Raw genomic sequence first — 57,671 nt, 5'->3', positions numbered from 1 at the left:
TGGATTCCCGGCTGATGGTGCTGGCTCGGCGCGACTTCGCGGGGATGATCTCGGTCGCGATCAAGTCGGCCGACGCCAAGGAGAACGACCCGGGCACCACTGTGGATCTGGGCAGTCCGGCCGCCGAGGCGATCTGGGTGGTCGGCTAGCGAACTCGACCCCGAGCCAGCGAGGCGAGGGCGGCCAACGCGGCCAGGATGATCGACGCACCGAAGACCACCGTCAGCCCGTGATGGAACGGGCCCGAGATGAGGCTCGGGAAGAAGTCGCGGCCGGTGATGGCCGCCCGCCTGTCCGGCGGCAGTTGCGTCAGCACGCCGCTCGGCGCCAGCAGGTGCTCGAGTGGGTTGACGCCAAGCACCGCGGCGAACAGCGTCGACACCGGCGGCAACTCCGACACCTGCGCAGCGACGTCATGCGGCACACCGTGGCCCTGTAGCCCACCGCTCAGCGCGCCGGGCAGGCTGCCCGCCAGGCCGACGATCATCAGCGAGAAGAACACGCCGATCGACAGCGCCGTACCGCTGTTCTGGAACGTCGCCCGCATCCCCGACACCACGCCGCGCTCGCTCGGCAGCACGCTGCCCATGATGGCCGAGGTGTTGGGCGCGGCGAACATGCCGCTGCCGATTCCGTTGAGCGCGATCAGCATCGCGAACGCCCAGTACGGGAAGTTGATCGGCAGCAGCATCAGGCCGACGAAGCTCAGCCCGAACAACAGCATGCCTGCCGAGGCGATCCCGCGGGCACCGAGCCGGTCCGACAGCGCGCCCGCCGCCGGGCCCGCGACCAGGAATCCGGCCGTCAAAGGAAGCATGAAGATACCCGCCCACAGCGGGGTGTCGGCGTAGTCGTACCCGTGCAGCGGCAGCCAGATGCCCTGCAGCCAGATGATGAGCATGAACTGCAGCCCGCCCTGCGCCAGCGCCGCTGCGAATGTCGCGGCGTTGCCTGCGCTGAACGCCCGAATCTTGAACAGGCTCAACCGGATCATCGGCTCGGCGACCCGGGACTCGATGATGACGAACCCGATCAGCAGAACGACGCCCAGTGCCAGCGTTCCCACGACGAACGGGCTGTGCCAGCCCGTGCTGTGGCCGCCGTGCGGCTGGATGCCGGTGGTGATGGCGATGAGCACCGCGGACAGCCCGAACGCAAACGTGATGTTGCCCCACCAATCGATGCGGCCACGGTTGCGCTCGCCGTTGTCGCGCAGGCGTCGATAGGCCCATATCGTGCCGAACACCCCGACGGGCACGTTCACCCAGAACACCGCCCGCCAATCCCACGCGGCGAGCAGGCCACCCGCCACCAGCCCGATGAACTGCCCGGCCAGCGCGGCGACCTGGTTGAAGCCGAGCGCAAAGCCGCGCCGGTCGGGTGGGAACGCGTCGGTGAGAATCGCCGCGGAGTTCGCGGTCAGCATCGATCCCCCGACCGCCTGCAGCAGGCGCCAGCCGATCAGCCATTGGGCTGCGGCCGAGCCGTCAAAGGGGTCGAATGACAACAGGATCGACGCGACGGTGAAAACGGTGAAGCCCGCGTTGTAGACCCTGACCCGGCCGTACATGTCGCCGATGCGGCCGAGTGTGACGACCAGCACGGACTGGACCAGCCGGTAGCCCATGATCATCCACAGCAGGTAGGTGATGTTGGCCGGTGCCAGTGGATCCAGGTGGATGCCGCGGAAGATCGCGGGCAGCGAGATGATGACGATCGACCCGTCGAGTGCGGACATGAAGACGGCCGCGGTGGTATTGGTCAGCGCGACCCAGCGGTAGTTGTCGCGGGTCGGGGTTTCTTGTTCGTCGACGGTCATCTACAGGTGGTACGCCAGTCGTTCGATCAGAGGTGCCGTGGCTGCGAGTTGCTCGAGTTCGGCTTCGGTGAAATCGGCCAGGCCCGCGGTGAGTTGTTCGACGCGGGCGTCGCGCCTGCGGTTGAGCTCGTTGCGGCCTGCGGTGCTGATGGACAACAGGATTCGCCGCCCGTCGCCGGGATCGGGTTGGCGCTTGACCAGGCCGCGGGTTTCCAGCTCGGCCAGCGTGGCGCCCATCGACTGCGGGCTGATCTGCTCCTGTCTGGCGAGGTCGGCCGCGGCCGCCGGTCCGCCACGGTCCAGACGGCCGAGCGCTGCGGTTTCCGGGAAGGTCAGCTCACCGGTGACCGGCGTCTGACGCAGCCGGCGGCGTAGCAGCCCGACGCACAAGAGCAGGGCCCTCGCCACGGCTTCAGTCTGGCGGTCGACGGGCATATCATCAGGCTAGGCTTATCAGTTTGAGCTGACAAATGCCCTCGGGGCGGATCCCGGGCCTTGGGGCGATCAAATGCTCACAACGTCGCGGGACGCAGAACCACCACAGACTTTGCCTTCGCGGCTTCATCTCGCAGCAACGAAATGACATGTCCGTCGGAATCCCTCGCTGCATACACGCCGTCGATGCCGGCGGGGTGCAACGCCCGGCCGTGACGGGCGGACTCGGCTTCGTCGGCGGTCAGGTCGCGACGCGGGAAGGCCAGCAGGCAGGCCTCGTCGAGCGAGTAGCTCAGCGCCGGCTTCTCGGCCAACTCGTCGAGGGCGCGCGCCTCGTCGAGCCCGAAGCGGCCGACGCGGGTTCGGCGCAACGCTGTGAGATGCCCGCCGACCTTCAGCGCGGCGCCGACATCGCGCGCCAGCGCCCGGATGTAGGTGCCACTCGAGCAATCCACCTCGACGTCGACGTCGATCAGGTCAGCCGACCGCCGCACGTCGCACACCTCGAAGCGGTCGATCCGCACCGGCCTGGCGGCCAGTTCGACGGTCTGGCCTTCGCGGGCGAGTTGGTAGGCGCGCTTGCCGCCGACCTTGATCGCGCTGACGGCCGACGGGATCTGCGCGATGTCGCCACGCAGCGCGTCGATCGCGGCTTCGATGTCGGTGTCGGTCACGTTCGCGGCCGAAACCGTCTGCAGCACTTCGCCGTCGGCGTCCTCGGTGGTGGTCGTCTGACCCAGCCGAATCGTTGCGGCATAGGACTTGTCGGTCGCGGTCAACAGGCCGAGGATCTTGGTGGCGCGCTCGATGCCGACAACCAGCACACCGGTGGCCATCGGGTCCAATGTGCCCGCATGCCCGACCTTGCGGGTGGAGAAGATGCGCCTGCACCGGGAAACCACATCGTGGCTCGTCATGCCGGCGGGCTTGTCGATCACCACCAGGCCGGGACCTTGATTGCTCCTCGCGTGCGCGGGACTTTGATTGCTCCTCGCGTGCGCGGAATCTTTCACAGGACGATCGCCGTCAGCGCCAGCCCGTTGCGCACAGACCAGCGGCCCCGCAGCGTGCTCAGCGGCGGACCGGACAGAGCGGCCGGGTCGATCAGGATGCGCGATTCGAAGCCACCCGCGGTCGCGCCTTCGTCGACGTCGAACACGATGTGGGCGTCCTCGAAGCCGAGCCAGCGCCGGGTGACCGGAAACCACGCCTTGTACGTCGCCTCCTTGGCGCAGAACAGGATTCGATCCCAGTGCAGGCCCTCCGGAAGAGCGCTGATCTCGGACCGCTCGGCCGGCAGGCTGATCGCGTCGAGCACACCGTGGGGCAGCACATCGTGGGGTTCGGCATCGATGCCGACCGACCGCACCTTGTCGTGTCTGCCGACGGCCGCCCCGCGATAGCCGTCGCAGTGCGTGAGGCTGCCGACCACGCCGTCCGGCCAGCACGGTTCGCCCTTCTCCCCCTTGAGGATCGGCACCGGCGGCACGCCGAGTTCCTCCAGCGCCTGCCGAGCGCAGTAACGGACGGTGACGAATTCGTTGCGGCGCTTGGCCACCGACTTTGCGATCAGCGGCTCCTCCTCGGGCAGCGGCGCCAAATCCGGTGGATCGCTGTATAACTCGGCGGCGGCCACGCTCACTTCACCCTGTTGTGCTCCTCGCGTGCGCGGCAGCACGCCGGAAAGCAGTGGCGCGACGGTCATCTCGAGCGCGTCGCCTGCCGGTTCTTGATGCGCTCCTGGACCTTCTGCGCGTTCGTCCGCATCTCCTGCGTGATCTCGAAGTGCCCGCCGAACTCGTTGAGATACCCGGACGGATACTCCGGATCGGGCAGCACCTGACGCATCCAGCGATACGGCTTGCGGCGCCGCCATTCCCGCGGGTAGCCGACCGATACCTCTTCGAACCGCACGCCGTCGTACCACGTGGTCCGGGGAATGTGCAGGTGCCCGTACACCGAACAGATCGCGTTGTAGCGGGTGTGCCAGTCAGCGGTCGCCGTGGTGCCGCACCACAGCGAGAACTCCGGATAGAAGAGCGCGTCGCACGGCTCACGCACCAACGGGAAGTGGTTCACCAGGACTGTCGGCGTCACCCAGTCGAGGTCCTCCAGGCGCTTGCGGGTGGCCTCCACCCGGTCGCGGCACCATGCGTCCTTCGTCGCGTACGGCTCGTTGGACAGCACGAACTCGTCGGTGGCCACCACGTTGTTCTCCCTGGCGATGGCGAGGCCCTCGGCCTTCGTGGCCGCGCCTTCGGGCAGGAATGTGTAGTCGTAGAGCAGGAACATCGGCACGATCGTGGCCGGGCCGCCCTGATCGGTCCACACCGGAAATGGATGCTCGGGGGTGATCACGCCCATCTCGTCGCACATGTTGACCAGGTAGTCGTAGCGCGCCCGGCCGAACACCTGCATCGGGTCCTTGGTGGTGGTCCACAGTTCGTGGTTGCCCGGCACCCAGATGACCTTGGCGAACCGCTTGCGCAGCAGGTCGAGCGCCCAGCGGATCTCGTCGGTGCGCTCGGCGACGTCACCTGCGACGATCAGCCAGTCGTCTGGCGATGACGGGTGCAGCGACTCGGTGACCGGCTTGTTGCCGGTGTGACCCGTGTGCAGGTCGCTGATCGCCCAGAGTGTCGCCACAACCGACCAGCGTACTTAAGCGAAGCGGTGACGCCCGCCGCGCAACTAGAACATGTTCTCGTTTCCGGTCCGGCGCCGTTGTGGCGACTTGTATAGTCCCCGCAGGGCCCGACAATGCGCGAGGGGGTGTTATGGCCACCAAGATCCGTCTGCTCGCGGCGTTGGGCGCGCTGTTGACGGCGGTGATTCTGGTCATGCAGAGCGGACCGCTGACGGTGCCTGCGCCCGGACCGGTCGAGCTGCGCTCGACCGCAGTGCCGCTGCCGATGGCGACCACGACCATCAAGTGGCCGGTGATCGACACCGTCGACCCCGATCCGTTCGACCCGTGCCGCGACATTCCGTTAGACGTCGTGGCGCGTATCGGTCTCGCGTTCACCCCTCCGGAGCCGGAGAACAGCCTGCGCTGTCACTACGACGCCGGGAACTATCAAGTGGCGGTCGAGGCTTTCGTCTGGCGCACCTACGAGGAGAGCCTGCCGCCCGACGCCGTCGAACTCGACATCGACGGTCACCGCGCGGCCCAGTTCTGGGTGATGAAGCCGACCGACTGGAACAACCGGTGGTGGATCACCTGTGCGATCGCGTTCAAGACCGACTTCGGGCTGATTCAGCAGTCGCTGTTCTACGCGCCGACCTACACCGCCGACGACGTCGACTGCATGCAGACCAACCTGCAGCGCGCGCACGAACTGGTGCCGTACTACAAGTTCAAGGGCGACCCGACCACCGAGTGATCGTGTCCGTCGGGCCGGAGCGCTCGAGCTCGGCTCCCGTTCGCTCGATGGCGACCCGGCGCCTGCGTAGCGTGGTTCCAGTGACCAACGCCAGGAATCTCGTCGGTCGCACCCTTGGCCGCCTACTGGGCCTGCCGCCGCACACCACCGATTACGAGGTGGCTCACCGCGTGCGCGTGCCGATGAGAGATGGCGTGGATTTGGTCGCCGACCACTACCGCCCCCTGACGTCGAATCCGGCGGGCACCCTTCTGGTTCGCACGCCCTACGGCCGCGGGTATCCCGTTTCGACGCTGTTCGGCGGCGTCCACGCGTCCCGCGGCTACCACGTCGTCGTGCAGAGCGTTCGCGGCACGTTCGGCTCCGGCGGAGACTTCAACCCGTTCATGCACGAGGTCACCGACGGCGCCGACACCGCCGCGTGGCTGCGCGACCAGCCGTGGTTCACCGGATCGTTCGGCACCATCGGCGCGTCCTACCTCGGCTTCACACAGTGGGCACTGCTGACCGAACCGCCGCCGGAGATGGCGGCCGCGGTGATCATCGTCGGCCCGCACGACATCAGCGGACCGCGTTGGGGCACCGGTTCGTTCGGGCTCAACGATTTCCTCGGGTGGAGCGACTCAGTCTCCCACCAGGAGGATCCCGGCCGGATCCGGAACATCGTGCGCATGGTCAGGTCCCGGCGGCTGCTGGCACAGGCGACGGCGGGCCTCCCGGTCGGCGAGGCGGCCCGCGCGCTGCTCGGCGAGGGCGCGCCCTGGTTCGAGTCCTGGATCGAGCATTCGGAGCACGACCACCCGTTCTGGGAGCCGGTCCAACTGCAGGCCGCGCTGGAGCGATCCGAAGTCCCCGTTCTGTTGCTCACCGGGTGGCAGGACCTGTTCATCGAGCAGACGCTGGAGCAGTACGCCCAATTGCGCAGGCGAGGCGTACCGGTGGCGATGACCATCGGATCGTGGACCCACTCGCACATGCTGACCACGGGTGCGCCGACCGTGCTGCGCGAGTCGCTGGCGTGGCTCGACACTCATCTGGCGGGTAACCGCGGCGCCGAGCGCAGCCCCGTGCGCGTCCACGTCAACCACGACGACTGGCTCGGCCTAGAGGTCTGGCCACCCCCGATGCCCGAGCAGGTGCGCTACCTCCAGCCCGGCGGCCGCCTCGGCGACGCGATGCCACCCGACACCGCACCCGCGTCCACCTTCACCTACGACCCCGCCGACCCGACGCCGACGATCGGGGGGCGGCTGCTCTCCCCCGTCGGGGGGTACCGCAATGACGGCCGACTCGCCGAGCGCACCGACGTGCTGACCTTCACCGGGGACGCGCTGCCGCACGACGTCTACGTCGTCGGGAACCCGGTCCTCGAGCTCTCGCGCTCCTGCGACAACCCGCACAACGATTTGTTCGTTCGCGTCAGCGAGGTCGACGCCAAGGGAAGGTCCAGCAATGTCAGCGACGGATACCGCCGCGAGACAACATCTTTGGGAACTGTGACCGTCGAACTCGACCCCGTCGCGCACCGATTCCGCGCCGGCTCACGGATCCGGGTGCTGGTCGCGGGTGGCTCGCACCCGCGCTTCGCGCGCAACCTCGGCACCGACGACCCACCGGCCACCGGGAGGCGGCTGCGGCCTGCCACGCACACCGTTCACCTCGGAGACGGCGCGTCGCGGCTGCGACTGCCCGCGGGCGCCCTGCCGTCAAGCCACTGATTCGCGTACGCGCGCCGCGACGTCGCGCAGAGTTGCGTCGTCGTGCACCGGCGTGGCCCACATCGGGTTGACCGGCAGCCGCACCCAGCTGGTGCAGCCCGCATATTCCGGCGCGCGCCGCAGGCGTTCCGGCTCTACCAGCGGGCTGACCTGAACCACCAGCACGGTCAACCGGTGTTTCGGCCGGAAGTCCAGCCGATCCGCCCGCACCGACTCGGCGGTCCAAATATGCAGTGATGCAATGTCTTCCAGCCCCTCGGGCCGGGTGACCTCGACGGCGGCGACCACTTTAGCGCCTGCCCGCAGCACGAGCTCCGCCTCGCTGCTGTCGGCGGCCGCAGGTGCCAGCAGTTGCCGATACTCGGGCCGTACCCGCTGCGCGTGGCTGTGGGCGACCGTCGGAAAGAACAGGAAGTGCGGCGAGTCGACGGTGAACCGCTTCTCGTGGATTCCGCCCTTGCGCAACAGCACGGTCTGGCGGCCCTCGAGCATCGCGTGCACGGCCGCGCTCCATTCCTTGAGCGCGGGTTGGGTCAGCGTTTTCGCGGTCACCCGGTGCCGGCGGCCTTGGCCGCTATGCGGGCCCGTACCTCCGGGCGCCGCAACGGCGGGACGGTCTTGGGTGGCTGCCTGCGCGTCGGTAGCGCCGCGAGCAGTCGAGTGGTGACCGCGGTAACCTCGCCGACCGCTGTCTCGAATGCCTCGGCGTTGGCTGCCGTCGGCCGCGTCACGCCGCTCACCTTGCGGATGTACTGCCGCGCGGCGGCCTCGATCTCCTCGGCGGTCGCGGCCGGTTCCAGGCCGCGGAGCTCGGTGATGTTTCGGCACATTCGTCCAGGATAGGTTCAGGCCATGACTTCCGACGATGTGCTGCTGATCGACACCACGGACCGGGTCCGCACCCTGACGCTGAACCGCCCGCGATCGCGCAACGCGCTGTCATCTGCGCTGCGTAGACAGTTCTACGCCGCGCTGCGCGATGCCGAGGCCGACGAGGCCGTCGACGTGGTCGTCCTGACCGGCGCCGACCCGGTGTTCTGCGCCGGCCTCGACCTCAAGGAGCTCGGAGACACCACCGAGCTGCCCGACATCTCGCCGAAGTGGCCGCCGATGGCGACGCCGGTGATCGGAGCCATCAACGGCGCAGCCGTCACCGGCGGGCTCGAGCTCGCGTTGTACTGCGACGTCCTGATCGCCTCAGAACAGGCCCGGTTCGCCGACACCCACGCCAGGGTCGGACTGCTGCCGACGTGGGGGCTGTCGGTGCGACTTCCCCAGAAGGTCGGCGTGGGCATGGCCCGCCGGATGAGCCTGACCGGTGACTACCTCTCGGCCGAGGAAGCGTTACGGGCCGGTTTGGTCACCGAGGTGGTGCCGCACGACCAGCTGATGCCGACGGCGCGGCGGACGGCCGCAGCGATCGTCGGCAACAACCAGAAGGCGGTCCGCGCGCTGCTGGCGTCCTACCACCGCATCGACGACGCACATACCAACGAAGGCCTGTGGATCGAGGCGGCGTCGGCGCGGCAATGGATGAGCACCGCCACCGGCGACGACATCGCCGCCAACCGCGCAGCCGTAATCCAGAGGGGCCGCACACACGTGCGCTGAACGCGCCTAGGCTGCCGATCATGAACAAAGCGCACGAGATGTGCGGCAGCGACGAGTGGCGAAAGGCGATGCGCCAGGTCATCCTGCCGTGGGCGCTGAAGGGCACCGACCTCGGCGACGAGGTGCTCGAGGTGGGGCCCGGCTACGGCGCCACCACCGACGTGCTCAGCAACGCGGTGCCGCGACTCACCTCGGTCGAGATCGACCGCGAGCTGGCTGCGATGCTGACCGATCGCTTCGCCGACGTCCCTTCCGTCGAGATCGTCAACGCGGACGCGACCTCGCTGTCCTACGACGACAACCGGTTCTCCGGCGCCGCGTGTTTCACCATGCTGCACCACGTTCCGACGAGCGAACTGCAGGATCGGCTGTTCGCCGAGATCGCTCGCGTGCTGCGGCCCGGCGCCGCGCTCGTCGCCGGCGACAGCCTCGGCAGCGAGGAACTCAAGGCCCACCACGAAGACGACACCTACAACCCCGTCGACCCGGCGACGCTGTGCGACCGGTTGTCGGCAGCCGGCTTCACCGACGTGGACGTGCGCACCAACGACTACGGCTGGGCCGTCATCGCGCGCATCGCCGGCTGACTCAAGGCTGGGGTTCGAACCCCATATCGACATGAACCACCTGTTCGATGCCCGGCTGGTCGGTGACGGGTTCGGCTGCGTTCGGTCCGAAGGTCGGGCTCAAATCGCCCTCGGGACTGGCGAACTGGACGTTGAAGCTCGGCATGACGGGCGCGCTGGTGATGTACAACACCTGGCACACACCGTCCTTCAGTCTCGACCGGAAGAACTGTCCGACGGCTACTTTGCGGGTGTCCGACAACGACGATCCCTCGGAAAGAATCACTGCGGACCCTCGGCGGACCGTCGCAAGCGTCGAGGCCCCGATGCATTGATCGGGATCCGACGTCTCGGTGAACGACCTGTGGACCAGCACTTCAACGGCAGTCCCAACGGTCGTAGTCTCCGCCTCCGCCTGTGGCGTCGGTAGCAGGGTCACCAATGCTGCAGCGGCGATGAGGGACACAAGCCTGTTCACCGGGCTGATCCTTCCCCGCGCCGCCGGCGACCACAACCTCATGCCTGCGGTGACGACATTCAAGCGGTGCCCGGCACCAGCCAACGCCCGGAGAACGCGCGCCAGCCGACGAAGAGCAGCCGCAGCACCATGAAGGTGCTCAGGCCGGACCAGATGCCGAGCAGACCCCAGCCGAAGATCAGCGACAGCCAGATCAACGGCAGGAAGCCCACGAGCGCGCTGACCAAGGTGGCATTGCGCATGAACTTCGCATCGCCGGCACCGAGCAGCACACCGTCGAGAGCGAAAACAATTCCGGCGACAGGCAATTGGGCCACCATGAACCACCACGGCACCCCGATGGCGCTCAGCACCGCGCTATCGTCGGTGAATACGCCCGGAAACACCGACGCACCGACGGCGAAGACACCGGCCAGCACCGCGGACGCGACGGCGGAGAAGATGGTCACCCGCCACGCCACCGACTTGGCATGTGCCAGGTCACCGGCACCGAGCGCCGCACCCACCAGCGACTGCGCCGCGATCGCCAGCGAATCCAGAACCAGCGCAAGGAAACTCCACAGTTGCAGCACAACCTGGTGGGCAGCGACGGCGGCGGCACCGAACCTGGCCGCGACGGCTCCGGCCGAGACGAAGCACGCTTGAAACGCCAGCGTCCGCAGCAACAGGTCACGGCCCATCACCACCTGGGCGCGCAGCACCCTCGGCTGGATCCGTAGCGGCACCCGTTCCACCAGGAGCGCGCGACAGAACAGCAGCGCCGCCAGCCACTGGCCGATCACGTTGGCCACCGCCGAACCGACCAGCTCGAGCCGCGGCAATCCCAACCAGCCGTACACCAGCAGCGGACACAGCACCCCCGACACTGCGAACCCGAAGACCACGTAGCGCAGCGGCCGGGCGGTGTCCTGCACGCCGCGCATCCACCCATTGCCTGCCGCCGAGATCAGGATGGCCGGTACACCGATGATCGCGATCCGCACCCACGGCAGCGCCGCCTCGGCGATGTCACCACCCGCGGCCAGCGCGGAGACCAGCGGCACCGCGGCGGCTTGAACCACCGCCACGATCAGCGTGCCCAGCCCGACCGCGAGCCAGGTCGCCTGTACTCCTTCGCCGACCGCCGTATCGCGGTCGCCCGCACCATAGAAGCGCGCCGAGCGGGCGGTGGTGCCGTAGGACAAGAACGTCATCTGCGAACTCAACGTGCTCAGGATCAGCCCGCCGATGGCGAGGCCGGCCAGGCTGAGCGCACCCAGTCGGCCGACGATCGCGAGGTCGAACAGCAGGTAGATGGGCTCTGCCGCCAGCACCCCGAGCGCGGGCAGCGCGAGCCCGGCGATGCGGCGGCCGGTGGCGGGCGCAACCGGAAAGTCGGCCTCCGGGTCAGCCAAGGCGCCGCTGACGTCCGTCAGCCAAGAGCAAGGTGGAGCGCCCGGACGACGTCGTCGACGGGTCCTGACGTCGAGTAGCCGGCGGCGTGCGGGTGCCCTCCGCCGCCGAACGCGCTGGCGATGGCGGCCAGATCGATCGACTTGGCGCGCATCGACACCGACCAGTGCCCCGGTTCGATCTCCTTGAAGACCGCGGCGACCTCCGCCTGCTCAGTGGTGCGCACGATGTCGACGATGCTTTCGACTTCCTCGGGCCGCGCATCGACCCACTCCTGGTGTCCGACAATGGCGTACACGAGGCCACCGCCTGCGGCGGCGTCGGGCAGCAGTTTTGCGGACGACAGCACGCGCGACAGCATCGGCAGCCACGCGAACGGATGGGTGTCCAGAAGTGTGCGGCTGATGCCTGCGTTGTCGACGCCCAACTCCACCAGCCGGGCGGCCAGCCGGTGTGCTCGTGCAGTGGCCCAGCGGAACGACCCGGTATCGGTGGTCAGCCCGGCGTACAGACAGTGCGCAACCCCGGCGTCGATCGGCTTGTTCCAGGCGTCGAGCAGGTCGGCAACCAGCATCGTGGTGGAGTCCGCGGACGGCTCGACGAAATTGGCGCTGCCGAACAGCTGATTGGACGCGTGGTGGTCGATCACCAGCACCTCGCGGCCGGGCTCCGCGAGCTGGCGTAGCGCGCCGAGCCGGTTCACGCTCGGAATGTCGACGGTGACCACCAGGTCGGCGTCGCGGCGCATGTCGTTCGGAGGGATGAGCAGATGACCGCCGGGCAGCGACTGAAGGGATTCGGGCAGCCTGTCTGGTGCCGCGAAGCTGACTTCGACGTCCTTGCCCGCATGATCAAGCACCAGCGCCAACGCCAATCCTGCGCCGACCGTGTCGGCGTCGGGAAAGACGTGGCAGACAACGCTGACCGAGGCCGCCGCATCGAGGAGTTCGGCCGCGCCATTGGCGTCGACGCGCTGACCCACCAAGTCTGCGTCGGTCTTCGGATCAATCGCGGTCAACGGTGTCCTCAGCGTCTAGCTCGTTCTCCGGCTCCCCGTCGATACCCTCCACCCGATCCTGACGATACGGGTCCTCGTCGCCCGCATGCTTGGCGCCCTGCCGAACTCTCGCCAAATCCTCATCTGCGGCGCGGGCGCGGGCCAGCAGCTCCTCCATGTGCGCGGAGGTCTCGGGCACCTTGTCGAGCACGAACGCCAGCGTCGGGGTGAACCGGACACCGGTGGCCGCGCCCACCCTGGTGCGCAACGTGCCTTTGGCGCGCTCCAGCGCCGCCGCGGCCCCCGCGTAGTCCGGTTCGTCCTGCAACGTCGCGCCGCGGACTGTGTAGTACACGGTGGCGTCGTGCAGGTCTCCCGTCACCTTCGTGTCCGTGACGGTCACGAAGGCCAACGGGGGATCCTTGATCTCGAACTCGATCGCGGTGGCGACGACGGTGGCGATGCGCTTGGAGAGCCGACGGGCCCGACCCACATCGACCATCTATGTGCGCTCCTTTTCGACGAGCTCGTACGTTTCGATGACGTCGCCTTCCTTGATGTCGGAATAGGTCAGCGTCAAACCGCACTCGTAGCCGTCGCGCACCTCGGTGACGTCGTCCTTCTCCCGGCGCAGTGACGACACGGTGAGTTGCTGATTGACCACGACGTTGTCGCGCAGCAGCCGTGCCTTCGAATTGCGGCGGATGACCCCGGAAGTGACCAGGCAGCCGGCGATGTTGCCGACCTTGGACGACCGGAAGATCGCGCGGATCTCCGCCCGGCCCAGCTCCTTCTCCTCGTAGATCGGCTTGAGCATGCCCTTGAGCGCGCTCTCGATCTCGTCGATGGCCTGGTAGATCACCGAGTAGTAGCGGATCTCGACGCCGTCACGGTTGGCCAGCTCGGTGGCCTTACCCTCGGCTCGAACGTTGAAGCCGATGATCACGGCGTCCGAGGCCGACGCCAGGTTGACGTTGGTCTCGGTGACGCCGCCGACGCCACGGTCGATGACGCGCAGTTCGACCTCGTCGTCGATCTGGATGCCCAGCAGGGCCTCCTCCAGCGCCTCCACGGTGCCTGCGTTGTCGCCCTTGAGGATCAGGTTCAGCTGGCTGGTTTCCTTCAACGCCGAATCCAGGTCCTCCAGGCTGATCCGCTTGCGGGTGCGGGCCGCCATCGCGTTGCGCTTGCGCGCGCTGCGGCGGTCGGCGATCTGACGCGCGATGCGGTCCTCGTCGACGACCAGGAGGTTGTCACCAGCGCCCGGCACCGACGTGAAACCGATGACCTGCACCGGCCGCGACGGGAACGCCGCCTCGACGTCCTCGCCGTGCTCGTCGACCATGCGACGGACCCGGCCGTAGGCGTCGCCCGCCACCACCGAGTCGCCGACCCGCAGCGTGCCGCGCGAAATGAGCACGGTCGCCACCGGTCCGCGACCGCGGTCCAGGTGCGCCTCGATGGCCACACCCTGGGCCTCCATGTCCGGGTTGGCCCGCAGGTCGAGGGCGGCGTCAGCGGTCAGCAGCACCGCCTCTTCCAGCGCCGCGATGTTGGTGCCCTGCTTCGCCGAGATGTCGACGAACATGGTGTCACCACCGAATTCCTCTGGCACCAAACCGTATTCGGTCAGCTGTCCGCGGATCTTCGACGGATCGGCACCCTCCTTGTCGATCTTGTTGACCGCAACCACGATCGGCACATCGGCCGCCTGCGCGTGGTTGATGGCCTCCACCGTCTGCGGCATGACGCCGTCGTCGGCGGCGACCACCAGGATCGCGATATCGGTGGCCTTGGCGCCGCGGGCACGCATGGCGGTGAACGCCTCGTGGCCCGGGGTGTCGATGAAGGTGATGAGCCGCTCGCCGCCATCGAAAGCGACGGCCACCTGGTAGGCGCCGATGTGCTGGGTGATGCCGCCCGCCTCTTCCTCGCGGACGTTGGCCTGGCGGATGGTGTCCAGCAGTCTGGTCTTGCCGTGGTCGACGTGACCCATGACGGTGACCACGGGCGGACGGAACTCGAGGTCATCCTCGCCGCCCTCATCCTCGCCATATGTGAGATCGAAGGACTGCAGCAGTTCGCGGTCCTCGTCCTCCGGGGACACGACCTGCACGACGTAGTTCATTTCGCCGCCGAGCAGTTCCAGCGTCTCGTCGCCGACCGACTGGGTGGCCGTGACCATTTCACCGAGGTTGAACAGCGCCTGCACCAGAGCAGCCGGGTTGGCGTCGATCTTCTCGGCGAAGTCGGACAGCGATGCGCCGCGGGCCAGCCGGACGGTCTCGCCGTTGCCGTGCGGCAACCGAACGCCGCCGACGACGGGCGCCTGCATGTTCTCGTATTCGGCGCGTTTCGCCCGCTTCGACTTGCGGCCGCGCTTGGGCGCACCACCGGGACGACCGAACGCACCCGCGGCACCGCCACGCTGGCCGGGACGGCCGCCGCCACCACCACCGGGGCGGCCGCGATAGCCGCCTCCAGCGGGTGCACCGCCGCCACCGCCAGCGCCACCGGGGCCGCCGGTGCGATAGTTACCGCCGCCGCCGGGGGGGCCACCGGGACGTCCGCCGCCACCACCGGGGCCGCGGCCGCCGGGAGCGGGCCGCGCGCCGCCGCCCGGGCGTGCCGGACGGCCTGTTGCGCCACCGGGACGGGGCGGCATGTTGCCTGGCGACGCGCCGGGACGTGGACCGCCGCCGGGCCTCGGAGCCCCGGGTCGCGGTGCTTGCGGCCGCGGAATCGCCCGCTCGACCGGCTGCGCCGAGGAGAACGGGTTGTTTCCGACGCGCGGCGTGCGCGGCGCGGGCTTGGGTCCCGGCGTTGCGGGCCGGGGACCGGGTGTCGGGCCCGGGCGTGCCGGTGCAGGAGCCGATGCGGCCGACGCCGCCGCAGCAGGCATAGCCGCTGCGGCAGGTGCCGCGGGCTCTGCGGGTGCGGGTGCCGGTGCCGGTTGCGCCGGGGCTGCGGGCGCTGCTGGAGCCGCCGGCTTGGCGACCGGCGCCTTGGCGGGCGCGGGTGCCGACGCGGCCGCCACCTTGGCCGGCGCACCGTTGCCGTCGGCCTTGACCTTATCCGCTGCGGACTTTGCTCCGCCGAGGGATTCGCGCAGCCGGCGCGCGACGGGGGCCTCCACGGTGGAGGATGCTGATTTGACGAATTCGCCCTGTTCACTCAGTCGGGCGAGTACTTCCTTGCTGGTTACACCGAGTTCCTTAGCCAACTCGTGTACGCGGGCCTTGCCTGCCACTTCTCTCCTGTCTTAGAGGCGACAGCGGTGGTAGGGCCGCGCCTCGGGTTTAGCTATGACGCATGGTCATCGTCTGGACTTCACGGTGTGCTCATGTTCTTCGCTGCCTGTTCTGTAGCCGGGAGCCGAGGCGCTTCGAGTGATTCGAAGTGCTCCAGCACCGCGGATGTTTCCGGTGAGCCGGTGATGCGCAACGCTCGAGCGAATGCTCGCCGCCGGATTGCTGCGTGCAAACACTGCTGGTCAGGGTGCAACCAAGCGCCCCGCCCAGGCAGGTTACCTCCTCGGTCAACGGTTACGGCGTAAACGCCATTCCCACTGTTGCGAGCAACCACCCGAAGCAGTCCGGCGGCCAGCTCTCGCTTTCGGCAGCCGACGCACGTCCGTACGGGTCCTTCCGTACTTCGATGCGGCGAAGCCGAAGTCTCGCGCTGGATCACGCCTGAGTCTACCGTCCCTCCCCCCGCGAAACGAAACGGCCGAATCCGCTATCTGTCGTGCACAGCGCCGTGCGTCGCGTCCGGTTTCGACGGGGTGTCCGCAGCGGCGGCGGCATCGCTTCGGATATCGATGCGCCAGCCGGTCAACCGGGCCGCGAGCCGGGCGTTCTGGCCCTCCTTGCCGATCGCCAGCGACAGCTGGAAGTCCGGTACCACCACCCGGGCCGCGCGGGCGGCCTCGTCGATCACCTGCACGGACACCACCTTGGCGGGCGAAAGAGCGTTGGCGACGAACTTGGCCGGGTCCTCGTCGTAGTCGATGATGTCGATCTTCTCCCCGGAGAGCTCGCTCATCACGTTGCGCACCCGCTGACCCATCGGCCCTATGCAGGCGCCCTTGGCGTTGAGCCCCGGCGCCCGTGAGGTCACCGCGATCTTGGACCGGTGGCCTGCCTCGCGGGCCACCGCGACGATCTCGACGGAGCCGTCGGCGATCTCGGGCACCTCCAGCGAGAACAGCTTGCGGACCAGGTTCGGGTGCGTGCGCGACAGCGTGATCAACGGTTCGCGGGCACCGCGGGAGACGCCGACGACGTAGCAACGCAGCCGGTCGCCGTGTTCGTAGCTCTCGCCGGGGACCTGCTCGGCGGATGGAATGACGCCCTCGGAACCCTTCGTCTCGCTTCCCATCCGGACGACGACGAGGCCGCGGGCGTTGGCGCGGCTGTCGCGCTGGATGACGCCGCCGACGATCTCGCCCTCGCGAGTGGAGAACTCGCCGTAGTTCTTCTCGTTCTCGGCGTCGCGCAGCCGCTGCAGGATGACCTGGCGCGCGGTGGTGGCCGCAATGCGGCCGAATCCCTCTGGGGTGTCGTCCCATTCGTTGAGGACGTTGCCGTCTTCGTCGGTTTCGCGCGCCAGCACCTGCACGACGCCGGTCTTGCGGTCGATCTCGATCCGAGCGTCGGCTTCGTGGCCCTCGGTATGGCGATATGCGGTGAGCAACGCGGACTTGATGGTCTCGACGACGACGTCGACCGAGATGCCCTTGTCGGACTCGATCGCGTGCAACGCGGCCATGTCGATATTCATGTTCCGCCCCCCTTCCCCGTTTGACCGGCCAGCTCGAGCTCCCGCCGGTCTGGAGGTGAAAACTCCACTTGGACAACGCCTTTGGTGATGCCACTGAGTGGCAGTTCGCGCACGGAGTAGCTCCCCCTTGCTCCTTCGCGCACCACCAGATCGACTGCGCCGTCCCGCGTTTCGCCGAGCCTGCCCGTCAGTTGCGACCCGTCGGACAGTGTCAGCTCGACCTTGCGGCCGCGCGCCCGCCGATAATGCTTCTCCTCGGTGAGCGGGCGGTCCACGCCCGGCGACGTCACCTCGAGGACATAGGGCGAATCGGATTTCGACGCGTCGGCGGAATCGAGTAGTTCGGATGCGGACCGGGACAGCCGGGCGATCGAGTCGAGGTCGAGGCCTTCGTCGCCGTCGGCTATCACCGTGATTCGTGGCGGACGAGCGCCGGTGTTGATGACGACGTCCTCGATTTCGTAACCTGCGCGCGCGAACTCGCCGTCGAGTAGCTCGATCACCTGCTGCTGCGAGGGCAATCTCGCAGACCGCAGCTGCGGATCCGATGCCACGGCGAGCTCCTCATGTTGAATTGTCCCGACGTGGCCAACGATACGCCAGTGCTCAGCAGGCGAACCGGATTCCCGCAGCCCTGCCCAGCGAATACACAGAGCCGTTTTCGGCAATGGCAGGATGGCATCCGTGCCGAGTGCCTCACCCGTCGTCAGCAGGCGGCGCATGCTGCTTGGGACGACCGCGCTGGCGGCGCTGGGCGTCACCGCCACGGCATGCGGCAAGCCACCGCCGCCGCCGGAGCTCGGGGACCTGACGACGCAACTGGATATGGCCCGCGCCGACAGCCAGCTGGCCAGCGACGCCGCCGCGACCGCCGAGCCGCCGCTGCGGCCCGCGCTGGCCGCTGTCTCGGCCGATCGGTCGAAGCACGCCGAGGCGCTGGCCGATGAGATCGCGCGTCTGACCGGCGAGGCCGCCACGTCGCCGTCGACCACGACGACCACCGCCGCGCAGGCGAAGGCGCCCACGACAAAGGACGTCGTGGACGCGCTGCGCACGTCCGCCGACAGCGCGGGCCGGCTGGCGGCCCAGATGTCCGGTTACCGGGCCGGGCTGCTCGGCTCGATCGCCGCATCGTGTACCGCGGCCTACACGGTGGCGCTCGCGTGACCTCTGCCGAACCGACCGGCCCTGCCAGGCCGCCTGACCCCGATGCGGCCGCGCTCTTCGACGCCGTGACCACCGAGCACGCCGTCATCTACGGCTACGGCCTGGTGTCGGCGCACTCGAGTCCCGACGAGAACGACTTGGTGGCGGCCGCGATGGCCGAGCACCGCGAGCGACGCGAGGCCGCGATCGAGGAGTTGAAGGGCCGTGGCGTTGACCCGCCGCTGCCCGCCGCCGGCTATCAGCTGCCGATGCAGCTGGACAACCCGACCGATGCGGCAAACCTCGCAGTGCGGATGGAAGAGGACACCGCGGTGGCGTGGCGGGCGGCGCTCGAACAGGCGACCAGCACCGAGGAGCGCACCTTCGCGGTCACGGCGCTGACGCGGGCCGCCGTGGCCGCCGCCCGTTGGAGCCGCGTGCTCGGCGTGCCGAGGCCGGTGGCCTTCCCCGGCGGCAGCGAGTAGTCACCTTCCCTGCGCGAGCAGACGCTAATGCCTGCGAAATGCCCGGTCGCGGCGTACTTAAGCGTCTGCTCGCGGTTAAGAGGCGAGTGCCTTCGCGATCTCGGCGGCCGCGCCGTCGGCAGGGACCTCGCGCGTCTCGCCGCTGAACCGGTTGCGCAGCTCGACCACCCCATCGGCCCAGCCGCGGCCGACGACCACGATCCACGGCACGCCGAGCAACTCGGCATCCTTGAACTTCACGCCGGGTGAGGACTTCCGGTCGTCGAGCAACACTTCGACACCGAGCCCGTCCAGTTCGGCGGCCAGCTCATCGGCGCCTGCCCTGGCGGCCTCGTCCTTGTTGGCGATGACGACATGGGCGTCGAACGGCGAGACGGACGACGGCCAGCGCAACCCGAGGTCGTCGTGATGCTGTTCGGCGATCACCGCCACCAGCCGCGACACCCCGATGCCGTAGGACCCCATGGTGGGCCGCACCGGCTTGCCGTCCTCGCCGAGCACGTCGACGGAGAATGCGTCGGTGTACTTGCGGCCGAGCTGGAAGATGTGGCCGATCTCGATGCCGCGGGCGGACACCAGCTCGCCCGCCCCGTCCGGCGACGGGTCGCCATCACGTACCTCGGCAGCCTCGATCGTGCCATCGGCGGTGAAGTCACGACCCATGACCAGACCCACGACGTGCTTGTTGGGTGCGTCCGCACCGGTGATCCACGAGGTGCCTGCCACGATCCGCGGATCGACGAGATAACGAACACCGTTGTCCCGCAATGCCTTCGGGCCGACATAGCCCTTCACAAGAAACGGGTTCTTGGCGAAGTCCGCGTCGTCGAGCAGGGCGTACTCGGCGGGATCGAGCGCGGCGCCGAGCCGCTTCTCGTCGACCTCACGATCACCGGGCACACCGATCGCCAGCAGTTCCCATTCGCCGCCGGGCTGGCGCACTTTCAACAGAACGTTCTTCAGGGTGTCCGCGGCGGTGATCTCGCGCCCCAGATCGACGGTGTTGGCCCAATCGACCAGCGTGGCGATGGTCGGGGCGTCGGGCGTGTCATGCACTTTGGCGTCGGGCAGACCGTCGAACGGCACAGCGCCCGGCACGGCGGTCACGACGGCCTCGACATTGGCGGCGTACCCGGACTCCAGGCAGCGCACGAAGGTGTCCTCGCCGATCTCGCTTTCGGCGAGGAACTCCTCCGACGCGCTGCCGCCCATAGCCCCGGACACTGCCGACACGATGACGTAGCGGACGCCCAACTCGTCGAAGATGCGCTGGTAGGCGCCGCGATGGCGGTGATACACCGCATCAAGCCCGGCGTCGTCGACGTCGAAGGAGTAGGAGTCCTTCATGACGAACTCGCGTCCGCGCAGGATGCCCGCGCGCGGCCGAGCCTCGTCGCGGTATTTCGTCTGAATCTGATACAGCAGTACCGGGAAGTCCTTGTAGCTGCTGTACTCCCCCTTCACGGTCAGCGTGAAGAGCTCTTCGTGGGTCGGCCCAAGGAGATAGTCGTTGTCGCGGCGGTCCTTCAGCCGGAAAACGCCGTCACCGTACTCCGTCCACCGGTTCGTCGTCTCGTACGGAGCGCGTGGCAGCAGCGCGGGAAACAGAATCTCTTGCCCGCCAATGGCGTTCATCTCGCGGCGCACAACCTGCTCGATCTTGCGCAGCACCCGCAGGCCCAGCGGCAGCCAGCTGTACAGCCCGGGTCCGACCGGGCGGACGTAGCCGGCGCGGATCAACAACCTGTGGCTGGGCACTTCGGCGTCGGCCGGGTCGTCGCGCAGCGTGCGCAGGAACAGCTCGGACATGCGGGTGATCACAGTCGGCAAGCTTATCGGCGCATCGATTCGCCGCCGAGTCAGGCCTTGACGCGGAAAACCTCGGTGTCCTCGGGCAATCCCTTGAGCCGGTGGGCGCCCAAGCCTTCGAAGACCAGGCCCGAGCCTGCGGATAGGTCTCGCACCGTCCGGCTGGTCAACACCTCACCCGCTCCGGCCATCGCACCGATCCGTGCTCCGACGTGAACCGCCATGCCGCTCCACTCGTCGCCGCGTTTCTCGCACTCGCCGATGTGCACGCCCGCTCGGATCGGGATGCCGTGGGTGGCCAGTGCGGGCACGAGGTCCAGCCCGCAGCGAGCCGCCTTCGTCGGGCCGTCGAAGAGTGCGAAGATCCCGTCGCCGGTGTGTTTCGCCCGCCTGCCGCCGTATCTTGCCAACACCGTGTCGACCAGCCGGTCGTGGTCGTCGAGATGTCGACGCCAGTGCTCGTCGCCCTGCGCAGCGAGCAATTCCGTCGAGCCGACGATATCGGTGAACAGAACGGTGCTCAGCACCCGCTCGGCGGGCGTCGCATCGGCTTGCTGGCCAACGAATTTCAGCACCGTCGCGGGGAACAGGTCGAGCAGATCACTTGCGTAGTGTTCGCCCGGCGGCATCCCCAGGAACTCGGCGTTCGGTATACCTTCGGCGAGCGCCTTGGCGCCTTCGAAGCACGCAATGCGATCCCCTCTGCGAGCCATCACCAGGGTCGGCGTACGGACGCTGCCGAGCACAGCACGGACGTCGATCTCAAAGACGGCCTGCCACATCATGCGTGCCATCATCGGGCTCGCGCACGCCCGCTGCTCCTTGCCGAACATCTCGCGCACACCGGGTACGTCGGCGATCGGCCCGAAGAACAACTCCGCCAAAGCGCCCTCGCCCCAATGTTTGTCGATGTCCTCGAGGCCCGCGGCGATCTGTTCCTGCGTGTATCCCCATGGAAAATCGGGCAATTCCTGGGCGAACCGGACCGTCGTGCCCGCCAGCACCAGGGAGCGGACGCGATCCGGATATGTCGCGGCGAACATAATGCTCATCGGACCGCCCTCGGAGATACCGAACAGTGCAGGGTATTCGACGTCGGCCGCGTCGAGTACGGCCCGCAAATCGTCCATGCGCTCGTCGATCGGCGGCACGTGGGTCACCGGATCCGACAGCCCGGTCCCGCGTTTGTCCCATACGATCAGCCGCGCATGCCGACTCAGCCGCTCGGCGATACCGGCGTAGACGGTGGTGGGGTCGTCATACAGATCGACATTGCTGACCCAGCCCGGGATCAGCACGATCGGGATCTCGCCCTCGCCCATCACCCGGTAAGCGAGCCGGACGTCTCCGTGTCGCGCATATTGCACACGTCCGACGCTCACGTCGCCAAGTGTGACACCGACCGAGGCGGGGCGATGAAGATTTCTACGGCTTGCCTTCTTCCAGCTCGCCTGCCTCGAACGCCTCACGGGTGTGCTGGGCTGCGGCGATCTGCCGTGCGCTGAAACCGATCCCGAGCGCCGCTGCGCCCACCACCACCGCGATGCCCGCGACCCACAACAGCGAGTAGGTGTACCCGTGGTCCAACGCGTCGAGCTGGCTCGACGTCATGCCGGAGACGGGTCCGGTGGTGCCACCCAGATAGAGGGTGCGCGACGTCTGCACCGCCTGGATCACCACGAGCACCAGCGGTCCGCCGAGGTTGTAGACCATCAGCTGAATGGCCGAGACCGGCCCTATCTCGCGCGGGCCTACGTCGGCCACCGCGCAGAGCGGCAGGATCACCGAGATCACGCCGATTCCGAAGCCGCCCACCACGATCAGCACCACGAAGTCGGGGAAGTACGAGATCGACCGGTCCAGCGTCGAGCCGTACAACATCGCGGCGAGCACGAGCGTGCCGCAGCCGATGATCAGCCATCGCGGCGAGATGACCGGCGCCGTACGCGTCGCCAGCAGGGTGCCCAACCCGAAGGCGCCCGCGAACGGCAGGAACGCGATGCCGGCCCGCAGCGCGGAGTACCCCATCACGTCCTGGACGTAGAGCCCGATGATCACGGTCGCGGTCAGCATCACGCCGCCTGCCATGAACAGCGAGACGAACGTCATGACGCGGCTGCGGTTGTCGAACACCGAGAACGGGATGATCGGGTGCTCGGCGGTGCGCTCGACGAGCAAAAAGGCGGCGAGGAACACCACCGCGGCGACGGCCGCCCCGATGACCCACGGGTCGATCCAGCCGCGCGGGGGGCCCTGCGTGAACACCAGCACCGCCGACGTGCACGCCAGCGTGGCCAGCGACGCGCCGGTGACGTCGAGTTTGAGTCGCTCGTGGGTGGTCTCGGCCAGCCGGGTCGCAGCCACCCAGATGATGACGATGCCGATCGGGACATTGATCAGGAACGCCAGCCGCCACGACACGACCGTCAGCGCGCCGCCGAGCACCAGACCCAGCACCGAACCGGAGGCCTGCATGGCGGCCGACACCGCGAACGCGCGGTTGCGGGCATTGCCGACGGCATAGGTCGTCGCGATCAGCGCCAGCCCGGTCGGCGCCGCGATGGCCGCCCCTGTGCCCTGCACCGCGCGGGCGACGATCAGCGTGACGCCGTCAGTGGCCATGCCGCATACCAGCGACGCGATCGTGAACACGCCGACACCGGACAGAAACGCCCGCTTGTGACCGATGGCGTCGCCGACACGGCCGCCGATCAACAGCAGGCCGCCGAAGGTCAGCACATAGGCGGTGATGACCCAGCTCTTGCCTGCGTCGGAGAGGCCGAGCTCGGCCTGCAGACGCGGCAGCGCGACGATGACGATGGTGCCGTCGAGCGTGGACATCAACTGCATGCCGGTGATCGCGAAGATCGCGATGCCCAGAATGTGCGTTGTCAGATTCCCCGCGGAGCGCTCCGTCGACTCGCTGGAACCACCCACCGCAGACATGGCTTGCCAGCCTACCCATGAGCGAATTCGGCGTGATTACCGGCGCTCAGCGCACGAAATCACGCCCGAATCGCAAGCGCTACAGGTCTCCGTGGTCGATCGCGTCCTTGACTTCCTGCGCGTGCGCGACCTGCTCGGCGGTGTAGCCGATGAACAGCGCCACGGCACCGACTGCCACGGCCACGGCGGCGACCCACAGCAGGCCGTACGCGTAGCCCTGGTCCAGCGCGTGCAGTTGCACGGAGTCCATGTTCTTGACCGGCCCCGTGGTGCCACCGAGATACAGCGTCCGCGACGTGATCACGGCCTGGATGATGGCGAGCACCAGCGGTCCGCCCAGGTTCTGGAGCATCAGCGCGATGGCCGACACCGGGCCGATCTGGTCGAAGCCGACGCCGGCGATCGCCGAGATGGTCAACGGGACCACGATCATGCCGATGCCGAATCCGCCCACGACGATCGGCGCAACGAGGTTCGGGAAGTACGGGATTCCTGCGTTGAGTGTGGAGCCGTACAGCATGGCGCCGAGCACCAGCACGCCGCCCGAGATCGTCAGCACCCGCGGCGGGAACATCGACACCAGCTGCGCCGACAGCCCGAGGCCGACGCCCATCGCGAGCACGAACGGGATGAAGCCGATGCCCGCGCGTAACGCGCTGTAGCCGAGGATGTCCTGCACGTACAGCCCAATGGTCACGGTCAGCGTGAACAGCACACCGCCGGCAAGGAAGATCGCGGCGAAGGTGGCCAGCCGGTTGCGGTCCCTGAACAACTCGAACGGCACGACGGGATTCTGCGCGGAGCGCTCGACGATGATGAAGGCGATCAGGAATACGCCCGCGGCGGCGAGCGAGCCCAGGGTCACCGGCGTGAGCCAGCCCTGCTCGGGGCCCATCGAGAAGCCGAACACCGCGGCGGTGCAGCCGAGCGTCGCCAGGATGGCGCCGGACGCGTCGAGCTTCATCCGCTCCTTGTGCGTCTCGCGCAGGCTGGTGCGCGCCAGATAGATCATCACCAGGCCGACCGGCACGTTGACGAGGAACGCCCACCGCCAAGAAACCTCGGTGAGTGCGCCGCCGACGACGAGGCCCATCACCGAGCCGATGGCGGTCATCGCGCCGAACACCGCCGTTGCAGCATTGCGCGCGGGTCCCTTCGGGAAGGTCGTGGCGACGAGCGCGAGACCCGTCGGCGAGGCGATCGCCGACCCGACGCCCTGCAGAAGCCGCGCGATCACCAACGTCGTCTCGTCCCATGCGATACCGCAGAGGACCGAGGCGATGGTGAACAGCGCAACACCGACGATGAAGGTGCGTTTGCGGCCGATGGTGTCGCCGAGCCGTCCGCCCAGCAGCATCAAGCCACCGAACGTGAGCACATAGGCCGTGATGACCCAGCTGCGACCTGCGTCGGAAAGGCTGAGCTCGTCTTGGATCTTAGGAAGCGCAACGATCGCGACCGTGCTGTCCATGGTGGCAAGCAGCTGCATACCGCCGATCGCCACGACCGCGGCGATGAAGCGTCGAGAGGGCAGCCATTCCGGGTACCTGCTGGTTTTCGCTACCGCGGAGTGCTTTACCTTCTCCGGAAGCGCCCGATCCGTTCCGCCTTCAGCGTCACGTCGGATGGCGGCGCGCTCTGCGTCATTGAGAGCCGTCATAGCTGGTTACCTTACAGTAATCTTAAGATCCCTTTAACCGCCGAAGGCCGCCACCGGCCCGATCACGATGATCGCGGGTGGTCGTACCCCCTCGGACCGGATCTGCTCTGGCGCGTCGGTCAGCGTCGTCCGCAAAGTTCGCTGCGCGGACGTCGTGCCCTGCTGGACCACCAGCACCGGGGTATCCGCAGGTCGGCCGCCATCCAGCAGCACCTTGGCGAACTGCTCGATCCGCTCGACGGCCATCAGCAAAACGATCGTGCCCGACATCGCGGCCAGCGCATCCCAATTTACTAACGATTCGGGGTGTCCCGGCGCAACGTGGCCGCTGACCACCACAAACTCGTGCGTCACGGAACGATGTGTGACCGGAACGCCCGCCATCGCAGGAACCGCTATGGCACTTGTCACACCCGGCACCACAGTGACCGGAATCCCGGCGTCGGTGCACGCGATCACTTCCTCGTAGCCGCGCGCGAACACGAACGGGTCGCCGCCCTTGAGACGCACGACGAACCGGCCTTCCCTGGCCCGTTCGATGAGCACGGCGTTGATCGCGTCCTGCGCCATCGCCCGGCCGTAGGGGATCTTCGCGGCGTCGATCACCTCGACGTGCGGGGCGAGTTCGGCCAGAAGTTCCGGCGGTGCGAGCCGGTCGGCGACCACCACGTCGGCGTGGGCCAGAAGTCGCCGCCCACGCACGGTGATCAACTCGGGATCGCCGGGGCCGCCGCCGACCAGCGCGACACCGCCATGCACGACGCCGGGCGCGTCACCCGCGATCAGGCCCTGCTGGAACGCCTCATGGATCGCCGACCGGATCGCCGCGGAGCGTCGGTGTTCGCCGCCGGCCAGCACGCCCACCGCAAGGCCCTCGTACTCGAACGTCGCAGGCGTGACCGCGGTGCCTTCTCGGCCTGCGTCGGCCCGCACGCAGAAGATCCGCTGCCGCTCGGCCTCGTCCACGACGGCCGCGTTGACGTCGGGATCGTCGGTGGCGGCGATGACGTACCACGCGCCCTCGAGATCACCGTCTCGAAAAGGCCTCAGCGTCAGCGTGATTCCGCTCATGGCTTCGACCGCAGGGGTTGCGGACCTGGAGATGACGTGGACGTCCGCACCGGTGGCGACCAGCAGCGGGAGTCGGCGCTGGGCGACGGTGCCGCCGCCGACCACCACGACCTTCTTGCCGGCGAGTTGCAGGCCGACGAGGTAGGCGTTCTCGGTCACTGGGCGAGCCTAGAGGTTGCGGCGGCCTCGACGAAGCGTGATATCGCCTGAGGCCGGGCCGCCGGATGGGTGTGCAGATAACTCGCGTGCACACCGCCGTGCACGGCGCCGTCGCGGACAACGGCGCCCGCGGGCCCGCGATACACCCAGGCCGGCTGATAGTCGTCGGTGAATGTAACTGAGGTGCGGTGGAATTCGTGTCCGACGGCGCGCTCCCCCGCGGCGTACAGCGACGAGTCGGCGGTTGCGGCCGCGTCACGGTAGGCAAGCGTCAGGCTGTCGGTGAACCGGGCCGTGCCCGCGAGCGCGCCGCACATGGGATGCCCCTCGAGTTCGTCCACGAGGTAGGTCAGACCCGCGCACTCCGCATGCACGGGTGCGCCGTCTGCTGCGAGCGCCGCGATCTGCTGCCGAACACGGTCGTTGGCCGACAGCTCGGTGCTGAATTCCTCGGGGAAGCCGCCGGGCAGCACCAGCGCCGCGGTGTCGGGCGGCAACTCGTCGGTCAGCGGGTCGAACTCGACGACGTCGGCACCCGCCGCCCTGAGCAGTTCGGGGTGTTCGGCGTAGCCGAAGCTGAACGCCTTGCCCGCCGCGAGAGCCACCGTGACGCGTCCGGACTTTCGGTCGCCGACGGCGTTCTGGGGACTCCACCGTTCCGCGGCGACGTGTCCGCCCGCGGCGGCGGCGACGCCTGGCACGTCGACGTGCGCAGCGACCAGAGAAGTCATCGCACCGACCGCGGCGCGGGCGTGATGACCGTGCTCGACGGCCGTGACCAGACCCAGATGCCGTGAGGGGACGGTCAATTCAGCGACTCGTGGTACGGCGCCGAGCACTGGGACACCGGCGTGCTCGCAGGCTTGCCGAAGCACGTCGGCATGGCGCGGTGAACCCACGCGGTTGAGGATCACCCCCGCGATGCGGGTGCATTCGTCGAACGTCGAGAAGCCGTGCAGCAGCGCGGCCATGCTGTGGCTCTGCCCTCTGGCGTCGACGACGAGGATCACCGGCGCGCCGAGCAGGCCTGCGACGTGGGCGCTCGACCCGGCGGCCGGGCCGGTCATGACGCCGTCGATGCGTCCGTCGAACAGGCCCATCACACCCTCGACCACGGCGATGTCGCAGCCGTCGCTGCCGTGCCGGTAAAGCGGTCCGATCAGGTCGTCGCCGACGAGTACCGGGTCGAGGTTGCGCCCCGGCCTGTCCGCGGCCAGCGTGTGATAGCCCGGGTCGATGTAATCGGGACCCACCTTGAACGGCGCGACCCGATGCCCTGCCAGCCGCAGTGCACCGATCAAACCCGTTGCCACCGTTGTCTTTCCGCTACCCGAAGCCGGTGCGGCGATCAGCACGGCCGGAACGCTGCGTCCGCTCATCCCATCCCCCGCGACGGTGCGTGTCTGCGCGCAACACGCCGCAGAAAAACGTCATTCTGCGCACGCTCGCGGCACACCGGCGGCAGACACGCACTGCCGCCTGGGTTGAGAGTCACCACTCGATGCCCTTCTGGCCCTTGCGCCCGACATCCATCGGGTGCTTCACCTTGGTCATCTCGGTCACCAGATCAGCGGCGTCCAACAGCTGCGGCGGGGCGTCGCGACCGGTGATCACGACGTGCTGGGTGCCGGGCCGTGCCGTGAGGGTGGCGATCACCTCGTCGACGTCGATCCAGCCCCACTTCAGTGGATAGGTGAACTCGTCGAGCACGTAGAATTGGTGGCGCTGCTCGGCGAGCCGCCTGGCGATCTCGGCCCAGCCTTCGGCCGCGGCGGCGGCGTGGTCGACATCGGTGCCCGCCTTGCGTGACCATGACCAACCGGACCCCATCTTGTGCCACTCGACAGGGCCGCCGACGCCGTGCTGCTCGTGGATCCGGCCGAGCTCACGAAAAGCGGCCTCCTCGCCGACTTTCCACTTGGCGCTCTTGACGAACTGGAACACCGCGACGTCGAAGCCCTGATTCCACGCCCTCAGTGCCATCCCGAAGGCGGCGGTCGACTTGCCCTTGCCTGCGCCGGTGTGCACCGCGAGCAGTGGTGCATTGCGGCGGGCGCGCGTGGTCAGGCCGTCCTCGGGGACGGCCAGTGGACGGCCCTGTGGCATCTCCAAACCTCCCTTATGCGGCGGTGCGGACCACGGCGCTGAGACTGTCGGCCCGCAACTGCGCGAGCCGCACCGACGGCGCGGCGAGTTGCACCGCGAGCTGCTCAGCCAAACCCAACCGGACGAAGGATGTTTCGCAGTCGACGACGACGGCGGCCGCGCCCTCGGCGACCAGACGTGCCGCCGCCATCCGCGTCCGTCCCAACGGATCGGGGCCGCCGGTGGCCCGGCCGTCCGTGAGGACCACCACAAGACTGCGGCGCGCACGATCGCGCGCCTTCTCCCGCACGACCATGTCGCGTGCGGCCATCAGCCCCTGGGCCAGTGGGGTTTTCCCGCCGGTGTCGAAGCGCGCCAGCCTGCGCCCGGCGATGTGCACCGACGACGTGGGCGGCAGCAGCACGGTGGCGTCCTGGGCACGGAAGGTGATCACCGCGACCTTGTCCCGGCGCTGATAGGCGTCGCGGAGCAGCGACAGCGTCGCACCGCTGACCGCCGACATCCGGTCGCGGGCTGCCATCGAACCCGAGGCGTCGACGACGAAGATCACCAGGTTTGCCTCGCGGCCTTCCCGAATCGCGCGACGCACGTCGTCGGGTTCCAGGCGCGGACGACCGGGTCCCCGTTGTCGATGCGCTGCGGCCAGCAGAGTAGCGAAGACATGCACGCCATGGCCTTCGTCGGGATCCGTCGTCGACGAGACGACCGTTCCCGTGCGGTTGCGCGCCCGCGAGCGACGCCCGGGTGCACCCTCCCCCACACCCGGCACGACCAGCGTCCGGGTTCGAAAGACACCCGACGGGGCGGCGCTTGGGTGGGTCTTCGATGACGAATTACGCTGGGGTGCCGGATGATTCGAATCAGTCGACGACGTGCCCCCGCCGTCCGGCTGGTCCGGATCCGGGTCGGGGTCAAGGTCGCGGTCGGGGTCGCCGGCCTGCTCCTGCGTTTGCGCCATCGCGTCGTCGAGCTGCTGGGGGTCGAGCCCGGGGTCGTCGAAGGGGTCACGCCTGCGCCGATGCGGCAGCGCCAGCTCGGCGGCCAGCCGGATGTCGTTCTCGTCCACCGTGCGCGACCCGCGCCATGCGGCGTGCGCGACAGCGGTGCGCGCGACCACCAGGTCGGCGCGCATCCCGTCCACGTCGAAAGCCGCACACAGCGCGGCGATACGCCGTAACTCGTTGTCCGGCAACACCACATCGCCGACGAAGCGGCGGGCCGCGGTGATGCGCGTGGCCAGCTCGGCGTCCTGTTCGGCGTATGCGGCGGCGAAGGCGGCGGGGTCCGCCTCGAACGCCATTCGGGCGCGGATGACGTCGGCCCGCACGTCGACGTCACGCGATGCCTGCACGTCGACGGTCAGACCGAACCGGTCGAGCAGCTGCGGGCGCAGCTCGCCCTCCTCGGGGTTCATGGTGCCGATCAACACGAACCGGGCCTCGTGACTGTGCGAGACGCCGTCCCGTTCGATGTGGACCCGGCCCATCGCAGCCGCATCGAGCAGGACATCGACAAGGTGGTCGTGCAGCAGGTTGACCTCATCGACGTACAGCACGCCGCCGTGAGCACGGGCCAACAGCCCCGGCTTGAAGGCGTGCTCGCCCTCGCCGAGGACACGCTGCAGATCCAGCGAGCCGACCACCCTGTCCTCGGTGGCGCCGATGGGCAACTCGACGAGCGCCGACCCTTCGTCGACGGACGACAGCACCTGCGCAAGGCCGCGCACCGCCGTCGACTTAGCCGTGCCCTTCTCGCCGCGGATCAGCACACCGCCGATCTCCGATCGCACTGCGCACAGCACAAGCGCCAGCCGCAGCCGGTCGTGTCCGACGATGGCGCTGAACGGGTAGATCGGTGTCACGGTTGCCCGGTTTCGTTGCGGTCGCGCAGCATCGGCACGTGCGGGATCCCGTCGTCGAGGAACTCATCGCCGTCGCGGACGAAGCCGAGTTGTTTGTACATGTCTTCCAGGTAGGTCTGGGCGTTGATGCGGCAGGCGTAGTCTCCCACCTCTGCCAGCGCAGCCTGCAGCAGCCGATTCGCGTGACCGTGCCCGCGCGCCGTGCGCTTGGTGCACACCCGCCCGATGCGGAAACCCTTCTCACCACCGGAGTGTTCTTCCATCAGCCGCAGGGTGCAGATGACATCGCCATCGGGGCCCTCCAGCCAGAAGTGACGGGTTTCGGCCAGCAGGTCGCGGCCGTCGAGCTCCGGGTACGGCGTTGCCTGTTCGACGACGAACACCTCGACCCGCAGCTTGAGCAGCTCGTAGAGGGTGGCGGTGTCGAGATCCTTGGCCCAGGCGCGGCGCAGCGCAACACTCATGCCTCGGGTCCTCGCTTCGCTGCGATCCTCACACGCGGTCGCCTTCGGGCCCTCATGGATGAGACACCGGCGTGGACACGATTCCCAGGTTATCCCGCGGGCGTCGACGCCAACCGGGCCGCCTGGCCGCGGTTAAGGTAGCTGACGTGACTGCCTGGGAGCCCGACGTACTGCCCGGCTACTGGCAGCAGACGCTCCCGCTCGGCCCCGATCCGGACGGGGAGGGCGACCTGGTGGCCACCCTGGTTCGCGCAGGCGATCACGAGCAGGACGTCGACCACGCCGTGTTGCTGGTGCACGGGTTCACCGACTATTTCTTCCACACCGAGGTCGCCGACCGCTTCATCGACCGCGGCTTCGCCTTCTACGCCCTCGACCTGCACAAATGCGGCCGCTCCTGGCGGGAGGGCCAGACGCCGCACTTCACCACCGATCTGGCCCGATACGACACCGAGCTGGAGCGCGCACTCGACATCGTCGCCGCGGCCACCGGTGAGGCGATGGTGCTGGTGTACGGACACTCGGCGGGCGGGCTGATTGTGTCGCTGTGGCTAGACCGGTTGCGGCGCCGCGGGGCGACCGCGGCCAACCACGTCAACGGGCTCGTACTGAACAGCCCGTGGCTGGACCTGCAGGGCCCCGCCATCCTGCGCACCGCCGGCACCGCCGCGATCGGCGCGGTATCCCGGTTCCGCAAGAAGCTGGTTGCCCGATCGCCGACGGAAGGCGGTTACGGCAGCTCACTGCATCGCGACTACCACGGCGAGTTCGACTACGACCTGGGCTGGAAGCCGGTCGGCGGATTCCCGGTGACGTTCGGCTGGATCAACGCGATCAGACGGGGACACGCGCGTTTGCACCGCGGGCTCGACGTCGGCGTGCCGAACCTGATCCTGCGCTCGGATCACAGCGTTCGCGAGGTGCCAAACCCGGAGACCATCCAGTGCGGTGACGCCGTGCTCGACGTCAAGCAGATCGCGCGGTGGGCCGGCTGCATCGGCAACAGGACCACGGTCGTTCCCATCGTCGACGCCAAACACGACGTCTTCCTGTCGATGGCCGCGCCGCGCGCCGCCGCGTTCCGCGAACTGGGCAACTGGCTGGACTGGTATGTCCAGTGGACTGAATCGGCCGGCGCCACAGCACAATCCGAACAAGGATGACCTGGATGGAACATTTCGACATCGCAATCATCGGCACCGGCTCGGGCAATTCCCTTCTCGACGAGCGCTACACCGACAAGCGGGTGGCGATCTGCGAACAGGGCACGTTCGGCGGAACGTGTCTCAACGTGGGCTGCATCCCGACGAAGATGTTCGTCTATGCCGCCGAGGTGTCGCAGAACGTCAGGGACACAGCGCGCTTCGGTGTCGACGCGACGCTCGACGGCGTCCGCTGGAACGACATCGTCTCGCGCGTGTTCGGTCGCATCGACCCGATCGCGATGGGGGGCGAGAACTACCGCCGCTCGTCGCCGAACGTCTCGGTGTTCGACACCCACACCCGCTTCGCCGAGCGCACCGCCGACGGCCGCTACATGTTGCGCACCGAAGGCGGCCAGGAGTTCACCGCCGACCAGGTGGTGATCGCCGCGGGCTCGCGTGTGTCTGTGCCCGACGCGGTCAGCGACTGCGGTGTCGACTACTACACCAGCGACACCATCATGCGAATCGGTGAACTGCCATCCCATCTCGTCATCATCGGCGGCGGCTTCGTCGCCGCAGAATTCGCGCACACCTTCGCGGCGCTGGGTACCCGGGTCTCGCTCGTCATCCGCGGCGGCACGCTGCTCAAGCACTGCGACGACACCATATGCGAACGGTTCACCGACATCGCGTCCAAGAAGTGGGAGATCCACAACCACTGCAATGTCCTCGGCGCGACGCAGGACGACAACGGCATCACCCTCACCATGGACAACGGCGCGACGCTAGGGGCCGACGCGGTGCTGGTGGCGACCGGCCGGATCCCCAACGGCGACCAGCTCGACGCCGAATCGGCCGGAATCGAGGTTCGCGACGGAAGCATCGTCGTCGACGAGTACCAACGCACCGCGGCCCGTGGTGTTTTCGCGCTCGGTGACGTCAGCTCTGACTACCAGCTCAAGCATGTGGCCAACCATGAGGCCCGCGTGGTGCGGGAGAACCTGCTGCTGGACTGGGACGACACCGCGTCCCTCAAACGGTCCGACCACCGCTACGTGCCCTCGGCCGTCTTCACCGACCCGCAGATCGCGATGGTGGGCCTGACCGAAAACCAGGCCCGCGCACTGGGATACGACGTCAGATCGAAAGTGCAGGACTACGGTGACGTGGCCTACGGCTGGGCGATGGAGGACACCACCGGCATCGCCAAGATCATCGTCGAAGCCGAAACCGGCAAGATCCTCGGCGCACACATCATGGGCTATCAGGCCTCATCGCTGATTCAGCCGATCATCCAGGCGATGAGTTTCGGACTCGCCGGCCAGGACATGGCCCGCGGCCAGTACTGGATTCACCCGGCGCTGCCGGAGGTCATCGAGAATGCGCTGCTTTCGTTGTGCGGCGAGCCGCCATGGCCGCCCGCCCGCAGGCACTGACCTAGTCGTGCGCAGGAGCCCAGCGCTTCTCGACCTCTCCGAAGCGCCAGACCGCCAGGGCGATCAACCAGGCCGCGACGAACAGTCCGACGATCATGAACCCGACGAACTCCAGGTTCGCCGATCCGATCACGGCCAGCGGACCGGTTTCCACGCCCAGGCGCTCGGCCAGAAGGCCGGCGAGCACGATGACGCCGATGACCAGAGCCACGATCACCGACAACACCGTCACGGTCAGGTTGTAATAGACCTTGCGGACGGGCTGAAGGAAGGCCCACCCGTAGGCCCGCGACATCAGGATGCCGTCAATCGCATCGAAGAGGCTCATCCCGGCGGCGAACAACACGGGCAGCACCAGGATGGCGTACCAAGGCAGGGTGAAGGCGGCCGTTCCCGCGGCGAGCACCAGCAATGCCACCTGAGTGGCCGTGTCGAAGCCGAGGCCCATCAGCAGACCGACCGGGTAGAGATGGCTTGGCTTACTGACCCGGCGCATGACCTTGGCGAACAGCCGCGCCAGAAGCCCACGCTGCTGCAGCTGCCGCTCGAGTTCGGCCTCATCGAGCTCGCCGCTGCGCATCCGGCGGAAGACCTTGGCGATGCCCACCGCGGCGAACAGGTTGGAGAGCCCGATCAAGATGAGGAAGGTGCCCGCGACCAGCGAGCCGACCAACGCGAGGGTCTGAAGCAGCGGGGAACCCTCGTCCTGCACGGGTCCCACCACGGCGCGCACGCCGATCGCCAACAGGAACGCCAGGCCGAACACGACGCTCGAATGGCCGAGTGAGAACCAGAAGCCGGCGGACAGCGATCGCGTTCCCTCCCCGACCAGCTTGCGGGTGGTGTTGTCGATGACAGCGATGTGGTCTGCGTCGAACGCGTGCCGCACTCCAAGCAGATAGGCCGTCACGCCGAGCCCGACACCGAATACCCCCGCGGACCCGAGCGTGATGTGCTGCGGCGCGACACCGAAGATCAGAACGCCCCAACCGAAGACGTGAAGGGCCAGCACGACACCACCGATCGAGGCGATCGTGATCCAATCGGTTCGATCGAATCGCTTGGAATCGGAGACCTTCGACTGCGTCGCGATGCTCACCAGCCGAGCCTAGGACCCAAGCTGCACACCTGTCTAGCTGAACAGATCTTCAGGTATGTCTCAGTCCGGCGCCGGCAACCGGGTCTCAGCCGTGCTGGGCACCGATGCGGTGCAACAGCTCGTGGACGATTTCGTCCTCGAGCCGGTAGCTGACCTCTCGGCCGACCCGGGTGGAACTCACCCAGCCCTGCTGCCGCAGCACCCGAAGCGCTTGGGACACCGCGTTTTCAGACCGCCCGAGCGCGGCGGCCAGATCCCCTACGCAGATCCCCGGCGCCCTGTGCAGGCACAGCAGGATCTCCAACCGGTTGGGATCGGACAGCAGATCGAAGCGCAAGGTCCAGCCCGCGGTGTCGACGTCGGCCAGCGCCGACGACGCGCGCTCGACCAGAAGCTGCTTCACGGGCTTGTCCACTGCAATCAATGTAATCCAGCCGCCGATGTCAGCGGCCCAATCACCCGCAGTCGTTTCCCGCTACCGATCGCTTTTCGTCGCGGTGACGAGCAGGTATTCGGCGTAGTAGGCGGTCTCGCCGGGCTCGGTCGACCTGTTCCAATCGGTGAGGAACGCCAGGAAGTCCCGGTCCAGAGCGGCAACCCATTCGGGCTGATCCGGTTGCGCGACTGGGTGGTCAGTCGAGGAAGCCGTGCAGAAGTGCCGCCGACCCGGCGACGTGTGCCAGCATCGCAGCGGCGGCCCCGTCGCAATCGCCTGCGAGAATCGCCATGACGATCGCCTCGTGCTGCTCGTCGGAGTGGGCGATGTTGCGTGCCAGCAGCGGGATCTGGTCGAGCAGGCCGTTGACCCGCATCCGGTTCTCGGCCACCAGAGTCACCAGCGACGGCGACCCGGCCGCCTCGGCGATGGCCAGATGGAATCGCGAGTCCAACCGCCGGTAGTCGGCTGCGGGCGCCCCGCGGACATCGTTCATCCGCGCCCAGAGCACTTCCCGGTCGGCGGCGGTCAGCGTCTGGCTCGCCGCCATCCGCGCGGCGCCCACCTCGAGGACCTCTCGCAGTCGAAGCGCGTCGTCGATCCCCGAGCGTGTCACTTCCGACGTGTCGCCGGTGTGCGCGGGAAGCGACTCGGCCAGGAATGTGCCGCCGTACCGGCCACGCCGTGACACCAGATAGCCGGCGTCCGACAGCGATTTGATCGCCTCCCGCACGGTGTCGCGGCTGACGCCGAGCCGTGCCGCCAATTCCCGCTCGGGCGGCAATGACTCGCCTGGTTGCAGTACACCGAGCCGGATCGTCTGCAGGAGCCGACTCACGGTGTCCTCGAAGGCGTTTCCCGGTCGAACCGGGCGAAGTAGTGCTTCGCCTGCGAGCGGAACGTCCGGGTCGGCCGACATGGCTAGAGCGGAGTCACGTAGGCCGAGCTGATACCGCCGTCGACGAGGAACGTGGAGGCGGTGATGAACGAAGCGTCGTCGCTGGCTAGGAACGCCACTGCTGCAGCCAGTTCTTCCGGTTCCGCGAACCTGCCGAGCGGCACATGCACGAGCCTGCGCGCCGCCCGTTCGGGATCCTTGGCGAACAGTTCTTGTAGCAGAGGAGTGTTCACCGGCCCGGGGCACAGCGCGTTGACCCGGATGCCCTGCCGTGCGAATTGCACACCGAGCTCACGCGACATCGCCAGCACGCCGCCCTTGGATGCGGTGTAGGAGATCTGCGACGTCGCCGAACCCATCACCGCCACGAACGACGCGGTGTTGATGATCGAGCCCTTCTGCTGCGGAACCATGTGCCGCAGGGCGGCCTTGCAGCACAGATACACCGACTTGAGGTTGATGTCCTGAACGCGCTGCCACGCATCGAGTTCGGTGCTCTCGATCAGGTCGTCCTCGGGCGGCGAGATGCCCGCGTTGTTGAACGCGATGTCGACCGACCCGTAGGTCTTCGCGGCGGTGTCGAACAGCGTGTCCACCGCAACCTGGTCGGAAACGTCGACGGGCACGAACAAGCCCTCCAGGTCGTCGGCGACGGCCTTTCCGCTTGCCGGGTCGATGTCGCCTACGACGATCGTGGCGCCCTCGGACCGCATCCGTTTGGCGGTCGCCAGCCCGATGCCGCTGGCGCCGCCGGTGATGACGGCGACCTTGCCTGCCAGTCGCTGGGTCAGATCGGTTGTGTTAGTCACCTGGGCTCATTCCGTGATTGCGAAGAAGACGTTCTTGGTTTCCGTGAAGTGCAGCGGCGCGTCGGGGCCCAGCTCACGGCCTAGACCGGACTGCTTGAAGCCGCCGAACGGCGTGTTGTAGCGGACCGATGAGTGCGAGTTGACCGACAGGTTGCCCGATTCCACGGCGCGGGACACCCGAATCGCCCGCGACAGGTTGTCGGTCCAGATCGAGCCGGACAGACCGTATTCGGTGTCGTTGGCCAGCGCGATGGCGTCGGCCTCGTCCTCGAACGGCAGCACCGTGACGACGGGTCCGAAGATCTCCTCGGTCACGGTGCGGTCCGTGCGCGGGGGCGTCAACACCGTTGGCGGGAACCAGTATCCAGGGCCGCTCGGTGCACTGCCGCGGAACGCCACGGGTGCGTCGTCCGGCACGTAGGAGGCGACCGAATCGCGATGCGACGCCGAGACCAACGGGCCCATCTCGGTGTCCTTCGAGGACGGGTCGCCGACGACGACACCCTTCACCGCGGGCTCGAGCAGTTCCATGAACTTGTCGTAGACGCTGCGCTGCACCAGGATGCGGCTGCGCGCGCAGCAGTCCTGCCCTGCGTTGTCGAACACTCCGTACGGCGCGGTGGCGGCCGCATGTTCGAGGTCGCAATCGTCGAACACGACGTTGGCGCTCTTGCCTCCAAGTTCCAGCGTCACCCGCTTGATCTGCTTGGCGGCCCCGGCCATCACGCCGATGCCCACCTCGGTCGAGCCGGTGAACACGACTTTGCGGACATCCGGGTGGGTGACGAAACGTTCGCCGATCACCGAACCCTTGCCGGGCAGCACCTGGAACAGGTGCTCGGGCAGCCCGGCCTCCAGCGCGAGCTCGCCGAGCCGGATCGTCGTGAGCGGCGTCCACTCGGCCGGCTTCACCAGCACCGCGTTGCCCGCTGCCAGTGCGGGGGCGAAACCCCACGATGCGATCGGCATCGGAAAATTCCACGGGGTGATGACGCCGATGACCCCGAGCGGCTCGTTGAAGGTGACGTTGAGTCCACCCGCCACCGGAATCTGCTTGCCGGACAGGCGTTCCGGGCTGGCGGAGTAGAACTGAAGCACGTCGCGAACGTGTCCCGCCTCCCACTCGGCATTGCCGATCGGATGTCCGGAGTTGGCGACCTCGAGCGCGGCGAGCTCGTCGACGTGCGCGTCGACGACGGACGCGAACGCCCGAAGCGCGGCGGCGCGATCGGCGGGGGGCAACGCGGCCCACGAACGTTGCGCGACGACGGCGCGCGCCACCGCCTCGTCGACGCCGGCCTCGTCAACCCGCTCGACGGTGCGCAACTCCTGCTCCGTGGCGGGGTTGATCAGAACAGACGAAGTCACGCACTCACCTTTCCTGTCGCGTATTCCGCAGCGGCGTGGACCACCGCCACAAACAAGCGGATGTCATCGAGGCGTTCCTCGGGATGCCATTGCACGGCGAGAACGAAGTTGTCCGACCCTTGTCCCGCCGCTTCGACCGTCCCGGAAGGGATTTCGACCGCCTCGATCACCCCGTCGTCATCCTGCGCGCTGACGACGAGGCCCTGCCCCAGCCGGTCGATGGCCTGATGGTGGTAGCACTGAACGTCCGACGTGTCGCCGATCAGCGAGGCCAGCATGCTGCCCGGCACCGTGCGCACGGCCGACGTGGAGAACACTGCGTTGCCCTGCTGATGGCGGATATGGCCCACGACGTCGGGCAGGTGCTGGTGCAGCGTGCCACCGAGCGCCACGTTGACCACCTGCGCCCCGCGGCAGATGCCGAGCAGCGGGATGCCTCGCCGGATCGCGCCGCGTACCAACGCGATCTCCCAGGCGTCTCGCTGACGATTGGCCTGCACCGGCTCGTCGGTGGCCGGATGACGCTGCTGGCCGTAGGCGGCCGGATCCACGTCCCGCCCACCGGTGATGATCACACCGTCCAGCCCGCTCAGCACCCGTTCGGCAGCCTCGACGGGTTGCGGAGGCAGGAGCACCGCGGTGCCGCCCGCGAGGTTGACCCCCTCCATGTAGATGGCGGGCAGAAAACTGGCGTGCACATCCCAGATGCCCGTCTGCGCCTGTTGCAGATAGGTAGTCAGGCCGAGGACGGGCGCGGGGTCATATCTGCGCGATGCGCCTTCGCTTCTTGCGTCAAAGCCGCTCAAAGCCGCGCACCCTCTCCCAGTCGGTGACCGCGGAATTGAATGCCTTCAGCTCGACGCGGGCGTAGTTGAGGTAGTGCTCGACGACATCGTCACCGAAGGCCTCGCGCGCGACCTTGGACTCTCCGAACAGCTCGGCGGCCTCGGTCAACGTGGTCGGCAGGGTCTCCGCGCCGCTCGTGTAAGCGTTGCCCACCAACGCATCCGGCAACTCGAGCTCCTGCTCGATGCCGTGCAGCCCGCCCGCGATCAAGGCCGAAACCGCCAGGTACTGGTTGACGTCGCCACCGGGCGCCCGACACTCCATCCGCATACCGTGACCGTGGCCGACGACCCGCAGTGCGCATGTCCGGTTGTCCATTCCCCACGCGATCGCCGTCGGCGCGAAACTGCCCTCGACGAATCGCTTGTAGGAGTTGATGTTCGGCGCATAGAACAGCGTCAGCTCACGAAGCGTCGCAAGCTGACCCGCGATGAAGCTCCGGAACATCTCCGACATGCCGTCGCTCGCGCCGGAGTCGGCGAACACCGCGCTGCCGTCGTCGCCGCGCAGCGAGATATGGATGTGACAGCTGTTGCCTTCGCGCTCATCGAATTTCGCCATGAACGTCAGGCTCTTGCCGTGCTGGTCGGCGATCTCCTTGGCGCCGTTCTTGTAGATCGTGTGGTTGTCGCATGTGACGCGGGCGTGGTCGTAGCGGAACGCGATCTCCTGCTGGCCGAAGTTGCATTCGCCCTTGACGCCCTCGCAGTACATGCCCGCGCCGTCCATGCCCAGCCGGATGTCGCGCAACAGCGGCTCCATCCGGGTGGACGCCAGCATCGCGTAGTCGACGTTGTAGTCGGTGGCCGGTTTCAGGCCGCGATACCCGGCGGCCCACGCCTCACGATAGGAGTCGTCGAAGACCATGAACTCCAGTTCGGTGCCGATGAACGGGACCAGTCCCTTGTCGGCCAATCGGGCGATCTGCTTGTTGAGGATGCTGCGCGGCGCCTGCGTCACCGGCTTGCCGTCGGTCCACGACAGGTCGGCCATCACAAGCGCGGATCCCGGCAGCCACGGCAGCAGGCGCAGCGTGGAGAAGTCCGGCGTCATCACCATGTCGCCGTAGCCGGTGTCCCAGCTGGAGATCGCGTAGCCGTCGACGGTGTTCATGTCGACGTCGACGGCGAGCAGGTAGTTGCAGCATTCCGCGCCGTGGGCCGCGACGTCTTCGACGAACAGCCGTGCGGCAACGCGTTTGCCGGTCAGCCGGCCCTGCATATCGCAGAACGCGACGATCACGGTGTCGATGTCTCCGGCGGCGACCAACGACTCCAATTCGGTTTGCGACAGCATTCCAGGCACTCCCTAAAGGTAGGTCATCCGACCATTAGACCGCTAGCGCTGCGCAGATATCGGCGCCGTTCGCGCCTGCCGGTTGATCCGGACGTCGAACGCCTCGGACACGTGCCATTCCTGCGACAGCATCACCGGCGTGCCGTCGCGGTCGTAATCGATCTCCTCGATGTAGAGCAGGGGCTTGCCGCGTCGGATCCCGAGCACCTTGGCAGTGAAGCCGGTGCTGGCGACGGCGCGCAGGGTCGCCGTCGCGTGGTCAGCGGCATGGCCCGAGGAGCTCAGCAGCGCGAACAACGAGGGGTCGAGGTTCTCGAGGTCGAGGTCGTCTCTCAGCAGCCGGGCGGGGATGCGATCGCGCGAGTAGATCACCGGCTGCTCGTCGGCGGTCCGGACGCGTTCCACCGCCAGCACCTTCTCGCCCCTGCCCACCTGCAGGGGGCCGTCGATCTTCGAGGACTGCTCGAACACGGCATCGAGCACCCGCATCCCGGCGTGCGCGCCTGCGCTCTCGATCATCGCGAGATAGCTCAATGTCGAGTCCAGCCCGTGCGGCATCCGCCGACGTTCGGCGACATAGCTTCCCGACCCGCGGCGCCGGATGACGTAGCCGGCTTCGACGAGGCCACGTACCGCTTCGCGCACCGTCGCCCGCGACACCCCGAACCGCTTGGACAGTTCGCCCTCGGTGGGCAGTTTGGTTCCGGGCTCCAGTTGCGCGCTGGTGATCTCCTCCAGCAGCTCGTCGCGCAACCGGTCGGCGAGCAACGTCTGCCCAGGCATTTCACGAGCCTACGTGGTGCCCTGCGCGGCACCGGCTGCCGACGCGGTCTCCTCGAGCACCCGGCGGACCTGGTCTGCGACGGACGGCGCACCCGGCAGCAGACCGTCGAAGATCGCGCTGCCGATCGTGTAGCCCCACGCACCCGCCTCGCTGACCGCAACGGCGCGTTCCACAGTGGCGATGGAGCCCGCGACGATCACCGGGCCGCGCGAACTCGCGCTGACCCTGCGGATCAACTCGAGCGGGTCGGCGCTCGGGTGGCGATATGCCAGCAGGTCCAGCCCGCTGACGTGGTCGAGTGCCGTCAACTCTTCGGCGTCCGCGGCGATGTCGTCGACCGTGCCGAGCAGCACGCTCGGGTGGTCGACCACCCGGCCGGGGAACGGGCAGTACTTGACGCCGTCGGGAAGCATGCCCGCCGTCTCCGCGCCGTGGGTTCCGCCGAGCACCCAATCGAAGCCTGCCTCAGCGGCCGACCGGAGCGACGCCATCTCGGCCTCCTTGCTGGTGGACACCACCTCGAGCATCACCTCGAACCCGGCGTCGTGGGAAAGCGCGGTCAGTTCACGTTGCCGCGCGAGGTCCGCTCCGACGTCCTTGAAGCCGATGTAGCGCAGCCCGCTGCCGGCGAGTGTGGGGATGATCTCGGCGGCGTTGTCGACGGTTCGGTCGCCGTGGGTCAACATGAAAACAAAATGGGCCATTGGTTCTCCTTCATTCTCTTTCGGCGTCGGCCACGATCGACCGCGCCATGTCGTCTGACCAGACTCCGAGCAGGTCGGCGAGATCGACGACCGAAATCCGTTCGCGTAGCAGACAAGAGTTGCGCAGCGCCCAGAACAGCAGCCGGTCGTCGTAGCCGGCGCCCAGATCTCGGGCCCGGGTGGGAAGGCCGCTCGCGTGGCTCACTTCGTCGAACTGCTCCGGCGTGGGCAAAGTCAGCGTCCGCTTGAACCCGTTCCAGTCGGCGACCATCGCCTCGACATCCGACAGATGCTCCTGCAGCCAGTTCCGCTTCGCGGAGTAGGCCGTCCAGCACTCGTCGACGGTCTTCGCGCCGAGTTCGGCGAAGGCGAGGGCCACCGCGTCCCGGCTCGCCGTCTCGTCGGGCACCTGCAGCCGGGCCGATCCCGACGAGATCGTCCGGTCGACGAGTTGCCAGACCCGCAGCGCGAGCCGGGTCGCCACGGTCACCTGCATGCCGTGTGGCGCGGCGGGCCCCTGGCGTTGGGACAGCGCCATCTCCAGCAGGTGCGACACCGCGTGTTCGCTGCCCGATGCCGGAGCGGTCGAGCCGACGATCCCCATCGACAGCCCGCTGCCGGCGAGCAGCCGGGCCAGGTCGGCGAGTCCGCCTGGCTCGGCATCGCGGGTGGCCTGCGCGAGCCTCGGCAGTGCGGGCATCGCGGCGAGTACCTGCTCGACGACCGCGGCGTCATACGCCGGTCCGTGACCGAGGCCCGCCGCGAGTTGCCACTCGGCGACCGCGTTGGGAACCGTGGACAGGTCGCCCACCCCGGCGAGGTTCAGCCCCGCAGGGGCAGCGGTGAGGATGTCGGAGTCGGCGACGAGCATGTCCGGCCATCGCGAGACGACCGTGCGTTTCGCACCCGCGATGACCAAAACGCTGCGGTCGGCGATGAAACCGTTGATGCTGCATGCTGTTTGGACGGCGACGTGGCGGCTGCCGGTGCGCTGCGCGGTGACCTTCGCGATGTCGGTGAGCGTGCCGGCGCCGACCGAGATCAGCAGCCGCACGGAGCCCACCTCGGCGACCGCGCGCCCGACCGTTTCCTCGTCGGCGCGTACGGTGCCCGTGCCCAGCTGAATCACCGGGCAGCCGAGCTTCTTGGCGAGCCGGTCGACGACCGGTCCTGCCGGCGTGCGGTAGGGGCCGCCGTCACTGATGATCACCGGCGCAGGCGTACCCGGCCTGGCGCAGGCATCGGCGATGGCGCCGTCCAGAACCGACGTGCCGACGCGGATATCGACGTCGGGCAGGTCGTCGTGGCCCCTGCCGCGCAGGTCGGCGAGGATGGCGTTGGGCTCAGGCACTGTGGTGTTCACGTCGGTCGAGCCGATGATTCGGGGTTCGGCGCCAACGACGATTCGACGGCATCGAACGCCGCGAGGTAGCGCCCGTAGGCGTCGGCATACTGCCTCTGCGCGGTGGGGTCCGGGTCGATGGTGTCGGGATCCAGCTGCACGGCTACCGATGCCGCCGAGAAGTCGGCGAACACTCCGGCTCCGACTCCCGCCACCATCGCCGCGCCGACGGCGGTGGCCTCTTCGGTCAGCACACGGCGCACCGGCCTGCCGAGCACATCGGCCTTGATCGACGCCCACAGGTCGTCGCGCGCACCGCCGCCGACGATCCGGACTTCCCCGTGGCCGAGGCCGAGCGCGTTGAGCCGGTCCACGATGTCGCGAAGTGCGTACGCGCACCCTTCGAGCACCGAACGTGCCGCGTGTGCCGAGGTGTGATTCATCGCCAGCCCGAGCAATGCGCCGCGCATCGCGTCGTTCCAGCGCGGGGCGGTCGAGCCGGACAGCGCGGGCAAAAACAGCACACCGTCGCTGGTCGGTGGCGCCTTCCGCGCGAGCGTGAAGATCTCGCCCTGCGGTATGCCAAGCACTCCGGCCAGCCAGAGAGTGCTGCCGCCGCTGACGAATCCGGGGTTTTCGATCAGCCACGAACCGGGCACCGCGTGCCCGTGCGTCTCCACCAGACCTAGTGGGTCGCGGACGGGTTCGGCGCCGACCGTCGTCACCGGTTCCGCGGTGCCTGTGACGTCCACGACGACCCCCGACTCGATGGCGCCCGCCCCGACCGACGCGGCATGCTCGTCTCCGGTGCCGACGACCACCGCACAGGTGGCAGGCAGCCCGAGTTCGGCGGCGACGTCGGCGCGCAGGGTGCCGACCACGTCCGTCGACGGCCGCACGCCGGGCAGCTTGGCCGGGTCGAGGCCTGCCGCCTCACACAGCTCGCTGTCGAAACCGCCCTTGGTCACGTCGTACACCATCGTCGACGACGCATTGGCGGCATCTTGGGCATGCTCACCCGAAAGGTAATGCAGGACATAAGATCCGACGGGGGCGAGCATGGCGGCGGTCTCCCACACCTGCGGTTCGTTGTCCCGCAGCCACATCATCTTCGGTGCGCTGTGCGACGCGTCGGCCACCAAGCCGGTGCGCTCGGCCAGCAGGTCGGCCCCCACCGTCGAGACCAGCTGGTCGCATTGTTTGGTGGCACGCTTGTCGAGCCAGATGATCGCCGCGCGCAGCGGTGCCCCGACCGCGTCGCATGCGACGACTCCGTCGACCTGGCTGCCCAGCCCCATCGCCACGACCCGGTCGGCCTGCACGCCGTCGGTTGCCGCGCGCACGGCGCCGCGAAGTGCGCAGCAGTAGGCGTACGGGTCCTGGTCGGCCCAGCCGTCATGCTCGTGCACCATGGTCAACGGCGCCGACCCGGAGGAGACGACGTCGCCTGCCTCGTCGACGATAACGGCCTTGATGCTCTGCGAGCCGACATCGACTCCCAGGACCAGAGACACGACTCCCCCTCAGATTAGGCGGTAGAGCTTGAGCACTGAAAGTTACGGTATGCGGGGAGGATTGGGCGGGAATCCTCCCCGCCGGTCATGACTATGGTGACCGAGTCGGCGAATCGTCAGCCGGCGTCGGAGACGCCGAATCGACATCCGCCGAGATCTCGGTGACGGAGACCGTACCGTAACCCTCCTCCTGCAGGTTCGCTCCGCGCTTGCCGTGGGACATCGCGAACTCTTCCTCAGGTGAGAGCACCAGCTTGTGGCGGCCACGGACCGCGAAGTAGACGACGCCGATCACGAAGTACACCAGCGTGCCGTAGACACCGGGCCGGTAGTCCTCGTTGAGGAACAGCGATACCAGCGCGATCAGAGCGATCGCACCCGCAATCGCCGCGCCCCACACGCCGACGGGGCTGCGGTACGGACGCTCGATGTCGGGCAGCTTGCGGCGCAGCACGATGAAGGCCAGGCACTGCATGAAGTACGAGATCACCGCACCGAACACGGCCATGTACAGCAGCGCGCCGACGATCTTGCCGGCAAGGGCGTTCTCGCTCTGGCCGGCGAAGTAGATCACCAGCGAGAGGATGTAGCCGATCACGGCGCCTGCGACGAGGGCGACGTACGGCGTGTTCCTGGTCGGATGCGTGATCGACAGGCTCTGCGGGAAGTAGCCCGCGCGAGACAGCGAGTACGTGTTGCGGCCGTAGGCGTAGATGATCGTGAAGAAGCTGGCGATCAGCCCGATCAGCGCGAGGATGCCGAGCAGGGAGGTGCCCGTCCCCTCCCCGAAGACCGCCTTGAACCCGTCGAAGAACGGTGTCGCGGACGTGCCGATCTCCGCGGCGCCGCCACCGACGCCGGTGTTGAGGAACAGGGTCAGCACCGCGAACACCATCAGCGTGGTCAGGCCCCAGATCGTCGCGCGGGGGATGTCGCGCTTCGGATCGTGCGACTCCTCGGCGGCCAGCGGCAGTTCCTCGATCGCGAGATAGAACCAGATCGCGAACGGCAGCGCGGGGAAGATTCCCGCGATGCCCTTCGGCAGGAAGCTGCTGTTGCCGTCGTCCGGCGGGATGTTGGTCAGCAGGTCGCTGTGGAAGGACCGGCTGACCAGAACCGCCACGAAGAAGAACGCGAGGACCGCGAGCGCCAGCACGGTGATGATGACGGTGAACCGCATGGTGATCTCGATGCCCATGATGTTGATCCCGACGAAGACGATGTAGTAGATCGCCCACCACAGCACGGGGCTGTTCCACCAGCCGTCGGCGCCGGTCAGGTCGAAGACGATGTCGTGCGACAGGAAGCCCATCGCGCCGACCACCACCGCGGGGGTGATGACGTACTCCATGTTCTCGGCCAGACCGGTGATGAAGCCGCCCCACGGGCCCATCGCCGACCGGGAGAACGAGTAGGCCCCACCGGTGTGAGGCAGGGCAGGCGACATCTCGGCGATGGAAAAGCACAGGCCGTAGTACATGATCGTGATGACGATCCCGGCGATCAGCAGGCCGCCGAAGCCACCCGCGTCCAAGCCGAGGTTCCAGCCGTAGAAGTCACCGGAGATGACGGCGCCGACGCCGAGCGCCCACAGCGACCAGAACGCGGCGTGACGACGCAACCGCCGTTTCTCGAAATAGCCATGGCCGGCCTCCCGGTAGGTGACCGAACCTACTGCCCGCGTGCTCTCCGTCATCGCTCCTCCTCGGCTTCCGACTGGCTGCAGAACCAAAGTTGTCAGACAACTTGGACAATAAACCTGGGCGGATACGAGGTCAACGACCTACCGTCAAGATTTACGCAATCGACACCGCCAAAGGTAGGACACCAGACCTTTGGAGCTTTATTGTGCCTATGCGAGTTCTGTCCACCCCCGCGAAGGAGAGTCGCCGTGCCAGAGGGCCACGAACATCTCGACGATGACGAGAAGCATCTCGCCAAGCTCGGCTATGTGCAGGAGTTGCAGCGGTCCTGGTCCGGATTCAGCAACTTCGCGATCTCGTTCTCGATCATCTCGATTCTGGCGGGCTGCTTCACCTCGTTCGGCCTCGGCTGGAACAACGGTGGCCCCGCGGCGATCGCCTGGGGGTGGCCGCTCGTCTCGGTCTTCATCCTGATCATCGGCCTGTGCATGTCGGAGCTTGTCTCGGCGTTTCCGACCTCAGGCGGGATCTACTGGTGGGCAAGCAAACTCGGCGGCGCCAAGGCCGGGTTTTACACAGGCTGGCTGAACCTGATCGGCCTCATCGCGATCCTGGCGTCGGTGTCCTACGGGTGCGCGACGTTCCTGGACCTGACGCTGAGCACCTTCAGTGAGAGCTGGGCCGCCGGCTACAGCCTGACCCGGGTCTTCGTCATGTTCGTGATCATCCTTGCGGCATCGGCGATCATCAACATCTTCTCGTCGCACCTGCTCGCGGTGATCAACAACGTCTCGGTGTGGTGGCACGTGGCGGGCGCGGCGGCCGTCGTCCTCATCCTGATACTGCTGCCGAAGCGGCACGCGAGCTTCAGTGACGTGTTCGCCACGACCGTCAACAACACCGGAATGTTCAACGGAGACAAGGGTGTCGGCTGGCTCTTCTTCGTCCTTCCGATCGCGGCGATCCTGACGCAGTACACGATCACCGGCTATGACGCGTCCGCCCACCTGTCGGAGGAAACGAAGAGCGCCGCGGACGGAGCGGCCAAGGGAATCTGGCGGTCGATCTTCTATTCGGCCATCGGCGGCTGGATCCTGCTGCTGTCGTTCCTGTTCGCGGTGCAGAACGTGGACGAGGTGACCGCGGGCGGCGGCCTCGTGCAGGTCATCTTCGCGCAGGCACTCGACAGCCAGTGGGTGGCCATCATCCTGCTGATCTCGACGGCGGGCCAGTTCTTCTGCACAACGGCCTGCCAGACGAGTGCGTCGCGGATGTTGTACGCGTTCAGCCGGGACCGCGCGGTGCCGGGCCATCAGCTGTGGTCGAAGGTCAGCGCCAAAAGGATCCCCGCCAACGGCGTCATCGTCACCGCCGTGCTCGCCGCGATCATCACGCTGCCCGCGTTGGTCCAGGTCGACATCAACGGCGCGCCGGCGCCGATCGCCTTCTACGCGGTGGTCTCCATCGGCGTCGTCGGGCTGTACCTGTGCTTCGCGGTGCCGATCTACTACCGCTGGAAGATGGGCGATGCCTTCGAAGTCGGCCGGTGGAATCTGCGGGGGCACCACAAGTGGATGGCGCCCGTCGCGCTGATCGAGATCGCGATCACGTCGCTCATCGCGCTGTTCCCCACGTCGATCGGCGGTGTGCCGTTCGGCGGCAGCTTCGAGTGGAAATTCGTCAACTACACCCCACTGTTGGTGGGCGGCGTGCTGATCGCGCTCTACATCTACTGGCACGCATCTGTGAAGAACTGGTTTACCGGGCCCATCAGGCAGGTAGATGAGCCAGGTGAAGAGTTGGAGGGCGTTTCCTAACCCGCTTTCGCCACCCCACCAGGCGCTCAATCCCCCGACGCGCCGGGCGCGGCGCCGCGCGGTAGGGTCGAACTGATGTGTGGAGCCACCGGCGAGGTGCGACTCGACGGCCGAACGCCCGACCTCGGGGCCGTCACGGCCATGGCAGAGGCGATGGCGCCTCGCGGTCCCGATGCGGCGGGTGCCTGGTCGCAGGGACGCGTCGCCCTCGGTCATCGCCGCCTGAAGATCATCGACCTCTCGGAGGCCGGTGCGCAGCCGATGATCGACAGCGACCTGGGGCTCGCGATCGCGTGGAACGGCTGCATCTACAACTACAAGAACCTGCGCCGTGAACTCTCCGAGCACGGCTACCGGTTCTTTTCGCACAGCGACACCGAGGTGCTGCTGAAGGCATACCACCACTGGGGCGACCACTTCGTCGACCGCCTGTACGGAATGTTCGCCTTCGCGATCGTCGAGCGGGACAGCGGCCGGGTGCTTCTCGGCCGCGACCGGCTCGGCATCAAGCCGCTGTACATCACCGAGGACGCCAACCGATTACGGTTCGCCTCGTCGCTGCCCGCGCTGCTGGCAGGCGGCGGTGTCGACACCCGCATCGACCCCGTTGCGCTGCACCACTACCTGAGCTTTCATTCCGTCGTCCCGCCGCCGCACACGATCCTGCGCGGCGTCTCCAAGGTTCCGCCCGCCACGCTCGTCGCGATCGAGCCGGACGGCCGCCGCACGACAAAGACCTACTGGGCGCCAGACTTCACTCGCCGCGACGAGCACAAGGACTGGTCCGAAAAAGACTGGGAGGACGCGGTTCTCGACTCGCTGCGCGTCGCGGTCGACCGCCGCATGGTGGCCGACGTCCCAGTGGGCTGCCTGCTGTCGGGTGGGGTCGACTCGAGCCTCATCGTCGGCCTGTTGGCGGAGGCCGGTCAGAAGAACCTGTCGACGTTCTCCATCGGTTTCGAGTCCGTCGGCGACGTCGAGGGCGACGAGTTCAAGTGGTCGGACATCGTGGCCCGCCGGTTCGGCACCGACCACCATCAGATCCGGATCGGCACCGACCGGATGTTGCCCGCGCTCGACGGCGCCATCGGCGCGATGAGCGAACCGATGGTCAGCCATGACTGCGTCGCCTTCTATCTCCTGAGCCAGGAAGTCGCCAAACACGTCAAGGTGGTGCAGTCGGGTCAGGGCGCCGACGAGGTGTTCGCGGGATATCACTGGTATCCCCCGATGGGCGAACCCGCCGCCGCCTCGCTAGATGGATCCGTTGCGGCCTACCGGGCGGCGTTCTTCGACCGCGACGCCGAGGGCGTGCACAGGTTGGCGACACCCGGTCACGTCGCCGACGACGACCCGAGTCGCCGGTTCGTCACCGAGCACTTCGCCCGCGAGGGTGCCCAGAGCGGTGTCGACCGTGCGCTGCGGTTGGACACCACCGTGATGCTGGTTGACGACCCCGTCAAGCGGGTAGACAACATGACGATGGCCTGGGGCTTAGAGGGACGAGTGCCGTTCCTCGATCACGAACTCGTCGAGTTGGCCGCTACCTGCCCGCCGGATCTCAAGACTGCGCAGGGCGGCAAGGGTGTCCTCAAGGAGGCCGCCCGCAGGGTGATCCCCTCGGAGGTCATCGACCGCCCCAAGGGCTACTTCCCGGTGCCCGCGCTGACCCATCTCGAGGGCTCGTACCTGGACATGGTGCGCGACGCACTGTACGCACCGGTCGCCAAGGAGCGCGGCCTGTTTGAACCCGACGCCGTGGATGCGTTGCTTGCCGATCCCAACGGCCGGTTGACTCCGTTGCGGGGCAACGAGTTGTGGCAGATCGCGCTGCTCGAGCTGTGGCTGCAGAAGCACGGAATCTCGGGGCCCGCGGCGTGAGCGGTACCGAGGATCATTCGGAGGCGATCACCCTCGGGCTGCACGACGCGTCTCCCCCAGACCTCGTCGACGCGATGGCCGACGACATCGAGCTTGAACTCGGCTGGGGCCGACTGATTTTCGGGCAGACATTCGCCGATGGGGACAAGCTGGCCGAGGTGCTTCGGGGAGAGACACACGGCAGACGCGACATCTGCATGTACGCCCGCGAGCCACATGTCCTCGTTTCCAGGGCGCCCGCCGAGTTGTTCATCGACCCGAGTCACACTTACCGGCTGCGGTTCTCCGACGACGATGCGCCCTCTCCGGCGCCGTCGGGCTTCACCGTGCGCGCGCTGCAGGACGAGGCCGAGGCCGACGCGATCAACAAGGTCTACGTCCGCTGCGGGATGGTGCCCGCGCCCACGGCCGCCATCTGGGAGAACCACCGCCACCACGAAGCGGTCGATTACCTCATCGCGGTCCGTGACGACGACGGCTCGGTGGTGGGCACGGTGACGGGCGTCGACCACAAGCTGCTGTTCTCCGACCCTGAGGACGGCTCGAGTCTGTGGACGCTGGCCGTGGACCCGACGACGAGCCTGCCGGGCATCGGCGCTGCATTGACGCGCACGCTCGCCGACATCTACCGCGACCGGGGCCGGGCCTACATGGACCTCTCGGTCACGCACGACAACGCGGCCGCCATCGCGCTCTACGAAAAACTGGGGTTCCAGCGCATTCCGGTGATGGCCGTCAAGCGCAAGAACGCGATCAACGAACCGCTCTTCACCCATCCGCCGGAGACGGTCGACGACCTGAACCCCTACGCGCGCATCATCGCCGACGAAGCGATGCGCCGCGGCATCTGGGTCGAGGTGTTGGACGCGGGCGCAGGCGAGATGCGGCTGTCGCATGGTGGCCGCACCGTGGTGACCCGAGAATCGTTGTCCGAGTACACATCCGCAGTGGCCATGAGCCGTTGTGATGACAAACGGCAGACGCGCCGCATCGTCGGCGAAGCCGGGATCATGGTCCCGAAGGGCCGTCTGGCCACGTTCGACGAGGGCGACCACGAATTCCTCGCCGAGGTCGGCGACGTGGTGGTCAAACCGACAAGGGGCGAGCAGGGCAAGGGCATCACCGTCGGCGTCGACGGACCGGATGAACTCGACACCGCCCTGGCCCGGGCCCGCGAGCAGCATCCCGAGGTGCTCATCGAGCAGCGCGCGAAGGGCGAGGATCTTCGGCTTGTGGTGATCGACGGCAGGGTCGTCGCGGCCGCGATCCGCAAGCCCGCCGAGATCGTCGGCACCGGCCACCACACCGTGCGCGACCTGATCGAGACGCAGAGCAGGCGCCGGGCGGCGGCCACCGGCGGCGAGTCACGCATCCCCGTCGACGCCGTCACCGAGGCGACGGTGGCCGAGGCCGGATGGTCCTTCGACGACGTTCTGCCCGAAGGAGAGCGGCTGCGCGTGCGACGCACCGCGAACCTGCATCAGGGCGGCACGATTCATGACGTGACGGCCGAGGTGCACCCGGAGCTGTGCCGGGTGGCCGTCAAGGCCGCCGAGGCGATCGGCATCCCCGTCACCGGGATCGACCTGCTGGTGCCGGACGTCGCGGCTGACGGGTACGTGTTCATCGAAGCCAACGAGCGGCCGGGACTGGCCAATCACGAGCCCCAGCCGACGGCCGCGGCCTTCGTCGATTACCTCTTCCCCACGACGCCGGGTTTGCCGCAGGCGTGGACGCCTACCGAGGCACCTGACTGAGCGGGCTCACCACGTACTGGTGCGCAACACGATTTCGGCGGCCAGTTGCGCGGTGGACTCCTGGGCGTTGCGCCGCCCGAGCAGCTCGACCAGCCTGAAGTCGCCGTAGACGTAGCGCTGGCTGGCCCGGGCCACCGCCCGCGCCGCAGGTGAGCTGACCAGCGCGGTGGTGTTCATTTCCACCGGCGGGCAGTGCTCGTCGCGGATCGCGCCCGCCTGGTCGGCGACGCGTGGATGACCGCGGTCGATCACGACCAGACCGATGAAGCGGTCCAGGCGGGTAGCCGCCAGCTCCCATGCCAGCTCACCGCCGACCCTGTCGCCGACGAGCAGACCCCACTGCACGTCGAGCATGTCCATGATGCCGACGACGGATTTGGCGGTCAGCCGTGGATCCGGACCAACCACGATGGTCCGAAGCGACGCGGTATGGAGCCGCTGGCACACGGCGTCATACGCCGACGCCGCCTGCTGTGCGGCGCCGAGCAGCACCACGACGGACCCCTTGTCCGGGCCGGCGACATCGACGGGAACAGGGAAACCGTCGACGGTAACCATCGTCGAAGGCATTGGGTCAAACTACAGGGCGCAGGGGGACGGCGGGTGGTTTTTGCGTGGGTCCCACCCAGCCATCAGCCGTTACGCAGGCGCTCGGATTGTTTGCTGCTGACATCCAGAAACGTTTGCGGCAGCGAGCCTTTGACGACGATCGTGGGATTCGGAGTGGGAAACGCCATGCCGAACGCTGCCATCGTGTCGACGTTTTCGAACGAGAAGAACACGCTGCTCGTCGCCCCGCTGAGGTTCATCGTCTGCTCGTAGACCAGCGCGTCGGGCCGCGCAGTCTGCAGCCGCGTGGTGGTGATCGGAATGCCTTCCGACGCCGGGTCGAAGAAGGTCTGGTATTGCGCACAGCGCTCGGCCGTGGCCGCAAGCCTGTCCAGATCCAGGTTCCACGTCAGCACCGTCATCACGATGCGCGCGCCGTCGTAAGCGACGCTGTACTTCGAGGAGCTGCCCGCACCCCGTTGCGCCGTCGCGGCGATGACCCGCGTCAGTGCGTCGGAGCAGCCTTCGGGTTTCGACAGCATCGAGGGCGGACCGCCTTCGCCGTCGGCGTGGCCGGGTTTCTCGACGATCCGGTCGTACTGCACGCCCGCCGGAAAGTCCGCGCCGGTCAGCACGGTCCGATCCAGCTTGGCGCCGGGCCAGGTCGCGGTGCCCGAAATCGTGGTTCCGCAGCCGGTGGGCGCGAAGACCACCAGTATTGCCAGCGCAGCCGCCCCGACGCGCGCCCCGATCATGAGGCCAAGGCTACCGACGCAGAGTGCTGACGATGGCGGGCCGCCCGGGAGGTCCGGTATCCAGAAGGCCGAGCAGCGCGTCGACGTCGGCGTGGGCCGCCAGCAGGTCGGCCATCAGGTCGAGCTGGGCGTCGCGCCGTGCCGAGACGTCGACGTCGTCGGCGACGGTGAAGCCGTGTCGTGCGGCGGCCGCGGCCACCCCGGCGAGCCAGCGTCGCCGCAGCTGGTCGTTGTCGAACAGGCCGTGCCAGTGGGTGCCGTAGACCTCGGCGCGCCGGACTCCGACGCCGAGCCAGTCGTCGTCGGCGGCTCGCGAGACCTGGCCGTGGTGGATCTCGTAGCCGTGCAGCGGCGTCTCGTGGCGGCGCAGCGTCTTATCGGCCGCGAACTGGATGTCGGCGTCGAGCAGGCCGAGGCCGTCGACACTGCCCGCCCCGGATTCCACGGGGTCGTCGATGCTGCGGCACAGCATCTGGAAGCCACCGCAGATGCCGAGCACAGCCCGGCCCGACCGGGCGTGCGCGGTGACGCCGTCGGCCAGGCCGCGGTCGCGCAGCCAGTTCAGGTCGGCGACGGTCGCCTTGCTGCCGGGGATGACCACGACGTCGGCGTCGGGCAGGTCGGCGGGATCGGTCACCCAACGCACCAGCACGCCAGGCTCGCACGCCAGAGCCTCCACGTCGGTGGAATTGGAGATGCGGGGCAGCCGGATGGCGGCGACCCGCAGCCACTGGTCACCGACAGGCGGCTGCGGCCGGCCGACGACGCGGTGGGCCTGCACCGACACCGAGTCCTCGGTGTCGAGCCAGAATCCGTCATCGAACGGTATGACACCGTATGTGGGTCTGCCGGTGAGGTGTTCCAACTGTGTGAGTCCGGGCGCCAGCAGGGCCGGATCGCCGCGGAACTTGTTGACGACGAACCCGGCGATGAGCGCCTGATCGTCCGGCGCGAGCACCGCCACGGTGCCGAACAGGTGGGCCAGCAGGCCGCCGCGGTCAATGTCGCCGACGACGACGACGGGCAGATCCGCCGCCCGCGCCAGACCCATGTTCGCCAGATCCGTTGCGCGGAGATTGATTTCGGCGGGCGACCCGGCACCTTCACAGATGACAGCGTCGAATTCCGCTCTCAGCGATGCCAGTTCGTCGGCGACCACCTCGGCGAGGCGGTCCCGGTGTTCGATGTAGTCGGCTGCGGCCACGGTGCCCGCGACACGACCCTTGACAACCAACTGTGAGGTGCGGTCGCTGCCCGGCTTGAGCAGTATCGGGTTGAACCGGACGCTCGGAGCCAGTCCCGCGGCGCGCGCCTGCATCGCCTGCGCCCGCCCGATCTCGCCGCCCTCGAAGGTGACCGCCGAGTTGTTCGACATGTTCTGCGCCTTGAACGGCGCCACCGTGATGCCCTTACGGGCCAGCAGCCGGCACAAGCCGGCGACCACCACGGATTTTCCGGCGTCCGACGTCGTGCCAGCGACCAGTAACGCGCCGCTCACGAGCTCACAGCTGGGTCAGGATTTCGGCGCCGTCGTCGGTGACCACCAAGGTGTGTTCGAACTGAGCGGTCCACTTGCGGTCCGTGGTGACGACGGTCCAGTCGTCGTCCCAAATTTCGTAGTCCAGCGCGCCGAGGTTGATCATCGGCTCGATGGTGAACGTCATCCCCGGTTCCAGGATGGTGTCGACGGCAGGCTGGTCGTAGTGCAACACCACCAGGCCGTTGTGGAAGGTGGTGCCGATGCCGTGTCCCGTGAAATCGCGAACCACGTTGTAACCGAAGCGGTTCGCATACGACTCGATGACGCGGCCGACAACCGATAACGCGCGGCCGGGCCGCACCGCCTTGATCGCTCGCATCGTCGCTTCGTGCGTGCGCTCCACCAGCAGCCGGTGCTCCTCGGACACGTCGCCCGCGAGGAAGGTGGCGTTGGTGTCGCCGTGGACTCCGTCGATGTAGGCGGTGACGTCGATGTTGACGATGTCGCCGTCCTCGACGACGGTCGAGTCCGGGATGCCGTGGCAGATGACCTCGTTGAGCGACGTGCAACAGGACTTCGGGTAGCCCTTGTAGCCCAGCGTCGACGGATAGGCGCCGTGGTCGACCATGTAATCGTGTGCGATGCGGTCGAGCTCATCGGTGGTGATCCCCGGCGCGACCGCCTTACCCGCCTCCGCGAGTGCGCCCGCCGCGATGCCGCCGGCCACCCGCATCTTGTCGATCACCTCGGGGGTCTGCACCCACGGTTCGGTGCCTTCCCTGGCCGTCGCCTTCCATACGTACTCGGGGCGGCCGATCGAGCTGGGCACCGGCAGGGTCGGCGACACCACGCCGGGGCGAAGTAGGGTGCGAACAGGCATGACGTCAGAATAGTCGTCAGTGTCGGTCGCGGCCGAACCACGACCTGCGCGGGCCGCGAATGTCGACCGAACCGCAGACCACCTTGCCGGTCAGGATGACGTGCGGGGTGCCTTCCGCGGGCGCGTCCCTGCGGTGGTCATCGGCGCTGCCGACAACGACCTCGACATCGTCGATCGATGCGCTCGCCCCGTCGGGCAGCCGCAGATCCAGCCCACCGAACTTCATGTCGAGCTCGATGATCACCATCGGCCCGGCGAACCGCGCACGGGTCAGGTCGAGCTGGACCGAGCCCATTCGCCGGTGCAGCGCCAGCCGGGTCGGCACCGTCCACTCCCCCTGACGCTTCAACGACCCCATCACGCCGCGCAGCTCGACCCGGTCGGTGGCGGAGGTCACGATCGCGCCGGGTCCCGGCAGGTCACCGACGAGTGTGTCGAGGTCGGATTGCAGCCGGGCCTGCGACACCAGCACCGAGCGCTCCTCGAACTCGTCGATGTCGATCAGGCCGAGGGCGACGGCGTTGTGCAGGCGGCGCAGGGTGCCGTTGCGGTCGGCGTCCGATATACGCATCACGGCTGATTGCTCATTGATCCCGGTCATGGCCACTCCAAAATACCGCCGCTGCCCTCCCCGTGAATCAGCATGCCGGTAGCGGAACTTTGCGCGTTTCCGCTGATGTTTCGCGGATGCGAGCCGGAGATGCTGGCTAACATGAGCGAAACCGAGTGGAGCGACCTGGTAATAGGCGAGGTCATGGGCGAGCTACCGACCGGAACGGTGACGTTGCTGCTGGCCGACGTCGAGGGCTCCACCCGGCTGTGGCAGACCCAGCCCGACGAAATGACGGCCGCCGTCGCACGCCTTGATACCGATCTGACCGATCTGCTCGCGGGACACGGCGGAGTGCGTCCCGTCGAACAGGGCGAGGGCGACAGCTTCGTCGCGGCATTCGCGCGTGCCAGCGACGCCGTGGCGTGCGCCCTGAATCTGCAGCGGGCGCCGCTGGCGCCGATCCGGCTACGCATCGGTGTGCACACCGGGCAGGTGCAGCTGCGCGATGAAGGCAACTACATCGGACCGACCATCAACCGGACCGCACGGCTGCGCGATCTGGCGCATGGTGGCCAGACCGTGTTGTCCGGTGCGACCGAGCAACTGGTGGCCGACTGGCTGCCCGACGATGCCTGGCTGACCGACCTTGGCACCCATGAGCTGCGCGATCTGCCTCGGCCCGAACGGGTGACCCAACTGTGCCATCCAGACCTGCGCAACGAGTTCCCGCCGTTGCGCGTAACGAAAAACGCTGACAAACATAGCCTTCCGGCGCAACTGACAAGCTTTGTCGGCCGCCTACCGCAGATCGCCGAGATACGCGCGCTGTTGACCGACAACCGAATGGTGACGTTGACGGGGGCAGGCGGCGCAGGCAAGACACGGCTGGCGATCCAGATCGCCGCCGGCGTCGGGTCCGAGTATCGCGACGGCGTCTCCTACGTCGACCTGGCACCCGTCACGCACGAGGCGGTGGTGCCGGTGGCCGTCGCCCGTGCACTTGGCCTGCCCGACCAGCCGGGCCGTTCGACGATGGAATCGCTCGCGAAGTTCGTGGGTGAGCGGCAGACGCTGATCGTGTTGGACAACTGCGAGCATCTGCTCGACGCGGCCGCATCGCTTGCGGCGGAGCTGCTGGCCGCCTGCCCGGCGTTGCAGGTGCTGGCGACCAGTCGTGAGTCGACGGGAGTGCCGGGTGAGGTGACGTTTCAGGTGCCGTCGTTGTCGCTGGCCGACGAGGCCCTGGAATTGTTCGTCGACCGGGGCCGCCGGGTCCGACCCGGGTTCACCATCTCGGCGGGCAACGCCCCCACCGTGACCGAGATCTGCAAGAGGCTCGACGGCATGCCGCTGGCGATCGAGCTGGCCGCCGCACGCGTCCGCGCACTCTCGCTGGAGGAGATTGTCGGCGGCCTGCACGACCGCTTCCGACTGCTGACCGGTGGTGCGCGCACCGCGGTGCGTCGGCAGCAGACCCTGCGCGCGTCGGTGGACTGGTCACATGCGCTGCTGACGGAGCCCGAACAAATCCTGTTTCGTCGGCTCGCGGTATTCCTCGGTGGATTCGGCCTCGACGCGGCCCAGACCGTTGCCGGTGACGCCGAGGTGGAGCGATACCAGATCCTCGATCAGCTCGCCCTGCTGGTCGACAAGTCGTTGGTGACAGCCGAAAACGCCAGTGGCCGTACGCGATACCGGTTGCTCGAGACGGTACGGCAATACGCACAGGAGAAGCTCGGCGAGTCCGGCGAGGCGGAGGCCGTGCGGGCACGCCACCGCGACCATTACACC

54 protein-coding genes (1 of these 54 running past the window's edge) are annotated in these 57,671 nt (G+C 67.8%); 13 read left to right on the top strand and 41 right to left on the bottom strand.

Annotated elements, in window-relative coordinates:
• Positions 1 to 149, top strand: the 3' end of a protein-coding gene (mntR, locus tag QOC76_RS12760) for a manganese-binding transcriptional regulator MntR (protein WP_526357197.1). 556 nt of this gene lie to the left of the window's left edge; 149 of the gene's 705 nt are visible here — the last part of the coding sequence; the start codon falls outside the window, past its left edge; it ends in the stop codon at positions 147 to 149.
• Here mntR and QOC76_RS12755 read toward each other — a convergent pair.
• From QOC76_RS12755 to pptH, 5 genes are all read right to left on the bottom strand, one after another.
• The gene (locus QOC76_RS12755) at positions 146 to 1,819 is read right to left on the bottom strand and encodes an MFS transporter (RefSeq protein ID WP_526357196.1); all 1,674 of its coding nucleotides are present in this window, start codon (positions 1,817 to 1,819) and stop codon (positions 146 to 148) included. The genes mntR and QOC76_RS12755 overlap by 4 nt on opposite strands.
• Positions 1,820 to 2,254: a MarR family winged helix-turn-helix transcriptional regulator gene (locus tag QOC76_RS12750; RefSeq protein WP_526357195.1), complete on the bottom strand. Its 435-nt coding sequence runs from the start codon at positions 2,252 to 2,254 to the stop codon at positions 1,820 to 1,822.
• A 77-nt stretch (positions 2,255 to 2,331) separates the two neighbouring features.
• Complete coding sequence (gene truB, locus QOC76_RS12745; protein WP_526357203.1) at positions 2,332 to 3,198, bottom strand: tRNA pseudouridine(55) synthase TruB; 867 nt, start codon at positions 3,196 to 3,198, stop codon at positions 2,332 to 2,334.
• Between the two features lie 65 nt (positions 3,199 to 3,263).
• The gene (gene pptT, locus QOC76_RS12740; protein WP_526357194.1) at positions 3,264 to 3,959 is read right to left on the bottom strand and encodes a 4'-phosphopantetheinyl transferase PptT; all 696 of its coding nucleotides are present in this window, start codon (positions 3,957 to 3,959) and stop codon (positions 3,264 to 3,266) included.
• Positions 3,956 to 4,900 carry an ACP phosphodiesterase PptH gene (gene pptH, locus QOC76_RS12735; RefSeq protein ID WP_526357193.1) on the bottom strand — a complete coding sequence of 315 codons (945 nt, stop codon included), beginning with the start codon at positions 4,898 to 4,900 and terminating at the stop codon, positions 3,956 to 3,958. The genes pptT and pptH overlap by 4 nt, the downstream gene beginning before the upstream one ends.
• Positions 4,901 to 5,031: 131 nt before the next feature.
• Here pptH and QOC76_RS12730 point away from each other — a divergent pair, with 131 nt between their 5' ends.
• Positions 5,032 to 5,637 carry a DUF3558 domain-containing protein gene (locus tag QOC76_RS12730; protein ID WP_526357192.1) on the top strand — a complete coding sequence of 202 codons (606 nt, stop codon included), beginning with the start codon at positions 5,032 to 5,034 and terminating at the stop codon, positions 5,635 to 5,637.
• Positions 5,638 to 5,684: 47 nt separating this feature from the next.
• Positions 5,685 to 7,355: a CocE/NonD family hydrolase gene (locus QOC76_RS12725; RefSeq protein ID WP_526357191.1), complete on the top strand. Its 1,671-nt coding sequence runs from the start codon at positions 5,685 to 5,687 to the stop codon at positions 7,353 to 7,355.
• On the opposite strand, the gene QOC76_RS12720 is transcribed toward QOC76_RS12725, so the two are convergent.
• Both QOC76_RS12720 and QOC76_RS12715 read right to left on the bottom strand, forming a co-directional pair.
• Positions 7,344 to 7,892, bottom strand: coding sequence for a DUF1802 family protein (locus tag QOC76_RS12720; RefSeq protein ID WP_526357202.1), 549 nt, complete (start codon positions 7,890 to 7,892; stop codon positions 7,344 to 7,346). The genes QOC76_RS12725 and QOC76_RS12720 overlap by 12 nt on opposite strands.
• Positions 7,893 to 7,903: 11 nt before the next feature.
• Entirely contained in the window at positions 7,904 to 8,185 is a 282-nt protein-coding gene (locus QOC76_RS12715) for a DUF2277 domain-containing protein (RefSeq protein WP_526357190.1), read from the bottom strand.
• A 22-nt stretch (positions 8,186 to 8,207) separates the two neighbouring features.
• Here QOC76_RS12715 and QOC76_RS12710 point away from each other — a divergent pair, with 22 nt between their 5' ends.
• Both QOC76_RS12710 and QOC76_RS12705 read left to right on the top strand, forming a co-directional pair.
• A complete protein-coding gene (locus QOC76_RS12710; protein ID WP_526357189.1) occupies positions 8,208 to 8,966 on the top strand; it encodes an enoyl-CoA hydratase in 759 nt (252 codons plus the stop codon).
• Between the two features lie 20 nt (positions 8,967 to 8,986).
• Positions 8,987 to 9,553: a class I SAM-dependent methyltransferase gene (locus QOC76_RS12705; RefSeq protein WP_526357188.1), complete on the top strand. Its 567-nt coding sequence runs from the start codon at positions 8,987 to 8,989 to the stop codon at positions 9,551 to 9,553.
• A 1-nt stretch (position 9,554) separates the two neighbouring features.
• Here the strand turns inward: QOC76_RS12705 and QOC76_RS12700 are convergent, their stop codons facing one another.
• The 8 genes from QOC76_RS12700 to rimP all read right to left on the bottom strand — a co-directional run bounded on the left by QOC76_RS12700 (position 9,555) and on the right by rimP (position 17,735).
• On the bottom strand, positions 9,555 to 10,010 hold the full coding sequence (locus tag QOC76_RS12700; RefSeq protein WP_526357187.1) for a hypothetical protein: 456 nt from the start codon (positions 10,008 to 10,010) through the stop codon (positions 9,555 to 9,557).
• A gap of 59 nt (positions 10,011 to 10,069) precedes the next feature.
• Positions 10,070 to 11,404, bottom strand: coding sequence for an MATE family efflux transporter (locus tag QOC76_RS12695; protein ID WP_526357186.1), 1,335 nt, complete (start codon positions 11,402 to 11,404; stop codon positions 10,070 to 10,072).
• A gap of 17 nt (positions 11,405 to 11,421) precedes the next feature.
• On the bottom strand, positions 11,422 to 12,420 hold the full coding sequence (locus QOC76_RS12690) for a DHH family phosphoesterase (RefSeq protein ID WP_526357185.1): 999 nt from the start codon (positions 12,418 to 12,420) through the stop codon (positions 11,422 to 11,424).
• A complete protein-coding gene (rbfA, locus tag QOC76_RS12685) occupies positions 12,407 to 12,901 on the bottom strand; it encodes a 30S ribosome-binding factor RbfA (protein WP_526357184.1) in 495 nt (164 codons plus the stop codon). Before rbfA ends, QOC76_RS12690 begins: the two co-directional genes overlap by 14 nt.
• Positions 12,902 to 15,649 (bottom strand): translation initiation factor IF-2, encoded by a 2,748-nt coding sequence (infB, locus tag QOC76_RS12680; RefSeq protein ID WP_526357183.1) that lies wholly within the window; start codon positions 15,647 to 15,649, stop codon positions 12,902 to 12,904.
• An 80-nt stretch (positions 15,650 to 15,729) separates the two neighbouring features.
• Positions 15,730 to 15,984 (bottom strand): DUF448 domain-containing protein, encoded by a 255-nt coding sequence (locus tag QOC76_RS12675; RefSeq protein WP_526357182.1) that lies wholly within the window; start codon positions 15,982 to 15,984, stop codon positions 15,730 to 15,732.
• 153 nt (positions 15,985 to 16,137) lie between these two features.
• Complete coding sequence (gene nusA, locus QOC76_RS12670; protein WP_526357181.1) at positions 16,138 to 17,181, bottom strand: transcription termination factor NusA; 1,044 nt, start codon at positions 17,179 to 17,181, stop codon at positions 16,138 to 16,140.
• Positions 17,178 to 17,735 (bottom strand): ribosome maturation factor RimP, encoded by a 558-nt coding sequence (rimP, locus tag QOC76_RS12665; protein WP_526357180.1) that lies wholly within the window; start codon positions 17,733 to 17,735, stop codon positions 17,178 to 17,180. Before rimP ends, nusA begins: the two co-directional genes overlap by 4 nt.
• A 121-nt stretch (positions 17,736 to 17,856) precedes the next feature.
• Here rimP and QOC76_RS12660 point away from each other — a divergent pair, with 121 nt between their 5' ends.
• Positions 17,857 to 18,348 (top strand): hypothetical protein, encoded by a 492-nt coding sequence (locus QOC76_RS12660; protein WP_526357179.1) that lies wholly within the window; start codon positions 17,857 to 17,859, stop codon positions 18,346 to 18,348.
• Positions 18,345 to 18,812 (top strand): ferritin-like domain-containing protein, encoded by a 468-nt coding sequence (locus tag QOC76_RS12655; RefSeq protein WP_526357178.1) that lies wholly within the window; start codon positions 18,345 to 18,347, stop codon positions 18,810 to 18,812. The genes QOC76_RS12660 and QOC76_RS12655 overlap by 4 nt, the downstream gene beginning before the upstream one ends.
• A gap of 75 nt (positions 18,813 to 18,887) precedes the next feature.
• Here the strand turns inward: QOC76_RS12655 and QOC76_RS12650 are convergent, their stop codons facing one another.
• From QOC76_RS12650 to QOC76_RS12610, 9 genes are all read right to left on the bottom strand, one after another.
• Positions 18,888 to 20,633: a proline--tRNA ligase gene (locus QOC76_RS12650; RefSeq protein WP_526357177.1), complete on the bottom strand. Its 1,746-nt coding sequence runs from the start codon at positions 20,631 to 20,633 to the stop codon at positions 18,888 to 18,890.
• Positions 20,634 to 20,671: 38 nt separating this feature from the next.
• Positions 20,672 to 22,003, bottom strand: coding sequence for an alpha/beta fold hydrolase (locus QOC76_RS12645; RefSeq protein WP_526357176.1), 1,332 nt, complete (start codon positions 22,001 to 22,003; stop codon positions 20,672 to 20,674).
• Positions 22,004 to 22,046: 43 nt separating this feature from the next.
• On the bottom strand, positions 22,047 to 23,567 hold the full coding sequence (locus QOC76_RS12640) for an MFS transporter (protein WP_526357175.1): 1,521 nt from the start codon (positions 23,565 to 23,567) through the stop codon (positions 22,047 to 22,049).
• Positions 23,568 to 23,646: 79 nt separating this feature from the next.
• Complete coding sequence (locus QOC76_RS12635; RefSeq protein ID WP_526357174.1) at positions 23,647 to 25,227, bottom strand: MFS transporter; 1,581 nt, start codon at positions 25,225 to 25,227, stop codon at positions 23,647 to 23,649.
• A gap of 33 nt (positions 25,228 to 25,260) precedes the next feature.
• Positions 25,261 to 26,457 (bottom strand): uroporphyrinogen-III C-methyltransferase, encoded by a 1,197-nt coding sequence (gene cobA, locus QOC76_RS12630; RefSeq protein WP_526357173.1) that lies wholly within the window; start codon positions 26,455 to 26,457, stop codon positions 25,261 to 25,263.
• Positions 26,454 to 27,836, bottom strand: a complete 1,383-nt coding sequence (locus QOC76_RS12625; RefSeq protein WP_526357172.1) for a cobyrinic acid a,c-diamide synthase CobB — start codon at positions 27,834 to 27,836, stop codon at positions 26,454 to 26,456. Before QOC76_RS12625 ends, cobA begins: the two co-directional genes overlap by 4 nt.
• A gap of 112 nt (positions 27,837 to 27,948) precedes the next feature.
• On the bottom strand, positions 27,949 to 28,563 hold the full coding sequence (gene cobO / locus QOC76_RS12620) for a cob(I)yrinic acid a,c-diamide adenosyltransferase (protein WP_526357171.1): 615 nt from the start codon (positions 28,561 to 28,563) through the stop codon (positions 27,949 to 27,951).
• 13 nt (positions 28,564 to 28,576) lie between these two features.
• Positions 28,577 to 30,415, bottom strand: a complete 1,839-nt coding sequence (locus tag QOC76_RS12615; protein ID WP_526357201.1) for a magnesium chelatase subunit D family protein — start codon at positions 30,413 to 30,415, stop codon at positions 28,577 to 28,579.
• A gap of 5 nt (positions 30,416 to 30,420) precedes the next feature.
• Positions 30,421 to 30,888 carry a GNAT family N-acetyltransferase gene (locus QOC76_RS12610; RefSeq protein ID WP_526357170.1) on the bottom strand — a complete coding sequence of 156 codons (468 nt, stop codon included), beginning with the start codon at positions 30,886 to 30,888 and terminating at the stop codon, positions 30,421 to 30,423.
• Between the two features lie 146 nt (positions 30,889 to 31,034).
• On the opposite strand from QOC76_RS12610, the gene QOC76_RS12605 reads away from it, so the two are divergent.
• Positions 31,035 to 32,051 (top strand): alpha/beta hydrolase, encoded by a 1,017-nt coding sequence (locus tag QOC76_RS12605; RefSeq protein ID WP_526357169.1) that lies wholly within the window; start codon positions 31,035 to 31,037, stop codon positions 32,049 to 32,051.
• 5 nt (positions 32,052 to 32,056) lie between these two features.
• Entirely contained in the window at positions 32,057 to 33,469 is a 1,413-nt protein-coding gene (mtr, locus tag QOC76_RS12600) for a mycothione reductase (RefSeq protein ID WP_526357168.1), read from the top strand.
• A gap of 1 nt (position 33,470) precedes the next feature.
• Here the strand turns inward: mtr and nicT are convergent, their stop codons facing one another.
• The 12 genes from nicT to eat form a co-directional block, all read right to left on the bottom strand.
• Positions 33,471 to 34,568, bottom strand: a complete 1,098-nt coding sequence (gene nicT, locus QOC76_RS12595) for a Nickel transporter NicT (RefSeq protein ID WP_526357167.1) — start codon at positions 34,566 to 34,568, stop codon at positions 33,471 to 33,473.
• Between the two features lie 85 nt (positions 34,569 to 34,653).
• The gene (locus QOC76_RS12590; protein ID WP_526357166.1) at positions 34,654 to 34,983 is read right to left on the bottom strand and encodes an ArsR/SmtB family transcription factor; all 330 of its coding nucleotides are present in this window, start codon (positions 34,981 to 34,983) and stop codon (positions 34,654 to 34,656) included.
• A gap of 217 nt (positions 34,984 to 35,200) precedes the next feature.
• The gene (locus tag QOC76_RS12585) at positions 35,201 to 35,923 is read right to left on the bottom strand and encodes a FadR/GntR family transcriptional regulator (RefSeq protein ID WP_526357165.1); all 723 of its coding nucleotides are present in this window, start codon (positions 35,921 to 35,923) and stop codon (positions 35,201 to 35,203) included.
• A gap of 2 nt (positions 35,924 to 35,925) precedes the next feature.
• Positions 35,926 to 36,711: a 3-oxoacyl-ACP reductase gene (locus tag QOC76_RS12580; protein ID WP_526357164.1), complete on the bottom strand. Its 786-nt coding sequence runs from the start codon at positions 36,709 to 36,711 to the stop codon at positions 35,926 to 35,928.
• A gap of 6 nt (positions 36,712 to 36,717) precedes the next feature.
• Positions 36,718 to 38,079 (bottom strand): aldehyde dehydrogenase family protein, encoded by a 1,362-nt coding sequence (locus tag QOC76_RS12575; RefSeq protein ID WP_526357163.1) that lies wholly within the window; start codon positions 38,077 to 38,079, stop codon positions 36,718 to 36,720.
• Positions 38,076 to 38,885 carry a gamma-glutamyl-gamma-aminobutyrate hydrolase family protein gene (locus QOC76_RS12570; RefSeq protein ID WP_526357162.1) on the bottom strand — a complete coding sequence of 270 codons (810 nt, stop codon included), beginning with the start codon at positions 38,883 to 38,885 and terminating at the stop codon, positions 38,076 to 38,078. Before QOC76_RS12570 ends, QOC76_RS12575 begins: the two co-directional genes overlap by 4 nt.
• A complete protein-coding gene (locus QOC76_RS12565; protein ID WP_526357161.1) occupies positions 38,872 to 40,221 on the bottom strand; it encodes a glutamine synthetase family protein in 1,350 nt (449 codons plus the stop codon). Before QOC76_RS12565 ends, QOC76_RS12570 begins: the two co-directional genes overlap by 14 nt.
• A gap of 42 nt (positions 40,222 to 40,263) precedes the next feature.
• Positions 40,264 to 41,004 carry a GntR family transcriptional regulator gene (locus tag QOC76_RS12560; RefSeq protein WP_526357160.1) on the bottom strand — a complete coding sequence of 247 codons (741 nt, stop codon included), beginning with the start codon at positions 41,002 to 41,004 and terminating at the stop codon, positions 40,264 to 40,266.
• A 9-nt stretch (positions 41,005 to 41,013) separates the two neighbouring features.
• Positions 41,014 to 41,709: a 1-(5-phosphoribosyl)-5-((5-phosphoribosylamino)methylideneamino)imidazole-4-carboxamide isomerase gene (locus QOC76_RS12555; protein WP_526357159.1), complete on the bottom strand. Its 696-nt coding sequence runs from the start codon at positions 41,707 to 41,709 to the stop codon at positions 41,014 to 41,016.
• Between the two features lie 10 nt (positions 41,710 to 41,719).
• Positions 41,720 to 43,072, bottom strand: a complete 1,353-nt coding sequence (locus QOC76_RS12550; protein ID WP_526357158.1) for an iron-containing alcohol dehydrogenase — start codon at positions 43,070 to 43,072, stop codon at positions 41,720 to 41,722.
• A complete protein-coding gene (locus tag QOC76_RS12545) occupies positions 43,069 to 44,565 on the bottom strand; it encodes a xylulokinase (protein WP_526357157.1) in 1,497 nt (498 codons plus the stop codon). Before QOC76_RS12545 ends, QOC76_RS12550 begins: the two co-directional genes overlap by 4 nt.
• Positions 44,566 to 44,656: 91 nt before the next feature.
• A complete protein-coding gene (gene eat, locus QOC76_RS12540) occupies positions 44,657 to 46,261 on the bottom strand; it encodes an ethanolamine permease (protein WP_526357156.1) in 1,605 nt (534 codons plus the stop codon).
• A gap of 195 nt (positions 46,262 to 46,456) precedes the next feature.
• Between eat and QOC76_RS12535 the strand changes: the two genes are divergently transcribed.
• From QOC76_RS12535 to ngg, 3 genes are all read left to right on the top strand, one after another.
• Positions 46,457 to 48,025 (top strand): amino acid permease, encoded by a 1,569-nt coding sequence (locus tag QOC76_RS12535; RefSeq protein WP_526357155.1) that lies wholly within the window; start codon positions 46,457 to 46,459, stop codon positions 48,023 to 48,025.
• Between the two features lie 75 nt (positions 48,026 to 48,100).
• The gene (locus QOC76_RS12530) at positions 48,101 to 49,906 is read left to right on the top strand and encodes an N-acetylglutaminylglutamine amidotransferase (protein ID WP_526357154.1); all 1,806 of its coding nucleotides are present in this window, start codon (positions 48,101 to 48,103) and stop codon (positions 49,904 to 49,906) included.
• Positions 49,903 to 51,663 carry an N-acetylglutaminylglutamine synthetase gene (ngg, locus tag QOC76_RS12525; RefSeq protein WP_526357153.1) on the top strand — a complete coding sequence of 587 codons (1,761 nt, stop codon included), beginning with the start codon at positions 49,903 to 49,905 and terminating at the stop codon, positions 51,661 to 51,663. Before QOC76_RS12530 ends, ngg begins: the two co-directional genes overlap by 4 nt.
• 6 nt (positions 51,664 to 51,669) lie before the next feature.
• Here the strand turns inward: ngg and QOC76_RS12520 are convergent, their stop codons facing one another.
• The 5 genes from QOC76_RS12520 to QOC76_RS12500 form a co-directional block, all read right to left on the bottom strand.
• Positions 51,670 to 52,233, bottom strand: coding sequence for an alpha/beta fold hydrolase (locus QOC76_RS12520; RefSeq protein ID WP_526357152.1), 564 nt, complete (start codon positions 52,231 to 52,233; stop codon positions 51,670 to 51,672).
• A gap of 62 nt (positions 52,234 to 52,295) precedes the next feature.
• Entirely contained in the window at positions 52,296 to 52,967 is a 672-nt protein-coding gene (locus QOC76_RS12515; RefSeq protein WP_526357151.1) for a hypothetical protein, read from the bottom strand.
• Positions 52,968 to 52,977: 10 nt separating this feature from the next.
• The gene (locus QOC76_RS12510) at positions 52,978 to 54,465 is read right to left on the bottom strand and encodes a cobyric acid synthase (RefSeq protein ID WP_526357150.1); all 1,488 of its coding nucleotides are present in this window, start codon (positions 54,463 to 54,465) and stop codon (positions 52,978 to 52,980) included.
• A 4-nt stretch (positions 54,466 to 54,469) separates the two neighbouring features.
• A complete protein-coding gene (map, locus tag QOC76_RS12505) occupies positions 54,470 to 55,327 on the bottom strand; it encodes a type I methionyl aminopeptidase (protein WP_526357149.1) in 858 nt (285 codons plus the stop codon).
• A 16-nt stretch (positions 55,328 to 55,343) separates the two neighbouring features.
• Positions 55,344 to 55,928 (bottom strand): DUF1707 domain-containing protein, encoded by a 585-nt coding sequence (locus QOC76_RS12500; protein ID WP_526357148.1) that lies wholly within the window; start codon positions 55,926 to 55,928, stop codon positions 55,344 to 55,346.
• 99 nt (positions 55,929 to 56,027) lie between these two features.
• Here QOC76_RS12500 and QOC76_RS12495 point away from each other — a divergent pair.
• Positions 56,028 to 57,671 (top strand): ATP-binding protein (locus tag QOC76_RS12495; RefSeq protein ID WP_526357147.1); only part of this gene is annotated, 1,644 nt, incomplete at its 3' end.

The sequence above is a fragment of the Mycobacterium sp. genome (assembly GCF_032159565.1).
GTDB lineage: Bacteria > Actinomycetota > Actinomycetes > Mycobacteriales > Mycobacteriaceae > Mycobacterium.
The sequence above is the reverse complement of the archived record's forward strand: the minus strand, read 5'-3'. Positions and strand labels throughout refer to the sequence as shown.

Excerpts from the sequence above, each read along its gene's own strand:
- QOC76_RS12755 (WP_526357196.1), bottom strand. The coding sequence starts at position 1,819 with ATGACCGTCGACGAACAAGAAACCCCGACCCGCGACAACTACCGCTGG.
- QOC76_RS12750 (WP_526357195.1), bottom strand. The coding sequence starts at position 2,254 with ATGCCCGTCGACCGCCAGACTGAAGCCGTGGCGAGGGCCCTGCTCTTG.
- pptT (WP_526357194.1), bottom strand. The coding sequence starts at position 3,959 with ATGACCGTCGCGCCACTGCTTTCCGGCGTGCTGCCGCGCACGCGAGGA.
- QOC76_RS12730 (WP_526357192.1), top strand. The coding sequence starts at position 5,032 with ATGGCCACCAAGATCCGTCTGCTCGCGGCGTTGGGCGCGCTGTTGACG.
- QOC76_RS12725 (WP_526357191.1), top strand. The coding sequence starts at position 5,685 with ATGGCGACCCGGCGCCTGCGTAGCGTGGTTCCAGTGACCAACGCCAGG.
- QOC76_RS12715 (WP_526357190.1), bottom strand. The coding sequence starts at position 8,185 with ATGTGCCGAAACATCACCGAGCTCCGCGGCCTGGAACCGGCCGCGACC.
- QOC76_RS12710 (WP_526357189.1), top strand. The coding sequence starts at position 8,208 with ATGACTTCCGACGATGTGCTGCTGATCGACACCACGGACCGGGTCCGC.
- QOC76_RS12705 (WP_526357188.1), top strand. The coding sequence starts at position 8,987 with ATGAACAAAGCGCACGAGATGTGCGGCAGCGACGAGTGGCGAAAGGCG.
- rbfA (WP_526357184.1), bottom strand. The coding sequence starts at position 12,901 with ATGGTCGATGTGGGTCGGGCCCGTCGGCTCTCCAAGCGCATCGCCACC.
- nusA (WP_526357181.1), bottom strand. The coding sequence starts at position 17,181 with ATGAATATCGACATGGCCGCGTTGCACGCGATCGAGTCCGACAAGGGC.
- QOC76_RS12660 (WP_526357179.1), top strand. The coding sequence starts at position 17,857 with ATGGCATCCGTGCCGAGTGCCTCACCCGTCGTCAGCAGGCGGCGCATG.
- QOC76_RS12640 (WP_526357175.1), bottom strand. The coding sequence starts at position 23,567 with ATGTCTGCGGTGGGTGGTTCCAGCGAGTCGACGGAGCGCTCCGCGGGG.
- QOC76_RS12635 (WP_526357174.1), bottom strand. The coding sequence starts at position 25,227 with ATGACGGCTCTCAATGACGCAGAGCGCGCCGCCATCCGACGTGACGCT.
- QOC76_RS12625 (WP_526357172.1), bottom strand. The coding sequence starts at position 27,836 with ATGAGCGGACGCAGCGTTCCGGCCGTGCTGATCGCCGCACCGGCTTCG.
- cobO (WP_526357171.1), bottom strand. The coding sequence starts at position 28,563 with ATGCCACAGGGCCGTCCACTGGCCGTCCCCGAGGACGGCCTGACCACG.
- QOC76_RS12610 (WP_526357170.1), bottom strand. The coding sequence starts at position 30,888 with ATGAGTGTTGCGCTGCGCCGCGCCTGGGCCAAGGATCTCGACACCGCC.
- mtr (WP_526357168.1), top strand. The coding sequence starts at position 32,057 with ATGGAACATTTCGACATCGCAATCATCGGCACCGGCTCGGGCAATTCC.
- QOC76_RS12585 (WP_526357165.1), bottom strand. The coding sequence starts at position 35,923 with ATGTCGGCCGACCCGGACGTTCCGCTCGCAGGCGAAGCACTACTTCGC.
- QOC76_RS12565 (WP_526357161.1), bottom strand. The coding sequence starts at position 40,221 with ATGCTGTCGCAAACCGAATTGGAGTCGTTGGTCGCCGCCGGAGACATC.
- QOC76_RS12560 (WP_526357160.1), bottom strand. The coding sequence starts at position 41,004 with ATGCCTGGGCAGACGTTGCTCGCCGACCGGTTGCGCGACGAGCTGCTG.
- QOC76_RS12555 (WP_526357159.1), bottom strand. The coding sequence starts at position 41,709 with ATGGCCCATTTTGTTTTCATGTTGACCCACGGCGACCGAACCGTCGAC.
- eat (WP_526357156.1), bottom strand. The coding sequence starts at position 46,261 with ATGACGGAGAGCACGCGGGCAGTAGGTTCGGTCACCTACCGGGAGGCC.
- QOC76_RS12530 (WP_526357154.1), top strand. The coding sequence starts at position 48,101 with ATGTGTGGAGCCACCGGCGAGGTGCGACTCGACGGCCGAACGCCCGAC.
- QOC76_RS12520 (WP_526357152.1), bottom strand. The coding sequence starts at position 52,233 with ATGCCTTCGACGATGGTTACCGTCGACGGTTTCCCTGTTCCCGTCGAT.
- QOC76_RS12515 (WP_526357151.1), bottom strand. The coding sequence starts at position 52,967 with ATGATCGGGGCGCGCGTCGGGGCGGCTGCGCTGGCAATACTGGTGGTC.
- map (WP_526357149.1), bottom strand. The coding sequence starts at position 55,327 with ATGCCTGTTCGCACCCTACTTCGCCCCGGCGTGGTGTCGCCGACCCTG.
- QOC76_RS12500 (WP_526357148.1), bottom strand. The coding sequence starts at position 55,928 with ATGACCGGGATCAATGAGCAATCAGCCGTGATGCGTATATCGGACGCC.